We start from the raw sequence: 57,671 nt of genomic DNA on the forward strand, positions 1-57,671 counted from the left end.
TCCCGTCAGAGCCCTTGAAGTGACGCCCTGAAGCAGGCCAGGTGAATGCCGGGCTGGGGGACGTCGCGTCGTGGTCTGGTCGGGATTGGCCGGTAAGTCAGCGAAGAAGGCGAGTTTGATCGGCGAAGCCGATCCGGGACTCGGAATGACGAAGCATTCGATCAGCGCAGCTGATTCGGATGAAGCGTTGAAAGAGAAAATCATCTGATCGGCGAAGCCGATCCGGATGGTGGCATGACAGACAACTGAACATCACAGCCCAAATCACCCAACTGCGCCCGGACGACGTCGTCGATCCGGGCGCTGTGCTGTATTCGAGGAGAAGAACTCATGCCGAACCCCCGCAACAACAGACAGCGGAGCCGATCGCTGGCGCGGCCCAGACGGGTCTCGGCCAGAACCTGGCAGTAGTCGGTTCGGTGCAACTTGAGGCTCCGTACGGCCATGGTGCGCATCTTGAAGCCGTCGGATTCGGCAGCGAGCGTGCAGCAAAACGGCCCGTTTGATTGCGTGTTGAACCCATCGGGGGTTGGCCGTGATCAGGCCGGATCCCGCACTTGACCCCCTTTCCCTGAACACCCATGTAGTGGGCACCACTTTGTGCTGCCCGCGCCGTAGGAGAGAAACCTGATGGATCACAAGTCCACGATGTTGTCGGTCGCGTTCAATGGGGCCGATAACACGGGTAAGACCACGCAGATCGGCCTGCTGGCCCGCCGGATCGGTCCGGCTGCGGCGCCCGCCGGCGCCCTGCACGACCACGACTCTCGATGGAACGACATCCAGGGCGATATGGCCGGGTGGTGGTTCGGGACGAGCCGCATCGAAGAGTTCGTGGACGTCCTCGCGTCCTCTTACCTCGCGCGATTCGCCGCCCGCGGCGTCGAGAGCCTGCGACTGCTGGACCGGGGCATCCCCATGTTGGAGGCGTCGGTCGCCGCCACCGTTGCCGTCCGCGAGAACCTGGCCGCCCCGGCGGCGGCCGACCGGGCACGGGCCCTGCTCGAACCTTGGGCCACGGACCTCCGCGTCGCCGAGAACGCTGAGCTTTCCCTCTACCTGGCGTTCTCCGATGAGATCGGCGAGAACGTGACCCACAGCCTCGCCCGCCAAGCGAGCGTCACCCCGCCCTACGACCGCTACCAGCGGGCCCTGCACGAACGACTCCACGTCATGGCTACCGAAGAGGGCCGCTTCTCGCACACGGTGCTGGTCGGTGACCGCTCCATCGTCGAGGTGCAGCGGGAAATCCGGCGTCTGCTGCACCCGCGGCACCCGGCCGTCCCCGCCCGTGCCCTGGACGGGGTGCAGATCATCGCGCTCGCCGGGCTGTCCGAGAGCGGCAAGAGCACCGCCGGCGAGTACCTGCGCATGCGACACGGCCACGCCCGCCTCAAGATCGGGTGGCTGCTCGACACCGCCGCCGCGCACGCCGGCCTGCCCGACCCGTACGCGGTCACGGAGGTCGTCCAGGCCGAGTTGATCGTCGACGCCCTGGATCGCTATCTGACGGCCCACCACTACCTGACCGACGTGACGATCGAGTCGCTGCACTCCTTGGAGTCCACCGTCGAGCTGCGACGACTGCTCGGACGGCAGGTCACCGTCACATACCTCGACACGCCTATGGCGGCCCGCCGCGTACGCAGCGAAACCGGAGCCGACGACGTGGGCGTGCGCGACCTTGTCAAGGCGAGTCGAGGCGCGGACAGGATCGCGGGCATCGCGGACCGGGTGATCGACAACTCCGGTACACGGCTCCGCCTGGAGCGCTGCCTGGACGCGCTGGTCCGCGATCGCCACTGGCCCGCACGGCACCCGGAGACGCAGCCCGTGAACATGCTGGGCCTCCCGATCAGCCTGGAGTCCTACCTGCACAAGCTGCTGGACCGCACCACCGGCGGCGCTGACCCGGTGGTGGACATGCTGGCCGTCACCGGATCCGCTGCCAAGGGCAAGTTCCAGAGCGGGTGGAGCGACCTCGATGTGCTCGTCGTCGCCGACAACGCCCGTTTGGGTGCCCTCGCCGACGTGCTGGCCGAACTCCGCGCCGACCTGGAGGGCGTCAAGCTCGGCGTCAGCGTCGTCACGCTCGCCGAATGTCGCACCGGTAACGTGTCCGTTCGGCTCCAGCACGTGCTGGCCCAGATCGGTGCTGGTGCCATCACCCCGCTGTGGGTCCGAAACGGCCTGCGGCTCCCCGCTCCGGACCCGGTCGCCACCGTGGCCGCCACCGTCATGAACGGGGTCCAGGCAACCTTCGACATCCGCCGCCATCTCCTCGCCGGCGCCGGTGATCTGCACGCCCTCTACAAGGTGACGGCGCTGTCCGCGAAGGTGCAGTTGGAGTTCCGCAGCGTACCGGCCTCCGCCGACGAGGAGGCCCTGACCACGCTCCTCGGCGCCGACGGCCACGACACCTCCCTGGCCCGCACCGCCCGTACCGACCGCGCCGCCGCCCTCGAGGTCGCCCGGATCATTCTCGACCTGTGGGACGACACCATGAACGGAGTGGAGCAGTGACCGACGCAGTCTTCGCGAAGGACTTCCCCAATCGCACGGCCGCGGAAGGGGAAGTTCGTGGTTACCGCCTGGTCGAACACCGTCTCTCCGTTCCCCGGCTCCATGGTCTTCACGACGGGCCGGACGGCAGCCAGGTGGTCTTCGACGACGTGTTCGCTCAGGGACGGTGCGAACTCCTCCTCGGCGACCTCATCGCCCTCGCCGACCGCGACCCGATCCACATACCCCGTCTCGTCAAGCTCGTTGAAGCCGTGTGCCACGACCTGACCACCGCCTTCATGCACGAACGCCGATACCCCCTGAGTAGCTGCGTTCCCACCCTTTACGCCGACCGCATCCGACCCGGTGGACGCCTGGACACCTGGTACCTGAACCCCGGCCACTCGGTCGTTCCGGCCGGAGAAGGCGTTCCTGCTCTCACTGCGGCTGACCTCGCCGACCACACGGTCACAGTCAACGACCGGCCGCTCACCATCAACCTCTCCGACATCGTCCATACCACCCGCCAGATCCTGACACCGGACAGCAGTTGGGTGTGCGGACACACTCAGGGAGACCCCACCGAGCCCAACATCGCCGACCCCCTGTGCTGGCTCGACTTCGCACTCGCCGGCCTCAACACCCTTCCGGGCGAAGCCGCCAACCTCCTCTGGTACCTGATGGGCCTGGGCGGCTGGCTCGTCCCCACCTATCAACCCGACACCTACCAGCGCACCATGCGCCTCGCCCTCCCGCCCCTCACGACCCCCCAGATCACCGACCTGCACTACGACCCCCGACTCCGACACCTCGACATCCACTACCTCTGGAACGCCGGCCCCGGCCGCCGAGCCGCCCTCACCACCGCCCTGCAAGCCCTGTCCGACATCCCCTGGCACGACTTGCGCCCCTTCCTCACCCTCCGCGTCCTCGGTGTCGTCCGTCCCTGGACCTTCACGACGACCGACACCCTCCTGACGCTGATCAAAGCTGCCGAACTCCATCAGACGAGCAGCAACGCCACCGAGTTCTTCACTCAGCACACATTTGAAACGGAGCTCCCGTGAACCCCGCCCTCCCCATCACTGATCAGTCGCTGAGCGTCCGGCCCCTGCTCGGCCGCACTGCTCTGGTCACCGGAGCCACCGGTGGCATCGGCACCGCGATCTGCCGTGCCCTCGCCACCGCCGGCGCCCACGTCGCCATCGCCCATTTCAACGAGGACGCTGCCGCCGCCGACCTCCTGGACCAGCTGCCCACCCGAGGCATCGCCGTCTCCGGTGATCTCACCGATCCGATGTTCCCGGCCGCCCTGATCACCACCGTCACCGACGCCCTCGCACCCGTCGACATCCTGATCAACAACGCCGGCACCTACCCCCGTATCCCCTGGGAAGACCTGGACGAGGCCGACTGGGAACAGTCCCTCGCCGTCAACCTCCACGCTCCGCGCCGCCTGTGCCAGGCTGTCACCGCGAGCATGACGGCACGCCAGTGGGGCAGGATCGTGAACATCGGCTCGATCAATGCCCTCGTGGGCCGTCGCCAGCTCACCCCCTACGCCGCAGCCAAGGCCGCGCTGCTCGGACTGACCCGGTCCCTGGCCCGCGAGGTCGGCGTGGGCGGGATCACCGTCAACACGGTCCTGCCCGGAGCGATCCAGGTTCCTGCTGAAGATGCCCTTCCGCCCACCGCCCGGGTGTCCCCCGAGCACCAGATCGCCCGCCAGTGCGTTCCCCGCCGCGGGCGGCCGGAGGACGTGGCCGCCGCTGTCGCCTTCGTGGCAAGTCCTTCGGCCGGGTTCATCACCGGTCAGAGTCTCCACGTTGATGGCGGCTGGATGATGAACTGATCTCCTCCGGCCGGGTTCATCACCGGTCAGAGTCTCCACGTTGATGGCGGCTGGATGATGAACTGATCTCCTCGACAGCAACGCCTGAGGAGACACAGTGAAAGAACGCGTCCGTGCCGTCCTGATCACGCCGGCCCGCACCATGCTCATCATCCGCCGCACCATCCCCGGCCGCGACGTCTACCACGTCCTCGTCGGCGGCGGCATCGAGGACGGCGACCCCACACCGGAAGCGGCTCTCCACCGTGAGATCCACGAGGAGATCGCCGGGAAGGCTCACATCGTCCGGCTGCTGGGCACTCTCGCCGACACCAAACGCGAAGAAATCCAGCATATCTATCTCGCCGAGGTCCGTACCTGGGCCTTCGACGACCGTACCGGCAGCGAGTTCACGCGTGTCGATCGCGGCACCTACGAACTCGTCGAGACCCCCCTCACCACCCCCGAGGCCCTGGCCACCCTCAACCTCCAGCCTCCCACGGTGCTGCCCCTGATCCAGAAGGTCATGTCCGAATGAGCGTGAAGCGGCGCTGGAAATTCGGCCTTCTGGCCGCCAATGCCGCGCGACAGCGAGGAAGACCGTCGCAGTGCGCCGGCTGATCCTCGGCGTACGCAGTGGTCACACCGTGCAGACCGACCACGGAACAGGTTCGACTGCTGAGCGCTGCAGATGATCCCTGTGGCGTGTCCCTGGAGATCTCTGCAGCTCCAACTTCCACAGCACCCCGGTGCGCGCGCTGCCTTCGGGCTACTGCGGCGCCGGGGTGCTGTGTTTTTTCTTCTTCGTGGCTCGCCTTACACGCCCCGTGAAGGCAGTGAGCACAAGGGATCAGCAGAGCTGATCCGGATCTGAAGTTGAAGAACATCCTTGTTCCGCCAGGAGTCGGCCTGGCCTACTCCATGAGCGGCTACTGCCTTGCCGCTGCCGCTGCCGCTGCCGCTGCCGCTGCCGCTGCCGCTGCCGCTGCCGCTGCCGCTGCCGCTGCCGCTGCCGCTGCCGTACCCGGCGAGATCATCCTCGTCATCGCGGCAGGAGATCTTGTCAGCCGTCTTGCCCCGCCTGGAGCACATGGACGGTACGCCGGCCTGTGGGGCAGCAACCTCGCGCCGGCCGTCGTCACCGCGCCTCACCTCGCCGCGTGGTCGCTCAGCCACGGCGGGGGTGTCACCGCGACTTGGGTTGTCTGCGGTACCGGAGCGCTCGGGGCTGTCCTGTTGCCGGCCCCTGCACTCCAGCATCCGTACCCCGGAACGGCACTGACAACGGCGAGGTGTTCGTCTCCTGGCTGACGAAGCCGGAAGACCTCGTTCACCAGGACCTCGCCGTCCTGGAGGCCGCACACATCTACGGCGGGCGCTGCGAACTCGACGAACTCGTCTTCTTTCGAACCCATGCGGGCGGCCCACCCCCAGCACAAGCACTGACCAAGGAGCACGGACCATGATGAGTTTCCTCAGCCGCGTCGGCTTCATCGAGACCGAAGAGCAGGAGAGGACCCGGCTGGCCCAGGCCCCCGAAGGCTCGCTGAACCACTACCTGTCAACTCTGCCCGTGACCATCGACGAGCGGCCCAAGGACCTGCTCGTCGACCTGCCCTGGCAGCAGCCGCGCACTCACCAGGCCTACCGCGTCGTCGTGGTGCCGATCGAGTTCCGGAAGGACGCTCTGCCTGAGGGTGTCGAGGAGGAGCCGCTGCCGCGCAAGCGCCACTCCGGCGCTTGGACGTGTGCCGTGGTGTTCTCCGACCACCCGGACTACCCGGCCGGCGGCTTCCGCATCGATGTCCCGGCCGCCGAGATTGCCCGAGGCCGGAAGGTCGACCTCGCCACCGCCCTGGCCCCGTTGTCATGCGTGTCCGGCGAGACTCCGCACGCCCCGGAACCGCTGTGCGGCTCGCGCGAAGACTACGGCCTGATCACCCACTTTGACCGGTCCACGGACGGGATCACCGGTCACAGCCGGTGCGACAACGCGCCGTGTGCGGCGGGAGCCGAGACCGCCGCGCATGTGTGCGCCGGTCGCCTCTACTGCCCTCCGTTCTAACGCCACGGCGCCTCCGGATCCGGGGCCTTTGGCCGGTCCCTCCCGGTTCGAGGCGGGGCGGGGGCACTGACCGCACTCCGGTCGGCGTACGGAGACCACGGCAGCACTCGGGAAGGAACCCCAAACCATGACCACCACTACGGCACGCAGCATCGTTCGGGAGATCGTCACCCGCTCCTATCGCCGGTACACCCCGACCAACGGCCATGCGCCGGAGGGCGCCGAATACGGCGTACGGCCGGCTGTTCGACCTTCCCGGTGAGACGCTCGACGGCCGCCGGTTTCCGCATCGCACCTGTGCGGTGTACCAGGTCACCAGGAACGCGGAGTTGGTTTGGATGGTGCGCGAAGTCGGCGGCGAGCGGCGGCAGGTCGGCAGCCATGGCACCACCCGTAAGGGCGTGCTCGCGCTGGCGGTCGGGGCGGTTGCCCACGAGCGGGAAAAGGCCGCCGCCGCGCCCGAGACGGCCACGCCGGCAACTGGGGACCAGGGCAACCGTGCGCGCGGCACCGCGTGGAGCACGGCCGCCGAGGGCGGCGAGTGTTCCCAGGTGTCGGCCACCATGACCGAGCGGCTCGGTCACAGGAAGCCTGAGTGGTCTCTTCTCGAACGGTGGCCAGCAACTGTGCCAGGACCGGATCACGGTCCTCGTGCCGGACGGCAGTATCCAGCCGTAGCCGACTGGGGGCTCTCCCTTTCTGCGTGATCAGCGGAGCTGATCCGGTCTGGCCTTCGGAAGATCACGTCCACGCCAGGAGTACAGCCGTGAGCCAGGCGCTCCGCTGCAGAGCAGCGCCGGGGGTCTCACTGCCGGATCCATCACATCGTCCGGGGGAGATCGCCATGCCCGAGCGCACGAGCACACCCTGCTCTACATCAAGTATGTCGACGACGACCTCGCCGAGCAGGGTGTCGCCGCAGTCGAAGGCGCGATCTCTGGCATCAGCCTGAGGATCCTAGCGCGGGCTCTACCTGACGGCCGGACGTCTGTCGCCGTCTCCCTCTACATGCGTGTGCACCGCATGTGCGCCTCAGGTAAGGCATTCCACTACTGGACCTCCGAGGAACTCACGTCGATGGCCCGCACGAAGAAGGACCTCGTCGTCCTGCGCACCATCGACCGCCGCACCGGCAAATCCACCACCTGCCATGTCTTCTCCGAGACCGTGGTCGAGTCCTGGATCCACGGGCTGTCCGGGACACTGCAGTGGCGGATGCGCGACAACCCGCAGGCCCGCCGGCTCGAAGGACCGGAGCCTGAGGGAGTCGACGACGCCGTGGACCAGGCGATCGCCGCGATCCGCGAACACATCGGCGAACTGCCCGACTGGAACGACCGCTTCCCGCTGCTCAAGGACGACCGGCAGGGTCGTCCGGCCTCCTCCTACCTGCCCTGTCTCGATGCCCACGATCAGGCGCGGGTCGCGAAGAACCTCTTCGGCGTGCGCGCCTACCGTCGGCCGCCGGCCCGCGAGGTGGAGCGTCTGGACACCAGCACCCTGGGCTGCTTCGCCATGTTCCGCGGGCTCGTGCCCGTGGACTGGCTCATCGAAGCAATGCGCGCCACGAAGACAGCCGGCGGCCGCGACCTGATGCGCCAGCCGTCGCTCACATCTCTGCAGCAGCGAGGCGTCCGCTCGATCCTGCGCCGGACTCCGCAGCCGGTGCTGCGGCGGATCCTCAAGGAGCCCGTCCACCAGGCGCGGCGCACGTTGGCCGATGCAGCTGACTGCGCGGTTCCCCGTTTGGCCGTCACCTGTGACCTCGACCTCCTTCCGGAGGCTATCGACGCCCGCTGCCCGCTACTGTGCTTGCCCGCGGGCTTTCGCGGAGAGAGCCTGCTGCTCGACGTGCCGTGCCGCGATGTACAGGCCCTCGCGGTTCAGGTGCCGCGAGTAGCTCGAGTCGAGGTAGAGCACGGGCACATCGCCGGCCGCCTTCAGAAGCGCAGGGTGCAGCAGGTGCTTGATAGGGCCCGAGCCGCCGCCGTAGACGTAGACGACCTCGGTCGTCGCACCGGCCTGGGAGAGGACGTCGCCGAAGGAGGAGGCGATCTCGTCGACCAGGTAGCCGGCCTCGTCCTCGACGAAGCCGGTGGCGCGCTGGTGACGATTCTTCACCAGCACAGACGGCTTCGCGTGGAGGAAGTCCGCCAGCTGCTTGCGTGAGGAGAACTGCAGCGTGGCGTCCGACTCACTCATGCGCTCCATGGCGTTCATCAGCGCGGTGCCGTAGCCCTCGTCGAGCGTGGCTGCCGCCTCGGGGTTGAACCGCCCATCGGTGAAGACCGGGAAGTTCACGGTGCCCTCACCGACGTCGACACCGATGGTGTTCTGCACCGCCACCAGATCGGAGGCCGAGACCCCTTCCACGACGGAGGCGTCGCGAGTGCGCAGATCATCGAGAAGAGCCTGGGCCAGCGGCTCGCCCTTGTCGGTGATGGCGAACTGCGCGGAGGCACCCTCGGCCATCACCTGAACGTCGACGAACTGCAGGCGCACCGAGACCGGGGTGCTGAAGTTCTTGATCGTCACCAGGTGCACCGCGGGGTCGGCGCTGCCCAGCAGACCGATGAACTCGGCGGCGTAGGCGTGGCGGCGCGCGACGAACTCGGAGATCGGCAGCGCCAGGCCGGCGCGCACCTGCACGCGCAGCTCGTGACCGGGCAGCGCGCCGTTCTCGCGGACGTAGTCGCGCAGGGCCTTCGCGGCGAAGATACCCAGCACCAAGACCTTGCTCAGCTCCTGATCAGCCTTGGAGTGCTTGCCCAGTACCTCGAACTCGGTGAACTTCGAGCCGCGGACGCTCAGCGCTGCCCGGCCGAAGATTCGGCGGTCCGACGCCGCTACCAGGGTTGTGGTGAGTGAGCAGTCGATCTGGTTGTAGAAGTCGCCGGCCATCACGGAGGCCGCATCCGCGTCGGGGAGCGGAACCTTCGGCGAGGTGCGGGAAGTCGAGACGACTGCGCTGGGCAGATCGATCTCGTCGAAGATCTCCCGCTTCGTATTCTGGATGACGCCCTTGACGTAGCCGTTGCCGACGTCGATGCCGCCGGTGAGGGTGATGATGTCGTTGCTGTTGGCGCTCATGAATGCGGTCCCTCGGTGTCTGTGTTGTCTGCCTGGAAGATGAAATTCACCGCGGCACTCAGCGCCGAGTGCTCGCCATGATTTCGTCAATGGAGGCCTGCTTCGGCGGCTCCGGGGTTGGGCTGGGGGCACTTACCGCAGGATCCTCGACCGTCTCAACAGGTGTCGGAGCCGGCTCGGGGCGGGCTACCGGCGCTGGTGCTGTCTTCTCGACGACGGCGTGGGCCTGGTCGGCGACCACGGGCTGTGGCTGAACAGGCATGGCGGCCGGACGGCGCTCGGTGACCGCCTCGTCGTCCTCGCGCTGCTCGGTGCTCTCCAGCGGCGGCCGGCCGCGACGCGGCAGCTGCTCGACGGGCTTGTAATAGACGTCGACGTATCCGTCGCGCTGAATGGACTCCCGAATGAGCAGTCGCAGCGACTGGGAGATGTTCTCCTGCTGATCGAGCCACTCGATCACCGAGATGTCGGCAGCGGGCACGGTCCAGCGGACCTTGCGAGGTTCACTCGGCTGTTTCGCCATTGCACTCACCTCGCCCTGTCACTCGCCCCTGCACTCCATCCGGTCGTTCGACGGACGTCTCTCGCTCTGTCATGTGGACTCACCACCCTTCGCGTTTCCTATCGAATGCGAATCGCCATGAGTCCACCCTAGTGTCCCTATTGAGCCCTATGCAAGTCCCACTCGATACACGAGTCGGACGCTATTGACGTCCCCAGTCGTCTTTGGTGGGGGCATCTGTGAGACGCCGCAGCGCCCCTGCCGGAGGCGACTGGGGGCGAGCCGACGGCGCCATGCGCCTATGGGTCCCACGTGCAACGCAACAAGGGCTCCCACGGGACGCCTACGAGACACCCGGCGTCAGGGCGTGATCTCGGGGAAGCCGCACGGGGGCATATCCGAGCTCCCACCGGCGTCCCGGCTGTGCCTCCTGAGGGACGCCACCCGGCTCCCCGGCGCGGATGTGTCCTCCGAGGGCACTGTGTGCGACACCGGGGCGGCGCTGTTGGAGCGCGCGCGAGATGCTGTGCGGACACGCGCGGGACTCCGAGAGACCCAGCAGCGGCAGTCGGTGTCCTATACGTGTCCCAGTCGTGGCCCCTGCGTGTTCCGATGGGTCACTGCAGAGACACGAGGGAAGCGCTGATTCGCGAGGCCGCGAGGCCGCCAGGCCTGACCCGCGCCCCTTGCCAAAGCCATCCGGCGGGTGCGTTGAGACAGTCACGGACCGTTGGCGGAGCGTGGCCGGCACAGCTGTCAGCGAGACACCGACACAGCGCTGGTGCGGCGGTCGGCACAGGGGCGTCATCGAGCCGACAAGGTTGCGCAGAGAGAGAAGGGTCGAAGGGGGGAGTAGGCCCCCACACCCAGCGAGCGTGCGAGGAACGACGTGCCTGCGCGGCATGGGCCGCTGGAAGAGGCTCGGAGGCATTGCTGCGGAGGCACCCCCTGGAGGAAGACGACAACGCTCCGATACCCCTCGAGCTGCTCGCTGTGCCCGATGGGCAGATGGTCGCAGCAGCCGGGGCTCTCGTCTTCTGATGCATCCACGAGAGACCGCCCCGGGCTCGCCGCGCAAGCGCGGAACGAAACACGGCCCGGGGCCGGATCGTGTGTCGACAAGGTAGTGCCGAACGCCCGCCTCGGACGCGGTGCGTGACGTGCCGGCACGCTGCCGCAGCAGCGCCGGAGCAACGACCGGAGCACAGCAAATCCAGGTTGGTGCAACCAGCGCAACACGATGGTGCGAGGCCGGCTACGCCGTCAGCAGCGAGCGATGAAGCAGAGCGTTGTCCACAGCCGAAGCGACGGCGTCGCGAGAGGACGGATCCTGCTAGGCGAGGGCTGTGCCGCCTGCGGCAGCAAGGGTGATGAACCGGAGCTGTGCCCCGTCGGGAGCAGACCCGTACCCCGCCTCGTTCGTGCCTCATGAGGACGGATCGGCACGGGGGTACGGCCGTATCCCGAACGACGAAACAGCGGTACGGCCAGAAGGCGCGATGACCAGGCGAAACAGCCAGACCCGTACCCCCGCTGCACGAAAGGGGGGAGGGGTACGAGTCGAGAGGGTACGGACCGTTTCCCCTGATGTTCCAGGCTTCCGCCAATGCTCCAGTCGTGGAACAGCGGGACGGCGACAAGGAAGTGAAAGGGCATAAGGGAAACTGATAACGCGTGTCCTGCGGACGCTCGCTCCGCTCGGCCTCTTCACTGCGCTCCGATGACGTGTCAGGCATGGCCGACGGGTTCCACTGGTCGCTTGGCTCGGCGGTCCGTCGGTCGCCGGCGCTCCCTCTGGCCATGCCCAGCCCTGTGCTGGGGAGACGAACCCCACCACCGCCCCGACGCAGTTGTCGACAGACGTGTGGGCAGGGGCGAAGGGTGCAGCAGTGGATAGCCAGGCGCGCAGCGCCTGGCTCAGGCGAGAAGTGACGCTCCGCGCGGTGGCTCGCAGTGCGATCCGGCCAGGGGTAGATCACTCCAGCGGGATCTTCCGGGTCGTCAGCCGGCAGGGCTGGCGCGGGAGCTGGGCTGAACATCGAGATCGCACGGACCCCACCGGGGTCCGCACTCGATGGTCGCTACACCACCCGAGTCCACGAAGAGGCACAACCACGACACAGCCCCAGCTTGAACTCGTCCTGCGATGGAGGAGCCCGCTGCGTGCCGAAGTTGTAGCAGTCGAACAGCGAAGCCGTCGCCGAGGATGCGCTCCGGCGGAGTCCGGGGACGTCAATAACGTCGACTTCACTGACAACGAGAACAGCACGGTCGTCACCGTGAACATCCCCCGCAGCGGTGACAGGATGTACATCGTCCACCTCATGCCGATGTGTGGTGACGATCAGATCCGCGTCGAGCTCCATCGGGAGGAGGACCTGGCCGTGATCGGGTCCAGTACCGGCTGGCCGGAATGGGGCAGCGGCACGCAGGCCGCCGCGCCTGCCCGGACGTCATGACCGCAGCTCTCGACTCCAGCTGTGGAGACCGCCGAGTCACAAGGAGGGGAGACTCGAATGATTGCTGAAATGATTCCGGAATCGTTCTCGCACGTCGTCCTCGTCACCGGTTCCCGCAGCTGGAACGACGCGAAGAGCATGCGTGAGACGTTCAACGACGCCTGGCGCGGCTGGGGGCCCAAGAACGTCACCCGGCCGGTGCTTCTTTCGGGGCACTGTCCCAAGGGGGCTGACGCCATGGCTGAACCGATGTGGCGGGACACAGGCTTCGAGATCGTCATCTTTCCCGCCGATTGGTCGGCCCACAGGGGAGCAGCCGGATTCCAGCGGAACCAGGAGATGGTCGACGCCGCCCGGGTCTTCCGCGAGGCCGGGGCTCAGGCGCTGTGCACGGCCTTCCTCGACCTCTGCCGGAAGCCCGGATGCCCGAAGCGAAGCCAGGAGCAGCTCATGCCGGATGCACCGGGGCACTTCTCGCACGGCACCCTCCACTGCAGGGCTCGAGCGCGAGCTCCGGGATCAAGACGACCAATGTGATCCATCCGGTCTGAAGACGCGCGAAGGGCCCTGCAGTGTGCTGCAGGGCCCTTCGGGGGTGAACGAGAGAAATCGGCCAGGAGGCGAACATCAGGCTCAGCGCTAGTTGCTCCGATCGATGTCGTGAGCCTCGTCGTAGGCCTTCATGACCTTCTTCGGGATGCGCCCCCGATCCGCGAACTCGTGGCCCTTCTCCTTGGCCCACTCGCGGATCTTCTCTCGCTCCTCGGCAGTCGTCTCAGGTACGACTCGCTTCTTGGGCGCCGGCTTCCCGGCTTTCCGGCTGACCTCCAGGTATGACTTCAGCGCAGCCTCAAGGCCCTTCTTCTCCTCAGGTGTGAGATCGACTTCGTACCAGGTGTCTCCCAGGCCGAAGGTCACGGTAGCCGCATCCGGCTTACCGCTGAGATCTGACTCGACAATGCTTCGAATAGCCATACCGGCGAGAGTAGCCGATGCGCAAGGACTTTGGAAAGCCTGTCGCAATCATTCGATATAAGTGTGCCATTTAGAGCCCGAATGAGGCTCAAAGATGCTGGTGAATTGGCAGAAGGAGTGACTGTTACTGCTAGAATCGCAGCGCCGTTGAAAGGTGTCTCATACCTCGTTCTCCACCGACCAGCGACCCCGATCGAGAGGGCCTCCACCATGTCAACGCTTCATGCCGTCGACGGCCACTCGCTCACCGACGAGGACATCGACCTCTTCACGCTGCTGTGCCGGCGCACAGGGTGGTCGGATCAGTACCTGAAGGAGATCGAGTCGACGTGGACGGCATGTCCTCTGGCGTCCTCGGCTACGCAGGCCTGTCCGAGCTCGACTTGGACGTCGAGCTGCACCTGCCCGACTACCGCCGCGGCCACGAGCTCGCGCCCGAGGACGTCGCCGAGATCCATGCGAAGTGGCCTGATACCCGGGTTCTGCTCACCTGCGACGGCGGAGTGAACTCCCACCGCGGTATCGCCGCCGCGCGTGCCCTGGGCTGGACGACGTTGGTGACCGACCACCACGAGGAGCTCGCGCCGGGCTCGACCGCGGACATCACTGTCGACCCGTGCGGGATCGACGAGACCTACGCCCCCACCGGGATCTGCGGTGCCCACGTCCTCTACCAGGTGATCGAGGCATACACCCGCGTGCACCGGCCCGAGAAGCTCTGGGAGATCCGCCTGCTGCGTCTGTTCGCCGGCCTCGGCACCGTCTCCGACGTCATGCCCGTGCTGAACGAGAACCGCCGGCTGGCGCGCGATGCGATCTCGATTGCCCGCCTGCTGCGCGTCGCCGCGCCGAAGACCATCCCCAATCCCTGGGGTGGGTTCGACGCCGACCCCGATGCCATCGACATCGAGCAGTCGATACTGATGCAGCTGCTGCGCACCGAGCCGCATCACCCGGTCTTCCTCCGGGCCTTCGAGGGCTTCGCGATCGTGCTCAAGACCTTCGCCCAGGTCGGAAAGATCCGAGACGTCGACGACCGCGACGAGGGCTTCTTCGGCTTCTACCTCGCCCCGGCGATGAACAGCCCGCGCCGCACGGGGGCCGCGCTTGAGCCGTGCTTCGCCGTGTTCACCGCCGACGGTGCCGACGTCAAGATCAAGGCCGCCCACCAGGTGATCGAGAGCAACGAGCTGCGCAAGAGGCTGGTCATCGAGTACATGGAAAAACTCACCGCCGGGGACCAGCCTCTGGCCCCGTGGGTGTACCTCTCGGACGCCCCCCGGGCATGTACGGGCTGCCGGCCAACCGGATGGTGGGGATCAACGGCCACCCGGTCGTCGTCGTCAACCGGCCCGCCGGCCCCGACGATTTCCTCAGCGGTTCCGGCCGCGCGCCGAGGTGGTTCGACATCATCACCAGCCTGGAGCAGCGCGACGGTCTCAGCGCCATCGGACACCAGCAGGCCTGCGTCGTTCGCGTCGCGAAGGCCGAGAAGCCGGGCGACCTGGTTGCCGTGCTGCAGAAGACCGCCCAGGTTGCCCTGCTCACCGTCAGCATCGATTGCCCGAAGGGCGGTCTCGTGCTCGGCCCGGACGCCGACTGCGACGCCGGCCTTGAAGATCTGCGGCCGCTGTTCGAGCCGGTGCGCCGGACCGAGGGCCTCAAGCCCTTCGGGCACGGCTTCACCACGCCGGTCGTCGAGATCGCGATCGAGCCCTTGGGCCTGTGCGTGGACCGGATCGGATCCGATCCGCAGCACCTGCGCCTGGTCACCCGGTCCGGCCTGTCCTGCCTGTGGTGGAACGTCGCCGAGGAGAAGTTCGACGTGCTCCAGAGCTTCCAGCGGCGCGCCGGTCGTACCCAGCTGGGGATGGCGCGCTTCACGGCGACGTTGCAGCTGGACACCTTCCGCGGCGACACCCGCGTCCAGGCCGTCATCAACGAACAGATCATCACGGGTGCTTGAGCCCCGTAGAGGAGGAGCCCATGACGACGCCACCGACCACTTCGCGTCTGCTCGGCATCGGGTGGTGCGCTCTCGTGCCGTTCGCCGTCGTCGCGGTCTACCTCGGTCTGGGCACCGTCGCAGTCCGCCTCATCGGAGAGCCGATCGTCGCGACCTCCGTCCTGGGCATGCTCGTTGTCATCCTGGTCGGCTCGGTGAGGATCCAGCGGCCCCAGTGGCTCGCGCATGCGCCGGCCCCGCGGCCGAGCACGGAAATTCCGCGCTTCGGGTGGACCGTCGTCGGCTGCGCGGTTCTGGCATTCCTCGCCGGGCAGTCGATGGCCTTGTGGATCTACGCCACGACCGGGTCCACAGGCTTCGACGCGTCGAACCAGACGAGGCACGCGGCTGGAGTGCTGGCGACCCTGCTGCTCGCCATGGTCGCGGCTCCTGCGGGGGAGGAGGCCCTGTTCCGAGGGCTGGTCTACCCATTGCTGCGCAAGCGGGTGAGCATCCTCGCTTCCACGCTGGTCACCGCCGTGGTGTTCGGCCTGCTGCACGGCAACGCCGTGCAGTTCGCCTCGACCCTGCCACTGGCGGTGCTCCTGGCTCTGGTCTACGAACACACGCGCGTGCTGTGGCCCTGCGTGCTCCTGCACCTGGGCTTCAACCTCGCCGCCGCCCTCGTCCCAGCACAGGTGTTCGTCGCTCTAGCGAACCCCGTCTCCGCGGCGCTCCTGTACCTGGCTTTCGCCGGCTGTGCCTTTGGGCTCTACCGGCGGGTCGCCGGCTTGACTGCGCCAGGCGCAGGCCCGGCCTCGGGAAGCGAGTCCGCGATGCAGTGAGCGAGGTACTCAGCCTCTTCTGGAAAACGATGGTGCCAAGGTCCTGACGTCCATGCCGGGGATCGGCGTCAGGACCGGAGCCCGGATCCTCATCGACATCGGCGACGGATCCGGCTCCCCGTCTGCCGCCCACCTTGCCGCCTACGCAGGCCTGGCCCCGGCGACCCGCAGCTCAGGCTCGTCAATCCGTGGCGAACAGCCCTCCCGACGCGGAAAGCACCACACCCAAGCCCTCCTCTGCCTCGCCAGACGCCGAGCCGACGTCCTCTTCGCGATGCTCCGAGACGGCACCTTCTACGAACCCCAACCTGCCCCATCAGCTTGACCAAACTCATAGGGGCACCCCGAGGCTGCTATATCGAGTCAAGCCGTTTGGGGGAGGTTGTTGGGCTTCTCATCATCGTTCGATTTGGCACGTTCGAGGATCTTGAACAGCTGCCTGGAGATCGCGCGCTTCAGGCAGCGTTGTGCGTCCCGGGAGGTCTTGCCCTCGGTGATTCTGCGGGTGACGTAGGCCTTCGTGGCGGGGTCAAGCCGCATGCGGATCAGGGCGATGGTGTGTATGGCCCGGTTGAGCTGCCGGTCGCCGCTGCGGTTGAGGCGGTGCCGGTTGGTGAGTCCGGAAGAGGCGGGGATCGGCGAGACGCCGGCGAACGAGGCGAAAGCCGCTTCCGAGCGGAATCTCCCATGATGGGACCAGCTGACCAGTACCTGGGCCGCGGTGATCGGGCCGACGCCAAGCAGGCCGAGAAGCTCCGGGGCGACCTGCCTCACCAGGGCCAAGATCTCCTTTTTCAAGATCTTTAGCCTCCGCTTGCAGGCTCTGGATGCGCAGGGCAGTGGACCGAAGAGCCCGGGCTGTCATCCGGTGTTCAAGGTCCTGGGCAGGGCGGTCGCGTAGCTGAGCACAGTGGGTGACCTGGGCCGGCCGCTTGAGCTTCCGCAGCTCGGCGCGGAGGTTGTCCGGTGCGGAGACGATCAGGGCCTTGAGCTGGTTGATCGCCGCCGTGGAGGCGAGGACTGCACCCTGTCGGGTAGCGAGAAGGACGCGCAGTGCCTCGCGTTCGCCGCGGAGTCGGGGCTGTATCGAGTGCTCGGTGGCCAGGGCCTCCTTGGCGGCCCGGATGGCATCAAGCATGTCGGTCTTGCGTCCGCCCCGGTTGGCTGCCCGCTTGGGCCGGCAGACCTCGACGACCTGCTCGCCGGCCTGGTCCAGGAAAGAGGCAAGCCCGGCGCCATAGCTGCCGACACCTTCCAGGGCCCAGCAGCGGCGGCCGGGAATGTGCTGGCGGGCGAAGTCCAGCAGGCGCCGGTAACCGCGGGTGTTCGCAGGGGCATCGGTGCTGTTCAGGACTGCACCGATGGGACTTACGGCTGCCGCCGCGAGGGTGTCTCGGTGGGTATCGACGCCGATGACGCCGTCGACTTGTTCTGCGAGGATGGCCACGTGGTCGTTCTCCTTGCTGGGCGGACGGCTGTCGTCGGCGTCGGCCTGGATGGAGTCACCGCGTGGCGGAACTGTGATGAGTCACGCCGCAAGGCGGACAAGCTGCTGATCAAGCCAACGGGTGGGCCAGGTCGGCGCCGATGTCCGGCATACATCTCGGGGGAACGGCAGCCTCTGACGGGGCGCCAGTTATGTTTCGAGTCATGCCGGATCATCGACGTCGAGCCTGGCAGCAACCCATCCCGGGCCGCAGAAGAACTCTCACAGTTATGTTTTTCGCGGTCCTGCAATGGGGCCGCTGGCCTCCGGGCCCGGTATGACTGTGTCCCATCTGACGAAGGCATGACCTGGGGGGTGGTGTCGCCGGGTCCGAGGGGTGCCGTCGGAGACGCTGATGAGGAACCCGGCCACCGCCTGGTCCGGCGCAATGCCGGGCAGTTCGCGGGCGGCAGGTCTGCATAACGTGGATGCGCGAGCACGGTGCCACCGCCGAGGCCGGCACGGTCAACACCTGCAGAAGGGTGCGATGTCAGACATCGAAGGCATAGGCGTCTTCCTCGGGATGGACGTCGGCAGGACGGCCCACCACGGCCACGGGCTCACCCGGCCGGGAAGAAGCTCTTCGACAAGCCGATGCCCAACAGCGAACCGAAGATGCGGGCCGTCTTCGACAAGCTCAAGGCCAAGTTCGGCACCGGGCTGGTGATCGTGGACCAGCCCGCCTCGATCGGTGCCCTGCCACTGACCGTCGCCCGCGACGCAGGCTGCGAGGTCGCGTATCTGCCCGGACTCGCCATGTGGCGGATCGCCGACCTCCACCCGGGCGAGGCAAAGACCGATGCGAAGGACGCGGCAGTGATCGCGGATGCGGCCCGGACAATGCCGCACATCGCGCGCTCGCTCGAGCTGACCGACGAAATCACCGCCGAGCTCACCGTCCTGACCGGCTTCGACCAGGACCTCGCCGCCGAAGCCACCCGCACCGGCAACCGGATACGCGGCCTGCTCACCCAGTTCCACCCGTCACTGGAGCGGGTCCTGGGCCCACGGCTGGATCACCCTGCCGTCACCTGGCTCCTCGAGCGCTACGGATCCCCGGCCGCACTGCCCAAAGCCGGCCGCCGCAGACGCATCGAGCTGATCCGGGCCAAGGCCCCGCGCATGGCCACCCGGCTGATCGAGGACGTCTTCGACGCCCTCGACGAACAGACCGTAGTGGTCCCGGGAACGGGCACCCTCGGCGTGGTCATCCCCTCGCCGGCCCGCTCGCTTGCCGCGGTCCACGAACAGCGCCGGGCACTGGAAGCCCAGATCGGCACCCTGCTGGAGGCCCACCCTCTTCACCCGGTCCTGACATCGATGCCCGGAGTCGGAGCCAGGACCGCCGCCGTCCTGCTGGTCACCGTCGGCGACGGCACCGGCTTCCCCACCGCAGCCCACCTCGCCTCCTACGCCGGCCTCGCTCCCACGACCAGGTCGTCGGGGACCTCGATCCACGGCGAACACGCCCCCAGAGGAGGAAACCGCCGGCTCGAACGCGCGATGTTCCTCTCCGCGTTCGCCTGCATGAACGCCGACCCGGCCGCGGTCGCCGGCCTGTGCACCCCGCCGCTGGAGGCCGCGCTGCGCGTTCTGTGGCCGCACGTCGTGCGCAGCCCTCACGAACGGCGAGCCGGCTCTCGCTCGACGCCTGCGCCCGGGAGCTCGTGTTCATCGGCGGCCCGCTACTCGTCCTGGCCCTGCACACCCTGACCGGCACCACCGTCGTGCTCATCGCCACAGCGGCGATCGTGTTCGCCGGGTGCGCGCTGCTCCTCACCGCACCGCCGACCCGCACGTGGAAGCCGTCCTGCACCCGCACGCACTCACTCGGCCCGATCCGTACCCCCGGCCTGCGCGCCCTGGCGGCAGCCCTGTTCGGGGCGGGCATCACCCTGGGAGCACTCAACGTCGTCGCCCTCGCCGCAGCCGAACGTCACCACGCCGAGTACCTCTCGACGATGATGCCCGCGGCGCTCGCCGTCGGCAGCCCGATCGGCGGCTTTCTCTACGGACGCCGCACCTGGCCCGGCTCGCCGACGCGTCAACTCCGCGCGATCGGTTGCGGCTTTGCGGTCGGCTCCCTGCCGACGCTTGCCGACCCCGCCCCTGCCCTGGCCATCACGGCCGCCGTACTGCCCGGCCTCTTCCCCGCGCCACGGCTGGTGACCGGCTTCCACACGCTGGACTTCCTCGTCCCCCGCCTACTCTCGCTGAGGCGTCGGCCTGGCTCATCGCCTCTCCGGGCCTGGGACAGGCCGCTGGGATCGCACTCGCGGGGCTCGTGCCGGCGGCCACTGCTCCCGCGGCAGCCGCAGGTGTTGCCGCCGGCGGGGCCGCAGCCGGGTTCGTCGTGCTCTGGGCCACACGCCGCCACTTCATCCCTGCTGCCGACTGCCCTCCGGTGGCGTCCGCTCAACCCGAACGTACGCTAAAACCAGTCGACTTGACAGGATCCTTGCGTGTAGGGATATCGTACGAACTCTCATCAAGTGGGCTAGATGATCAACACCTTTGGTTGACCTGGCCATACTGTTCTGTTCCGCAACGGGGGTAAGGCCAGCACATGCGGTGGAAAGCTCGCCGCGTCGGCAAGGGGTATACGGTCAGCCACCGTGCCGTACGCAGAGCAGCCGGGAACATCGTTGAGAGAACCAAGCGCAGGGCGCGGCCGTTTGACAACATCTTCCGCCCGCGCAGTGTCCGTGGATCACGACCAGTCCACCGCATTGCCATCCGGGCGTTCACGGGCGCCGTCATCGCGTTGGCCTTCGCGTTCACCGTTGCGTTCGAGATTGCCGCTGAAATCCCGTACTTCATGGAACCGCACGCCGGCGTCTTGGGTCTACCGATAGGCATGGGCCTGTTCTGTCTCTGCACCGCTGCCGTCGCGGTCTGCGCGGCGCAGCGGGGCGGCGCGGTCAAGCAGACACCCGGGCGGGCGGTGAATGCCGTGGTGATGGTGCTGGACGTCGTCTACGACGTGCTGCACATGGTCACCACACGTCGTCACGCTGGGCAGCGAAGCGGGGGTTCACTGCACACGCGGAAAGTCTGACGACTACTTGGCTCAGCCTGCCGAACGCATGCCTGAGCGCGGGGTGGGTGGAGCCCCGAATGCAAACGGGGCAGGGGCGAGGGGGACGGGGCGATGAGGTGGGCTGCTCGACGGAAGACCGCCCGGAGCGGGGAGAGTGGCGGGTTGCGTGCAGAACCAGGCGGTACAACGCCGATGCACCTCGCGAGAGCAGTCATGCAGTGGCGCAGGGACCCTTCGCGACGCGCCCTCTTGAAGGAATGCGAGAAGCTGCTTGCCGATCTGCCTGTGCCCACTCCCTTCAGTGTCGAGGCGCTGGTCCGGAACATGGAGCATGCACTGAAGCGTCAGATTCGGCTGGTGCCTTTTGACGACCCGGATGGAGGGCTGGGCACAGCCTGCGGCCTTCGAGTCAGGACGCCGGAGTTCACGGTCGTGCTCTACCGGCGCCGATCCAGCCGGAACCAGACCGAGCACATCATCCTTCATGAGCTGGCGCACGAGTGGCTGGACCACGGGAGCACCCTGACCGATGAAGAGGTCGAGCGATACGTCCCTGAGCACATCCGGGAGGAAGTCCTTCGTCGATTCCCCTTGGCTCTGGTCCAAGGCCGCGTGAACTACGACAGCCCGGAGGAGCAGCAGGCCGAGTTGTCGGCGTCCCTGATCAAGCGGTTGGCCCGCCGCCAGCCGTTGGCCGGCGACGACATGGTCAGCCTCTTGGAGTCCTCGCTCTCCCACCCGGTTGCTCCGCCGCGGCGTGGCTCCAAGAACGAATAACGGACGGCATGCTCGACTTCTTCAGGTACCTGACCGCGGCAGTGATGACCCTCATAGCCGTCTGGCGATTCCCCGCCGTCCGGTACGGTGACGCGCACCGCCGAGCCCTCTGGGGCGGCTACGCCGGATTCTCCGTGGCCTTGTGGCTCTACACACCAGCAGCGATGCAGGCCGTGGACCGCATCCCCGTGATCGATCTGAGCGCTCTCCTGAGGCACTTCGCCAGCACCGCCGCCATCATCGCGTCCTTGACGTACGTTGCGACCAGCTACGGCAAGAGCTCCGAGGCCGTGGTGCCCCGACACGTCACGGTGTCGCGCTGGATCGCCCGTGCCTCCTACCCGGTGGGCGCAATCGGCGTGACCCTGCTCACTATTCTCTTTTTCACCGTTGTGGACCGGCAGCGGCAAAGTGAAGACTTTCTCAGCGATCATGCAGGGGAATTGGGCGCCGCTGCGTATATGAGTGTCTTCTATTTCTTCCCGCTCGTCACAGCCGCCGTCTGCGGCTACCAGTGGTCGCGGGGAGCCCGAGAAGCCGAGACGATCAGTATGCGAATCGGTCTCAGGCTCATGGGAATCTCGATGTGGATGGGGCTCCTCCACACGACGGCCCGAATCGTCATCGTGTGGACGGCGGTATTTTTCCCGCTGAGTCATTCCACAGTGGAGATACTCATTGATCTCACGGCGATGTGGATGAACCTGCTCTTCCTGATCGTGGCTGTAGGCGCGAGCATCCCCACCACCAGCGTGGTTGCTGCTCGCTGGAAGACATGGAAGACCCTCTACCGGCTTCACCCGCTCTGGTTCGACCTGGTGAAGGCTTTCCCCGGAACGAGTCTCTACCCGCCCGGGTCGCGCCTGGCCGAGCTGATCCACATGCGGGTCCCCAGCGATGTCCGCCTGGACCGATGGACCCAGGACGTCGCTGATGCCTGCGAGAAGCTCCGGTACTACGCCCCGGAGACGCTCCTGTGGGCTGCTGAGGAGACAGCCGCGTCGCACCCCGACCCCGATCCGGGCGCCGAGGCGTACTGGATTGCCGCGGCGCTCCGTGCCGCTGCCTCCACAAAGGCCAACCAGTACGCGACAGGCCCGCTCCAGGAGAAACCTTTCGTCGACACGAACAGCGAGGCAGCTTGGCTCGTCCGAGTGAGCAAGGCTTACGTGGTCATCACCCCGGAAGACGCTCAAGAGCTTCTGCAGCAGTCTGCGGAGCTGAGTCTTGAACCGGATGCGTAAAACGTTGCAGCCCGAACATGCTATTCGAGTTTCAGGTACTGCTCCTTGCGGCTGAAGAAGTCGACTCAATTGGGAGGTCGCGTGAAATAGGAAACAGCCCCCAGGTGCTATTGCCGCCCTTCAGGTTCGGGCGGGGCCGCCGGTCCCGCAAAGAGGTGGCTGGTACCGTGGGCCAGACAGTGGGTGGCATCGTTTTCCGCCCTGTAAATACCGCCGACCCTGGAAAGCGAAGCGCAGGCGCTGTCGCCGCCACGCGTATGCCGGGGCCGGAACGCTGTCCAGTACGGGCGGCGCCCAGATTCTCAGCACTGGAGTTCCTGCATGTCTCAGCACACCGGCCTCGTCCTCGACTTCGGAGGCGTGCTCACCACACCGCTCCTGCCCGTGGTGCTCGCCTTCGAGCAGCGTGAGGGGCTTCCCCAGGGTGCATGCATCTCGGCCCTGTACCAGGACGAAGAGGGCGTCCGGATCACCAGCGACCTCGAGCGTGGAGCGGTCAGCCAGACCGAGTGGAACGAGTTTGCCGGCAAGAAGCTGGGCGTCTCTCCCGACAACTTGATGGGCAGGATCTTCGGAGGCCTGCGTCCGGAGCCGCTGCTGATCAACGCGGCCGCCGCGGCGCGGCGAGCGGGGATCAAGGTGGGCATCCTGTCCAACTCGGTGGGCCTCGCGCCCTGGGACCTCTACGACGGCTACGACCTCGACAAGCTGTACGACGTCGTGGTGATCTCCGAGCACCACCAGCTGCGCAAGCCCGACCCCGCGCTCTTCGAGATCACGCTCAAGCTCATGGAGATGCCTGCCGAGCAGTGCGTCTTCGTGGACGACACCGAGGCGTACGTCCAGGCGGCGGAGCAGCTCGGTTTCGCGGGGGTGCACAACAAGGACCCCAAGCAGACGGTGGCCGACCTGTCGAACCTGCTGGGCGTGGACCTCACCGCCGCGCCGTAGCCGGTCCCCGGGCAGGCGCCCGGTCCAGCCGTCCCCGGCCGTTGGCCACCTCACTGCGAGGTGGTCAACGGCCGGGGATCTGCGTTGTGCGCTGCGGCTCGGGACCCTGGTCGTACGCGTCAGGACCATGGGGCCACATCCGGTACACGGACGGTGCCGTTCCGCCCCCGGACGAAGCCCGGCCGTCGGCTACCACGACACGCCGCATGGGCGTGCCCGAAGCTGCAGCTCAGCCGCGAAGGGCGTCAGGCTGAGGGCGGGAAGCGGCCGGCTCTGCCATGGCCAGGGGCGGACGGCTCGGCGGCGCTGTTGAGGCGTGGCGCCGGCGTCACTGCTCGCTCTGCTCGCCCGGCAGCTTGTTCTTCAACTCTCCGACGACTTCGTTGATCTTGGCCATCATGCCGGCCGACAGCCCCGCCTGGTTGCCGCGGGCGGCGAGGCCGAGGATCTGGCCTTGGTGAATCGACCCGAGGAAGCGGATGGCTTCGAGGAATTCACCGGCCGCAGGGCTCAACTCGGCGTCGTCCTGGAAGAGGGCGATGTCGACCTGGAGAGCATGAGCCAGGCCGGCACGTACTGCGTCCGAGGCAGTCGTTGGGGCGCCCGAACGAAGCGTGGCGATATCATCGGCAGTCATGTGCGTCGTGCCGCTGTGCTCGTTGACGGCTTGCGCGATCTGCTCGTTGGACGGAGGCGTCTGGCCTGCGTACCCGTGCTCCAGAAGATAGTTGATCTTCTCGCCGACCGTGCGAGGTGCAGATGGACGAGCTTCCCTCAGCGGCCGCACCCTGCGGAGCCCGAACGAGACATCCTGCGCGGCCAGTAGCTCTTCCGTCGTCACCCCGTAGGCGTGCGAGAGAGGTCCCACGTAGGCATCCTGGAGCCGACGCCTGCCGGACTCCGCGTTGCTCAGTGGCACGCGACTGGCGTTGATGGCCTCGGAGGCCTGCGCCACGCTGAGGCCGGCGTCGCAGCGAAGCAACTGCAGGTCCACGGCGCCGTCGTAGGGGAAGAGGGCGTCAAGTTCCTGACCAAGTGCCGATGCGATCCCTGGGAGTTTCTCCCCCTTGGGGAACTCCTCGCCGCTTTCCCATCGCGCCACGGTCGGGCCGCGGACACCTACTCTCGCGCCCAACTCCTTCTGGCTGAGCTCCTTGCCCCGTCTGACAGCTCGCACTCGGCTGCCGTCGAATTGACGTGGCACATGAACTCCTGCGACTTGGCGGTCTAGACCTCGGGTGGCGACGAGAGAACCCTAACGGAAACCGGCTTGATCGATCCATGCATCTACCGTACGTTTCTGTATCGCGCTTGACGGTGGGGCTCTGCTCGCGCATCGATCTTATGCCCTGATTAGTCCATCGCTCAACTACCCGCCCTGTTCAAGGCGGGTCCACCGGACCAGGTCATGCAACGGCCTAGGAACCTGGAAGGATCCCACCGATGATCCAGTCTCACTCAGAGTTGTCCAACTCTGGCGAGTTCAAAGGTTTCAACGAAGCCCGGCGCATCATGTGGTGCTATGAGGCTCGTGCCCGCGTGTGCGAGCGGTTCGAGGAGACGAGCTTCATCGGTGATGCCAACGTTGCAGCGGTCCACGTCGACAACACCACCAGGGCGGACCGCGTGTTCCTCGTGGCATTCGACGAGGCCGGCCGGCAGGTCGGCGTTGACACGCTCTACGTCGACGGGCCGAATCAACACCTCGACATCGCTTCCGAGTTCGACCACGACTTCACTGGGATGGACGTCGTGCCGGACTCGCAGCTTGACCAGGCCATCTCTCGCGAGAACGGCTGGGTCGTCAACCTGAAGGTACTGCGCGAGTACGAGCCCTCGGTCGATCGTCGGGCCACGCAGCGTGCGGTGTTCTTGGTGCATCTGCAGGACATGATGAAGAACGGTGAGGTCCGCGGATTCCTGTTTGGCCAAGGTGAGTCCGATGAGGCTGATGCGGCGTGAGGGGCCACGATCTTGTACGTCAGGCGACCCCGCCGGCCAGGCTGCCGGCGGGGTCGCCTGATCTCTGACGCTGTTACGGCGCTGCATCCTCGCAACGAGGGGGGATCGGCACAGCTGATCCGGGTGTCGAACCCAGGTCGAGTGCGGGCATGCCGTGGACCGGCTCATGCCGGTCCCGGGTGACGTCGGTCCCGGGTGACGCCTGGCGGTGAGCCCCGCGAGGTCACGCAGTTCATCTTCGACACAGTCGCCTTCCAGGAGTGGAACCCGTGATGCCGCCCTGACGGCCTCGTGGCGTCAGGGCGTCGATTCAGGCTCGGTACGTGACGGTGTTGCCCTGTCGCGTCGTCACGCCCGTGGGACGAGCCGCGAGGCCCACGCGTGGATGAGATCCGAATTCTGGATCTTGTTCGCCTCGACCAGAATGCCGATCGGAACCCCCGTCCTCCTTGAGATCTCGGCGAGCGTATCGCCTGGCACGATGGTGCGCGGCTTCGTCTTCGGCGCGGGCTCGGCGGGTGCGCCCGATCCGTTGGGCTCGTCCTCGTCCTCGTCCTCGTCCTCGCCGCCGCGACCGGGCTTCGAAGTCGGACTCGCCCCGCTCTCGTCCTGCTTCCCCGTGCCGGCCTCGCTCGGCTGCTGGGCGCTGCTGCCTCCGGCGTTCTGTTCGTCGGGGTTGCCCGGTGCCTCGGCCGGGGCGTGATTGCCATGCAGTGCCTGGGTGAAGCCGCCGTCGGAAGTCGCGAGCTGTGTCAGGCCCCAGCCGGCGAGGAGCGCCGCTCCGCCCGCCATGAGGCCGGCCGCGATGAGCGGCCCGTTGCCGAAGCCCATCGGGCCGGCGTGACTCCGGGCAGTTGCTCTCGTCTGTGCCGTCGGCTTCGACGCCGTCCCCTCTGGCCTCTGAACCGTAGCCGCCATCCCTGCCCCAACTCCTCTATGAATAGCATGCAGAGTCATCCGCGTCTGACATTGGCATTCTACTCATAGTCGAATCCAAGTCGATGCAATAAGGGATGGAATGGTAGTTGAAACCCTGCCCGAGAGGTCGTCGGCCGCACAGCACCGCGACGATCATTCACGCCGAGGTCCGGTTCGCGATCCGAACACCTTCTGCTCTGGCCGATCTGAGCAGGATGACCGCGGGTTCAGCGTCCGAACTGCGACCTGGGGCCGGCTGGGTCAACCCCGGGGGAGTGGGCTATCGATGCTCTGCTCCTGATGCGCACCGTGCGGGACTGGAGCGCGGGCTCCTCCTTCTCTTGCCTGGCCCGCCTCTCGGAGATGGAGTGAGCCATCATTCGACGTCCATGTCGACTCGGCGATGACCCTCGTATACGAGTCGACAGCAAGTCAATCTCGACTGACTATACTGAAGGTATGACTCGCAACGACAATGCTCACGGCGGCAGCAGTCCCGGCGCCGAGCTCCCGAAGTTCTCTGTCAATGTCGTCCCGACAGACCAGCTCAGGCACGAGGAACTCGCCACGGTCCTGAACCTCTATCGCCGCGGCCAGATCACGCCGCTGATCTTCGGAGACGGCAACAAGCCCGAGGCCGCGATCATCCCCTTTGCCGCGTTCGTGCGCCTCATGAAGTACGACCACGCGGCCCACGTCCATGCTGAGGCTGATTTCCAGGCCGAGCTCTCCCATCGCATCCAGGAGTCCGACGCCTCCAGCGAGGCGGGCATGACCATCGAAGAGCTGGCCGAGAGCCTCGGCCCGCTCGGTCAGCAGTGGGCGGATGGCCATCGTGCTGCCCAGCAGAAGAAGCGTCATGAGTGAGCGTCGGCCTGTCATCCGCATCCTGCCGACCGCCGGTCTCAAGCAGGACCTCCAGACTCTCCACGACGCTGCGCTGAAGCAACCTCAAGGACCAGAGGGCCGGCTCCTGCGCGTGGCTCTCAACCAGCTGGGCCTGATCCAGCAAGGCGCGCCGGGCACGCACCCGCTGGGGTACATGCCCAGTTATCCCGATCTCTCCGATTGTGAGACCACGTACGTCGGCGCAGATCCGAATGCAAAGCCCTCGCACCGGATCGTCTGGCGGGAGCGCGCGCCCCAGCGCCCGGGCGAGCCCGTTATCCGCGAGATCATCGCCCTGGGTGAACGCGCGAACGGGCAGGCCTACTACATGGCCGGCCAGCGTCTGGGCCGCCCTGTGGGCTTCACTCTCGCCGAGCTGGCCGCGCAGCGCGAGCCGATTGCGAGTCCCTCGCGACCCAGGCAGCGCTTGACCGGCAGTTTCGACACGCCATCCATGAACGAGCCTGACCACCAGTTCGAGTGACCTGTACCTGGCCGTGGCCGGCGTGCTCATCGTCCCGGTCGGCGCGCTCGTGCTGATCTTCGCCATCGCCGACGGCTGAGCCCCGCGGCCGAACTCATCTCATCCATAAAGAAAATCCCCGTGATGCCTGCAGGCATCACGGGGATTTTCCTTTCTGCCGGCTCCTCGCTTTCTACGACGCGGGCCGCAGCTCACGACCCTCAATGACGTTTTCGAACTTGCCGGCATCCCCGATCGTCCCGTAGGTCTCCGGTGGGGCGTCGTCCTCATTGCCCCCCAGTCGGCGGTTGAAGCTGCTCGATGCGGAGAACTTGAGAACCACGTAGTCATCGACGTTGCTCTTGCCGAAGCGCACCTTGTGACCCTTGTGGTCCTGCCGGTAGAAGCGGCCGAAGCTCGTGAGTACGACCGCCTCTCCGCAGCTGACCGCCCCAGTGAGTTCACCAAGCAACGACTCGTATACCTTGTTCACCACTCGGATGGGCAACTTGCTGCGAGTCGCGACCCGCGAGATGAACTCGCGCTTATTGACACGCGGTGTCTTCGTCGTTTCCATGTCTACACTCTGTCCTATCGCCGTTCGTGAAACGGTTCCAATTGGAAGCCAGTCTATCGGAGATGGTCATGAGTGGAGAAGGGGAGTTGGGTGTATCAAGTGCAGTCGCTATGCCTATCGTTGCCCATTTGACTAGATTTCCAGATCTGGCTCGATCCCCTCCCGGTCGCCCCTGGGCTCATAGTCGACCGACTCGATGATGCTCCGCGTGCTCGGATCGCGTCGCTGGTTCACGACCTTGTCGTGCGACTCCTCGAACCGCTGCTGCGCCGCCACGCGGTGGGCCGCATCGAGCTTCGCGCCGATGTTGCGCTCTCCGAACTCCATCATCGAACTCAGTGCCGACGTCGCGCCCTGCCGGATCGCGCTGACGTGCGGCTTGTTCTGCGCCCGCTGCTGCTCCCATCGGCTCCGATCCTCCGGTGTGACGTAGCCGAACATCCGCGCGAAGCGCGATCCGAACCTGACCTGCTGACCCTCGCTCTGTTCCTGGCTCATGCCCCCTCCTCCTGCTCCTTGTTCGTGTTCTCGGATCGCGCTCAGGTGGGCTGGAAGTGCTCGGAGTCGGCCTCAGCGTTCGGGCCGTTGTTCTGCGCGCCGGCCTCCTGCTCGGCCGACGGACCCGTAGGGCGCGACCGCGGCTTGAGTCGCTGCTCCTCGAAGAAGGCCCCGGGGTCGTCGACCGCCGTCTGCAGTGTCTGCTGCCAGTTCTCTCCGAGGCTCCGCTTCAGCTGAGCCCCAAGATCCGGGTACTTCTCGTTCACTGCCTCCATCGCGTCGACGTAGGCGTTGGAGTAGACCCGCTGCTGCTCCTCGGGTGGCAGACCGTCGATGTCCATGCTCGCGATCATCACCTCGGACTGGTCCAGGCGGTGCTGGAGCATGTCGGGCAGCCCGCTGGTGTCCAGACCCTGTTTCCGCGCCGCGAAGCCGACCAGGTAGCCGAGCATGTTGCCCCCGTAGGCCTCTTGGTCGCCGCGGCCCAGCGCGTCGAGAAGCGAGGTCTTCATCGTCTCGGCGAGCTGAACCTGGTGGGCGTCCGCGTCCATGGGTCGGCGCAGTGTGAACATCCCGTCCTCGGGCAGACGCCGGCCCAGCTGGTCGTCGAACTCCCCGCTCCAAACCGTGTGGACCCGGTCGGAGCCCGCGATCCGCTCCTCGTGCGCAGGGGCCTTGACGATCCGTCCGTGGGCCACGCCGTTGAACATCGTGCGCAGCTCGGGCTCGTACTCCATCCGCTCGCCGATGATCTTTCGGGCGCGCTGGACGACCTCCCGGCGCTCCAGGCCGTCTTCGCTCATCTGCTCGTGCAGCCGCTTGCGCAGCGCCTGGTAGCCATCGCGGATCAGGCCGACGTCCGCGCCCGGCTCACGCATCTTCCAGAAGGCGTTCTCCATGAGCGCGACCTCGGTCATGGCTGCCGAGTCCGGAGTGAACATCTCCCGGTGGCCGCGCTCACGATGCTGCATGGCGTCGAAGCGCTTGCGCCACTTCTTCGACAGGTGGTCACGCGGATCCGTGCTGCCGATCAGGCGCTCGCGCCGGGCGTCGCTCGGCAGGTCCTTGAAGATCCTCTGCCGGTGCGTGATGCCGCTCTCGGCAAAGGCCACCATGCCACGGGCCCTGGTGTCGATGCGCTCCTGGATCTTGTCCTTGAGGGGTTGGAGGTAGCTGTCCATCTCCTTCTTGAAATCCGGGGCGAGCATCCGCATCGTCATCACCATGCCGACCGCTTGGATGATCGAGTTGGCATTCACTCCGCGCGAGAGCGGCTTGAGACACGACTGCATCATCATCTGCATGTAGACGTGGTGCATGACGCCGAGATCCTGCGTCCGCTCCTCGTCGTTGAAGCCGGGCACCAACAGCTTCGAGTCCCGCAGCGAGGCCATGTACTTTTCGCAGGCCAGCCGCGTCTCCGCCCTGAGTTTGAGTAGCTGCTCGCGCTGATCCAGGCCCTCGCTCTCGTCCTCGGCCCGGTCGACGTCGATCCCGTGCACGCGCTCACGGTCGGCCATCCGCTTCCGGGTCTTCTCACCGAAGAACTCGCGGGCACGGTCCCGGAGCCGCTCACGCCAGGCGCGCGCACCGTCTGTGTCCTGCGGCCCCGGATCGTCGATCACCTCGGCGTCGATCGGCTCGTCCGAGCGCGAGTCCCAGTGGGCATAGGTGTTGCCTCGTGGCTCACCGGTCCGAAGCCGATCGTCGCCGACCGGAAGCACCTTGATCGCGCGCCGGCGGCCCGCGGGTCCTGTTGCCAGTTCCTTGTGCTGTGCCATCTCAGTACCCCATCCCGTAGTCGCCGTCGTTGACCTCGGGCTGATCGATCTCGATGCTCGGCGTGTAGACCGGGCGCCTCGCGCCCACGGCCACGCCATGCGCGGAGCGGCGATGCGAGCCGCGGGTGCCGGACCCCGCCGCCTCTTGAGAGATCACGTCGCGCTTGACCACCGAGTCATCGACAGAGATCACGGCGTGGTCCAGGCTGCGCGTCTTGGTGGAGCCCAGCTGATCGAGCTGCCAGGACGTCTGCACCCGAGCCTTCAGAGTCGCCGAGGACGCGAACTGCTCGTTCTTCTCGCCGTCGTAGACGCTCTCGCGGTTCTCGGCCGCCTCGACCAGATCGGCGAACGCGCCGCCGTAGGCCATCCGGTCCATCACGGTGCCCCGCAGCGACACGTCTTCTTCCAAGTTGCGGATGCGCCCGGTCGTCGGGTCCTCCAGCGCACTGGCCACGCGGGCCACATACTCCGGGTTGACCGTGACTCCGAAGCCCTCCTTGGACTCGTAGAACTCGATGAACTGCTTCTGCCACTCCTCGGCCGTAGCCTGGACGGGCTCACCGTCCATGAATGCCGTGTGCCACTGGCCCGGGCCGACATGTTCGATGCTGCGGCCCCTCCAGAGATCGCGGCCGGGGCCCTGGAGCATCGCGTACTTGTGCCGGGCCTCGGCAGCGTCGTGCTTCGCCTGCAGGATCGACTGGGTCACTGGGTAGGTGACCTCCAGGACGGCCTTGAGGTCCTCGCCGCGCAGCGCGCGCACGGCGCGCTGGCTGAACCTGCCACCCAAGCCGGTGCCGTGGGACTTGATCGCCGTGGCGAACATCGAGGCTTCCTGGTCGGATTGGGTGATGCCGGGCGTGCCCTGTGCATCGCCCAGGTTCCGGGCGTAGTCGGTGAGCTTCTTCTCGCTCCCCTTGGCGCCGGTCTTGACACAGACCTCGCGCACGCTCTGCAGGTGTGCCTCGCGATCCGAGAACGTCAGTGCCGCACCGAACTCGCCACGCTGCGCCTGGCGGTACAGCCCGCTCAGCTCCTCCGTCACGATCCGCTGGGCGAGCTTGATGTCCTCCGGCGAATCCGAGCCCGTGATTGCCTGCAGCCGGAGCCGGTTCGCCTCGCTCCGCGAACTCTCCAACTCATCAGCCAGTCCGGCGTCCTTGGAGAGCGCGACCTGGGTGTCCAGCGACACCTGCATGGCCAGCGGGTGTGAACCGTCGCCCCTGACCACTCCGGTGTCCACCAGGTTGGCCGGCACCGAGAGCTTTGCCAGGGCCTCAGCCTTGGCTGCCTCGCTGTGCAGCTTCACCACGGCGACGGCATCACCGTCGAAATCGCCGTCAAAGCAAGCGTCCATTACCGGGTTGATCGCGGCGCCGGTGAGCCGGTCGTCGATCGCGACCCGCATGTAGCGCACACCGGCGTCACGGAGCACCGGGTCACGCCACACCAGCGCGTGGTCGCCCTCGGCAAGCCCCAACTTCTCGGCCTTGACCGAGCTGAGCGCAACCTGGTCGACGTCCAGCCGTGGGTCTGCGGTCCACACCATCGTCGCCGAGTCGGTGAGCCGTGAGGTCATCAGCCCGGTCTTGAAGATGTTGCTCTTGCCCGTCAGCACTCGGTTCTGGACGTCGGTCGTGATCGCTTCGAAGGCGCGCTGAGCGTGTGAGACCGATTCGCTCATGCTGCGACGCACCTCGGCGCGCTTCTCGGCGGACAGACCCTGGCCGTCCAGCTGCTCGGCCATGTAGCGGTAGCGGCAGGCCTGCACGAAGACGTCCTGGTAGCTGCGGGTGTAGTCGTGCCTGACGGAGGACCCATCCTCGAACTCCTGACCACTGCGCAGATGCGAGGACATCACCGGCAGCTTCCACGAGCTCGCGCTCACCGTCTCGGTCTGCTCACCAGTCGGATACGTGAGCGGGAACGGGATCTCCATGTCGCCGCCGCGGTCGCCGATGAGGTCGCCGAAGGACTTGCGCATCGCAATGGTATTCAGTCCCGGGAGCTGGCCCGCCTTGCGCGGCTGCGTGCGCAGCAAGTCGGGCATAGGGATGAACCGACGGTCGGTACGCTCGTCGAGGCCCTCGGCCTGGCCGATCACGCGCAGCGTGCCGTCAGCGTCCATGTCCATGCCGGTTACCAGCAGGTACTCGCGCAGGCTCGACTCGGCCCCGCTGTTGTGGCCGTAGAACTCGCGCATGATCGCCGGGCAGTCCTGAGACTGCAGCGCCCAGGCCAGCTGAGAGGAGGCCTTACGGCCCTTGCCGGCACGCACCTGCTCGTCGTCGTAGATCTTCGTCTTCTCGTCGACGGCCATATGGGTGACCACGAAGCGCATCTCGCCCAGGGCACTCGGCCGCAGTTCTCCGTCGGGCGAGCGTAGATCGGAGACGTTCCCGCTCATCAGCTCGCGCGCCGAGCCCGCGTTGCGCCGGGAGATGAGGCTGAACGGACTCATCACCACGTCCAGACCCGGGTTGGCCCGGAACCAGTTGACCTCTTCGACAACGGCCTGTTGCTGCGCGTCGTGCAGAGGCATGTCCCGGTCGACGATCAGCGAGATCACGCCCTTGTTGCCGTGCAGATCCGAGATCTTGTCGCCCACGACGAGATCGCGTTCCTGACCGCCGGCCCCGCGGATGCGGTGGCGCCCGGCGAACTCCTTCGACACCACGATCGGGTCATCAGCGGTCCAGCCGCCGAAGGTCATCAGCGCCGTCTTCGCCGGCGCGGTGACCTCAGAGGACTGCATGATCGTCGAGGCCGTCATCTGCTGACGGTCGAACGGGTCGTACCGCAGCGTCTCGAGCTCGGGGAGAGCCATGAGCGGCGCACGCTGTCCGGCCAGGCTCTCGTCGCCCGGCACGATCCGACCATCGGTGTCGACCCGGGCCTGAGTGGTCAGGTACCGCACGATGCCCTGGTTGGTCGCGCCTCCGGTCATCACCGGGTCGAAGTAGCCACTGGGCGCGGCCACGTTGTTCCGGTCCTTGCCGGTGAGCACCGCCATGTTCCGCCCGCCGGTGAGCCGCCAGGCGTCGAAGTGGTTGTCGTCAGCCGGGTCGGTTCGGTCGCGCTGGGCCCTGTACTCGGCGTAGACCGTCGAGCCGGCCTTGATCTCGTTGGAGTAGCGCACACGGCGCGCCTCGGTCTGCAGGATCGCTGCCGTCCACTCCTCCAGGTGCGCCTTGATCGCGCCGGTGGACTCGTCCAGCCGGTACGTGGTGGCGCGCTCGATGTAGTCGGTCGGGTGCTTGGTGCCATAGAGCTGTGAGTAGACCGTGTTGAGCGAGGAGGGCTCGCCGGTCTCGCTCCGCCCGGCGATGACGTCACCGGCAATCTGGTACTGGATGCGCTCGTGCATGAGCTGCTCGTAGCCGCGCAGGCGCGTGCGCTCCTCGACCGAGGTCGGAGCCTCGCCCGGAGTCTGGGCCGTGATCGTGGCCTCGTAGCCGGGCACGATCAGGGCGTTCTGCCCGCTGGCGAAGGCGGTGGTGATCTCGCCGTACTCGCCGACATCGAAGACCTGGCCGATCTCACCCGAGATCGGAATTCCCTTGCCGTCACGGCGAAGCTTCTCGCCACTCCAGCGAATGACGCCGTGCTCGTCGACCAGGATCTCGGAGACCGTCGCCGCGTTGCGCTCAATGCTCTCACGCACGGTGACCCCGATACGCCGCATGAACGCAGATTCGTGATCGGCGATCGGCACGGAACGCTCGGCGTTGAAGCGGACGAGCCGGTCCTTGAACCGGGTCGTCTGGAAGGTCGAGCCCATTATCTCGTCAGGGGAGATCTCGCAACGACGAAGCGCTGAGGCGAGGTTGTCGATGTTCGACCACTGCCCGGTGGGGCTGGTCATGTATCGCGCCACCCGCTCCGGGTTGAAGCGCTGATAGACGTACTCGCCGTCGATGTCATGGGGCTGCGCCTCCCAGGTCCCGATGAGTTCGAAGGGAACGTCCTCAGCGTGCTGTCGGACCTTGTCCACGGCGGTGCCGCCGTAGACGAGGTTGCCCAGCTCGGGCGCCTCCTCGGCCTGCAGCTCGCCGATCCCCTCCAGCCGTTCCTGGTACATCTCTTCGGTCGCACCCGGGCGCAGCAGTTCGCTGTGCGCGCCTGTGAGCACGTCCCAGTACGAGCGCTGGATCGCAGCGACCTCAGAGTCAGCCGAGTACTCCGGCGGTTCGATCGCATCCGGCTGTCCGCCGGTTCGCTCCAGCTTCGTCTCGGCACGAGCAATGAGATCCTCGACGCCAAGGGCTGCCTGCAGGTTCTGCCGAGCGCTCTCGACGGCGGTCTTCGCATAGGCCTCGGCCTGCTCAGTGTCGAGGAAAAAGGCCGGCAGTGAGCGGTTCTTCGCGTCCCGGCGCAGCATCACCTTCGAGCCGGGCCGAGGGCCGGACTCACCGGGGGCCACGTAGTCGCCGACCACGAACATCGACTCACGGTCAATGTGGTAGCTGTCGGGCACATCCACCACCATGCGGCCACGGCCGGGCTCCTGGTGTGTCGCGCCGGTCTCGCCGGCGGCGTGCCCGCGCAGATCCGTACGCTCGACGCGATGTCCCTGGGCGAAGCGCAGTAGTTGGACAGCCTCCGTCGGCGAGGGAGAGTAGACCGCCACGCCGCCGGGAACCCGGTGGTTCGTCGAGTAGCGCAGCACGGTGCCGTTGTCGTATACCCGCGCTCCCGCGTACTCCTCCTGACGTGTGTCGATGAGGCGGATCTCCATGCCGGTCCCAGCGATCTTCGCCTTGATCTGACCTGGCTCGCGGTCGCGCATCACCGCGTAGGACACGCCCTGGGCCTTCAGCTCTTCGAGCAGTGCTGCCGAGCGCGCCACGGCGCGCCGGGACATGAAGCGGTTGCGGTCGACGCGGTTCGTCTGCGGGTTCCGGCCGCCGTCGATGACCCACTCGCGCACCTGGTCGTACTCCTGCCGGCTCATCTTGTCCATCAGCGCGGTGAGTCCGGCGGCGTCGTCGTTCGTCATCGCGCGGCCTGCCTCGAAGGGCTTGCCATTGGCGTCGATGCGCCAGAGGACCATGTTTCCGTGCCGCGGATCGGCCAGGGTCTCCACCTCGCCGCCGGCCACGCGTCCGATCGTCTCGTCCGGCAGGTACAGCAGCGCGGTCCCGGCGCGCTTCACGGTCGCGCGTTCGGACCAGGCGGGGTCATAGGGGCTGATCGGCAGCCCGGCCGACTTCGGGTCGACCTGGGCACCGACACCGGTGACGCGGGTGAACTCCCGCTGCAACTGCTGATAGCGCTCGTTCTGCGGGGAATGATCACCGAACTGCGGCTCGTAGTCGGACACGTTCTCCTCGAACGCCTGGTCGATGGCGGAGAGGCAGTCCGCGATGGCCAGCCGCGGGTCGGCCAGTGCGGTGCCCCGCCGGCCGAGGATCTCGTCGACTCGGGCGCGGATCGCCTTGGCCTGGGAGATCGGAACGACCTGTCCGGCCTGCGCCCGGGCCTGCTCGACTGCCTTGTAGTAGACGTACTCGTAGAAGTACTTCCGCAGTCCGCGTGCCTTCTTCATAGTCAATCAGCTTCCTGTGGACGCTCCGGGTTGCATAGAGCCTACATCGCCTATCGAAAGAGAGTTGGATGCTATTTGAAAGGTCAGTGCCGAGGCTGTCTCTCTTGGGTGAGAGATGACCTCGGCGCTGGTTGTGATCCTTGCTCGACCCTGAGCGGCCGTCAGCTACTTCGAGTTCATCTCGATGGCCATCGCCCTGTCGAACCGGCCGTCGGCCAGCACCTCCCAGCTCGGCAGCGAGGCCAGGTACTGGTAGAAGGCCGAGTAGACCTTCACCGTCGCCAGCGACTTCAGGTCCTCCTCGGTGACGTCTTCCTCCGCGAACACCCGCGAGTCCTCGTCCTTCACGTGGCCGTTGATCCGGCGGGCGGCATTGGCGTATGCGTCCGAGCGGATCTGGCTGATGTAGGTCTGAGACCCATCGGCGCTGCGCAGTTCGCCGTCGCCGCCGACCGAGAAGTGCTCGCGATCCAGTTCCAACTCGGTCTGCGCGGACTTGTAAGCCTCGCCGATCTCGATGTCCAGGCTCTTGACCTTTGCCGAGCCGTCGGGATTGACCAGCATCTCCTTGCTGATCGTCCCCTCCGCGTAGAGCAGACGCTGCCGCTCGACGCTGACCGCCTGACTCTCGGCGACTGCGACCCCGACCTCGACGTTCTCGATGAACTGCTCCTCGTCGAACATGCTCATCCCCTCGTACTCGTCGGGGTCGACGATCACCGGAGCGTTGGGGTCCTGGCGCTTGTCGGCCGTGGTCATCGTCGTGATGACCTCCATGACCTCGTCGGCGTAGACATCCGGGTCCAGGCGCTCGATGTCGACCTCCTGGTAGCCGTAGATCTCCTTGTACTGCGCCTTCGCGTCCGCGGCTTTGACCGCCTGCCGCATGCGCTTCTCCAGCATCTTCACGAAGTCCGGCTGATTCATCCGCACGTCGAAGTCCATGGCACTGGACAGCGTCGGGATCGTCTGCAGTGAGTACGTGTGCCCCGGGTGCTTGATCGTGTTCCCCAGTAGCCGGACCGACATCGGCAGGATCGTCTGGTTGCGGTTCCAGATCGGCGCATCGCCGGCCCGGAAGACGATCGAGTTGCGCGGCGAGAGGAAGGCCATGTCGTTGTAGCTGATCAGCGGCTCTTCCCTGGTGCTCATCGTGTAGGAGACCCGGCCCTCGGTCTTGCCGCCGATGACCTTGTCGAGATCCTGGCTGATCTGCTTGCTGTCCCTGTACGACCGGTGAGTCTTGCCGCTCATCTTCTCCAGCGTCTCGATCATCGAGTCGTCCGTGGATTTCAAGAAGACGATGTTCGAGGTGTTGCCCTGCACGATCTTGTCGACGCTCTCGCCGTAGACGTCGCGCAGTTGCTGCAGGGTCTGCAGGATGAGCGTGAACTGCTGCTCCTGGCCCAGGCCGATGGAGAGCATCGTCGCGAAGCCGTCGATGCCCTTGCCCTCCGACTGCAGGTTGCCGAGCTCGTCGAGCATGAACCGCGTGCGGTAGAGCGGCTTCTGGTTCGACTTCGTCATGTACGCCTGGTCGGCGCTCACGTCGAACAGCTGTTTGACCAGGATCAGGATCAGTTTCGCGTACTTCATCAGGTGAGGCGGAGTCACCAGGAACAGCGCCTTCGGGGACTCCGAGTAGCGAGACAGTTTCTGCGTGATCGCCCGTGCCTGATACGAGACCTTCTCCGGGTTGCCGCCGCCGGAGAAGTCGAGTCGCGTGTCCGGGTAGAGCGTGTCCCCGGCCTGGAAGGACAGGATCTTCCCGTCCCGAGTGCCACCCTCACGCACCGGCTTCAGCTCACGCATCACGCCGTTCTTCACGATCTTCTTGCCCGTCACCGGCTCGACCACGTAGTGCCGGCCACTGAGCGAGACCTGGTGGGTCTTCGTGAAGCTGAAGTAGAAGGTGCGCACCAGCATCTTCGTCTGTGGGTTGACCAGCTCCAGCTTGAGCCAGGCTTCGTCGCCAGGGAACTTGCCCTTGAAGTTGTACCGGGCCCAACCTTCGCGGCCGACGATCTCCTCGTGCTCGAAGTCCTCGCCGAGGTTCTTGGTGAACATTGGGTCCGCGTAGGCCGACCACGCGGCCTGCTGACCGACGAGGTGGTCGCGCTTGACGTAGTTCGGCGCGAAGCGCACGCCGAGGCGACGCGGGAAGCTCAGGCCGGCCAGGTCGGTGTTCTGCGACGGCTTGCCCGAGGTCAGCGTCGAGATCGTGGGGTCGGTGAAGAACGACATGGCGGTGATCGCGATGCCGTACACCGAGGCGAGCATCTTCTCTGCGCCGGCCATCGAGCGCAGCGCGTTGTGGGCGTTGCCCACCATCGTGCGCATGTTGTTGCGGGGCAGCGCTTCGCTCGCGTTGAAGTACAGGCTGAGCATGTCCTGATCGGCCTTGCCTTCCCACATGAAGGCCTGGGCCGCAGCCCTCTCCTGCTCCTCGGCCAGGGCGTCCGCGTTGTTGTCGAACTCGCCGGCCTTGACCCGCTTCTCCAGTTCGGCCTCAGGGTTCTTGATCTTCTTCGAGCTCATCTGCACGAAGAGCTGGTAGCAGTTGTAGAGCGTGACCTTGCCCCAGAGGTCATCGAGCTTCTGCTCGAGCAGCGCCGGGTCCATATTCAGCACGGCTGCGGCGCTGCGCAGCTCCCGTTCCTCCTCCAGGTAGAAGTCGATGAGTCCGTAGGCCGCGCGCTTGAAGGCGTTGTTGGCGGCATTGGGCCAGACTGGGTCCTCGCCCGCGTCGAGCGGAAAGAAGATCCCGGCGATGTTCTCCACATACAGTGCGCACTTGGTGAAGTTGCCTTCACGCGCTGCGTCGGCCGCCAGCCCCAGGGGGTTGTAGATGTCGGTCTTCATGGAGTTGATCAGATTGAACTGCACCGGTTCGAACCCACGTGTGACCAGGGGAACGTAGTTCTTCACCAGCAGCTCGCCCTTGGGGTCGTTGATGACCATGTTCGAGGGCTTCTTCTCTCGCGACCACATGTCGATGACCGGCTCGATGTACGTCTGGCCCTTACCGGCTCGGGTAATGGCCAACACCATGGTGTTCACCGGCGCGGTATCGACCACGTACGCCCCGGCAGGGCGCTGGACCTCGTACGCCGGGAACGTCCAGTCCTCCTTGATCAGGGCAGCGACGGTCTTGTAGGTGTCCGATCCGAAGCCGAGTTTGTCCCGGTTCTTGCCGTCAGGGTTGTACGGGATGCGCGTTGTGTCGTACTTCAGCCGCAGGGTCTTGTCATCAGGGAGGCCGGAAGCCTCGAACAGCTCGTCGCCGAAGCCTTCGTCGATGATCGGCAGGGTCTGCGTCAGCGGACTGCCTTCGTCGTCGTCCATGACCTCGCCGGCGTAATAGGCGAGGTTCCCCTCCTCGTCGATGACGTCCTTCTTGGCGCGCTGGGCGACCTCGACGGTGCCCAGACCCTTCTGCCTGAGCATCATGTGGCTGAGCATCGAGCTGACCTGCACGCTCGAGTGAGCACCGGCGTCAGGGAACCAGTCGTAGTTCTGCTGGATCTCTTCCGGCAGAGCGATGTGCTGGTCGTTCTGGTACTGGTTGATGTCGCTCGTGGTGTTCATCAGGTTCGCCGCGGCGACCCTCCGCGAGAACCACGTGCCGATGATGAGGGCGACCATCAGACCCGAGCCGAGCGTGATGAAAAGCTTGAACCCCGAGACGTCGGCCAGCTGCTCTCCGACCGTCGTCGCGCTCTTTTTGGGCTCAGCCGGCCTGCCGGCGCTGAGCTTGTCGTCCTTCGCCGCGGTGTACCAGATGGGGACCGGAACAGCCTCAGCGCTGGGGTGACACTTCGCCTTCACGTCCGGGTTGCCGTCCTTGGTCAGGGGCCGGTAACACTTCACGACCGAGCCACCCGCACCCGTCGTGGTGTCCTGAACGTAGTACGCACTCGGCTTGCTGCTGCCGCTGCCGGACACTCCCGAGCCCAGGGACACGCCCACCGAGAGCACCGCCGTGGCGATGAGCGAGTAGAAGACCCAGGCAACGACCGTCACCAGCACTCCGGTAATCACCGCGACGACGATGCCCGGTCTGGTCGACCTGAGGGTCAGGAACTTGCTGCGGTCCAACTGCTGGTTGTCGTAGACGTCTCGGTTCGTCAGCGTCTCGCCGGGCGTCCGCGCCGAGATCTTCTCCCAGCTGCTGGCCTTCGGCCGTGCCGCCTTCCGCTTGTTCGTGGCCATCATGCTTCCCTACTCTCGAGCCTCGCTCATTTCGCTGTCCCGCTGTCCCGCTGTCCAGTGCGCCCGGCTGCGCAGACGACGACGGCGCATGGGGAACGCGCCCCATGCGCCGTCAGACCACCCCGTCGGTCATGACCGGATCGCTCAACGGATCAAGACCACCCCGACGATGAAGCCGGCCACACCCATCAGGAGCGAGAGCGTGACGATCATGACGACGAGGATCTTGTTCGAGCGGCTCTGTATCTCGGAAGCCCGCGCCAGCTCGTTGGCGTAGGACTCCTTGTCGGCCTGCATCTCCGTCAGGCGTGCTTCGTACCGCCTGGCCACTGAATCCTCGACCGTCGACAGCTGATTGAGCAGGTCGGTGACCCGCGTCACCTGGGAGTTGGTCTTCTCCTTCTCCAGGTTGAGGTTGTGCTGCCACTCGGCGTCCCGAGTCGTCATCTGCGTGATGGCGTCCTTGCGGTTGCGTTCGAGCTCGTCCTCCATTCGGCGGATTCGGTCGGCGTGCTCAGAGCGGACCGATTCCAGGAGGTCCTGCTGTTCCCGGCGCAGGATGCCGATCTCGTCCGTGGTCCGCTGGTGCTCGGCCAGCGCCTCGTACTGGGCGATGTCGGCCTTGCGGTTGTCGTCGACGATTCGCTGGATCTCGGACTTCCACTGGCTCAGGCGCTCTCCCTCGGCCGCCAGGTACTCCGACTGCCGCTCGGCCAGCACCTCGAATATCCGCGTCTGCCCGGTCTGCATCTTCAGCGTTGCGTCCGACCGCCGGACCCGCAGGATTTCCTGCTGGTTGTGCGTGTGGGTGTCCTCGATGTCCCGCTCGATCTCGGCGACGGAGTCAATCTGCTCGCGCTCCATCCGCGAGCGGTTGCGCTCCTTGTACTGCAGCTCCGCCGAGAGCGCCGCCTGCTGGGCCACCTTGGTGGCCTGCGCCTCATAGTCCTTGGCGATCTCCGCCCGGCGGGCTCGGATCTTTTCCTCCCTCTCTGTCTGCCGCTGCTGGTGCTCAGCCTCAGCCGCGTCCTTCAACAGCTTGTACCGGGAGCCCTCGCGGTCGGTGGCCACCGTGCGGATGACCTGCTCGGTGTGCGCCGACATGAGGTTGACGTAGAGCGCACGCAGCTCAACCTCGTGCGCGGAACGGAGCTGCATCAAGTCTGCGTTGGCCTGCCGGTTGAGCTGGGCGACCTGGTCCCCGAGCCACTCGGTCGCTCCCTCGGGCACGGCGATCTGCACGACCGGTGCGCCAATGGTGAAGGTCGCGTCGAACTCATCAAGCCGGACGTCCAAGTCCAGCTCCTCGGAGAGGAACCGGCGGGCGATGACGTCGCGTACCTGGGCCTGATCCGCCGGCAGCACAGCGTCGCCGGCCTCCTGGTGGTCGCCTTCGATGCCGGTGCCGGCGTCGGTCTCGTCGAAGCCCTCGTAGTCGGTCACCTCGTCGCGGTCGTAGTCCGGCTCTGACTCGACCGAAGCGGTGCCCACGTCGTCCCCGTCGAACACGGGTGTGTCCACCCCTTCATCGTCGTCGACGACGTCGCTGAAACGCGGCTCGTCGTCCAGGCCCTCGTCAGCCCCCTCGTCACCGGGGATTTCATCGAAGATCGCATCCCCCTCGTCCTCCCAGAGGACCGCCGGGGCGGGGCCGGCCGTCCCAGCCTCGGCGACCAGGCCGCTGTGCTCTTCCCACGCCTTCTTACCCACGGCTTCTTCGAGGCTCGTGGTGCCTGCAGCGACAAAGCGCGCCTCTGCGAAGGTCGCATCGTTCACCAAATCGACGAGCAGATCGCCGCCGGGCTTCTGCCACACGACGGCCCAGGCGTAGGTGGCACCGGTGAGCAGCGAGTACTCCTCCATGCGCGCGAGAGTCTCGTCGGTGGGGATGATGCCGAAGACCTCCTCTTCGAGCATCTCCGCCGTGGCGACCGTGCGGATCTGGTCGGAGCCGATGAGCTCGATGATCGAGCCCTTCGCCTCGTCCCGGCCGTGCCGCGTACTCAAGCCGCCGATCTCCTCGGCAGCAAGCACGAGCATCACCCAGGCCGTGCCGCTGGGAAAGACGAACGGAGTGTTCGACCGCAGCAACTCGACCGCTGCCGGGATCGCCGTCTCTCTCACCACGGAGGCCAGAAGCTCGTTGGGCTTCTTCTTCCGTTCCTTCTTCTGGCGGACCGCCGCCGCTCCCAGAATGCCCATTGATGCCGATCCCCTCGCCAAAAGAACACAGTCCGCCTGGTTTACGAGCATCCTATCGTCGGCTTGTCGGAGTAAGCAACTATAGGATGTCGAAGGGCTATCGACTCGTTAGTCGACTAGATCCCGCCGGCCTTGACCGACTCATCGCACCGCACTGACCTCGATGTAGGCATTGGAACTCAGCAGGTTCTTGTCGTCGCTGACCAAGTCGCCGACGACGTCGATGCGGATCCGTCGCTCCGAGGGGTGCTCGTTGAGGAAGGTCGCCACCGCGGTGGTGACCTCGTCGGTCAGCCTCGCCACGGCCGCACGCGCGCCGCCGGCATCGGAGTCGGTGTCACCCTTGTCCTCGATGAGGTACTGCAGCACCCTCGCATCGACGTCGACCCGCACGTTGTGCTTGATGAACACCTCCTGCACCATCTGCCGCAGCTTCTTCCGCACGATCTTCTGCTGCGTCGGCAGCGACAGCGGCTGGAAGGGTACGATCGCGTCGATGCGGCCCAGCAGCTCGGGCGGGAACCGGTTGTCGCCCGTCGTCGAGGAGATGGAGCGGCGGATCAGCTTCTCGTACTCCATGAGCTGTTTGCCCGAGCCGGTGTCGTCGGCGGCGTACTGCGAGATGCTCTTGTAGATCTCCGTGCCGGCGTTCGTCGTCAGAACGATGTACGTGTTGAGGAAGCTCACTTCGCGGTTGTTGTCGTCGTTGAGCCGGCCGTCGTCGAGCACCTGTAGCAGCACGCGCGTGACCATCGCCGAGGCCTTCTCGACCTCGTCGAAAAGCAACACGGCGTGGGAGAGGTCCCACACCCGCTTGGTGAGTTCGGAGCGGAAGGCCGCGAATGACGAGTCCTCGGCGTACTCCGTCATGTCGAAACGAATCAGGTGCCGCTGGTCATCGCCGAACAGCAGCTTCGCCAGCTGCTTGGTGAGTTCGGTTTTGCCGACACCAGTGGAGCCCGTGAACAGCAGGCTCGCCATTGGCTTTCCCTTGTCGTTGAGGTCCGCCACCGCCAGCTGTAGGCGACGTGCCACCGCGCTGGTCGCCCATTCCTGGCTGAACACCTTCTCGTCCAGCTGCTTCTTGATCTTCGCGCCGTCGACCTTGAAGGCCACGTTGACGTTCAGGGTCTCCATGAGCACGTCCGAGAGCAGGTCCCGGTCCATCGGCCGGTGCGTCAGGCGAGACCAGCCGACCATGGAGTCGAGCACGAGGATCGACTTGCGCGGTTGAGCGCTGGCCGGCATGTAGCGCTGGGTGTACTCGTAGATCTGCCGGAAGATGTGGTCGTCGTAGAACTCGTCAGCCACCCCGTATCGTTCGGCCATGCCCTGCAGAATCTTGATGGTCGTCGACTGGTCGGGCGGGTTCAGGTTGATGCGTTGCAGTCGCTCGACGAGCGGCTGGTTCGGCGAGATGTGCTTGTGGAACTCCTCGTAGGTTGTCGCCGCGATGATCCTTATGCCGCGGGTTCCCGATGCGGCGAGGACCGGCTTGATCGCCTCGACGGCGGCGTCGGAGAGCTGAGCGATCTGGTGGAACTCGTCGATGAAGAGGACCAGTTCGTGCTGCTCGTTTCTGACGAAGTCCTCGGCCTCGTCGAAGAAGCCCTTGAGAATCGCGGCCATGTTCTCGGCGGTGCCCGCCTCGGAGATCATGCGCGCTGGGTCCACTTCCAGGTAGAGGCGTTCCTTGTCCACCAGCATCGTGGCCTGGACCAGGGCCGTCTTGCCTGTGCCGGCCTCGGCCAACAGGAGCGCGTTGCACAGCTCGGGGCGGCTCAGCGAGGCCAGCAGCTGTGTCGTCTCGTGCTCGCGGCCGACGATGTCGCGCTCGGCCTTCTTCAGCGGCTCCGAGAGTTTGGACAGGAGCCGGTAGCGCTCGTTGAGCTGCACCTCTTGAAACATGCCACACAAGACCTCTCGACAGGGCTGACGATTCGACTGTAAAACCAGTCGAAACCTATCATGAGTCGCACCCAATAGGGCGCTCAATGGAGGGCTGGAAGGGTCTGTGAGAGCATTCGGAGATGGGTCTTGGATCGGAGGCGGCCGCGCGATCAGTGCTCGACGTCTCGTAGTCGTGGGTCGTGCACTCCAGGAGTCAGGCGATCGACTTGTGCGTCCGGATGCGTGCGCTCGCGCGCTGACGGTTTCGGTGGTGCGAGCTGACCGGCGGGCAGGCGCCCCCGTGTAGCCGAAAGGCCCCTGGATGTCATTCCAGGGGCCTTTCGAGGGCTTGACTCGGCCTCGACCTTGGTCTCAGTCGACCGTCGGCTGGTCGACCTCGACCTCGGCTGCCTGCTCCCGCTCGGTCTCGGGAGCCGAAGCCTGGGCCTGTGACTCCTTGGCCGCGGCCCGGGCCTTGCGGGCTGCGCGCATGGAGGCCAATTGGTTGTCCAGCGTTTTGCTGTCGACCTTGAACTCGGAGGCCTCGACGGACTTGGTGTTGACCACCAGGCCGGTGCCGCGCGTCGCGGGCATCACATTGCCCTTGAAGCCGTAGATGGTGCCGATCTCGTTGCCGTCCTTGTCCAGGATCGGCTCGGTGTTCGGCCCCGCGGCCCTGGCGATCTCCTCTATCTGACCGGTGGAGTACGGGGCGCCGTTGTTGTAGCGGACCTTGCCGTCCTCGCCCTGAACCCGATCGGACTTCAGATGCAGGTTCGTTTGCTTCGGGCCGCGCAGATCTCGAGCGTCAAGCTGGATGTCGGCGTACTGGGACTTGCCATTGCTGGTGAAGCCCTTCTTGTAGGCTATCGCGATGAGGTTGACTCCGGTCATCGCGCCCGGGCCTTTGAGAAGTGCCATGATCTCTTCCCTCCACTTGTTCCGACTGTCATCTGACAGGCGGCCGCGATCAGTCACATCGCCCGAACAAGACGTAACCAGCCTGTCTAGTCACGCTCAAAAGCGGTTGAGATGGACGGCTGATGCGAGTCGAATGCCATCTCGGCGTCTGCTGTGGTCACAGCCCGATCGACTCGGGCCTGGACCCGCACGACCAGGCCGGCGTCCAGCGAGGAAGCCTTGGACCGCCGCATCCGCTCGGCCTGCCCGCGCCCGGCGCGCAGCTCCGCGATTCGGGAACGCAACATGAGCGAGCCGGATCCCTGGCCCGTCTGCTGGGACGTCAGCTCCCGGGAGACCCGTGTCATCGCCGCGACATCGTTCACCGGCAGATCGGGAATCGCCTCTGCCTGACCGGACTGGTCCAGGTAGTCCATCGCGGCCAGCAGCAGCCGTCGGCGATCCCTGGCCGTCTCGACGAAGGCCTGGTGTGCGCGCGGCCCCATTCGGACGTCGGTGACGAAGTCGTAGCCCAGGTGATGTAGATCCAAGCCCTTGACCTCGTCGAAGTCATAGGTCGTACCGACGACGACCTTGAAGTCCGTGCTGACCGCGTCCGTCTCCGTACTCGCCCGACCCTCGGCGCTCGACCCCACGCGCAGCACCAGGCCGGAGGAAGCGAGATCGGCCCGGAGGCCGTCCAACTTCTGGTCATAGGACTGCTTCATCGTCCGAATGCGCGCGTCCAGCACCGCCCGGCCGCGCTCGCCCTCGGTCAGGAGCCTGCCGCCGGGCTGATCGTAGATCGTCCGGCCCAGATTCTCGGCCTCCTCGGAGTCTTTCATCCGCTGCACAGAGGCATCCGCGCGCAGGGCCATGAGCGAGAGCAGCCGCCGGCCGTAAGCCGCCACGTCCTGCTGCTGCTCGTGCCATGCGCCCGCATCCCCGACGAAGGGTAGGAAGTGCCGGTACTTGCTCATCAGCCTCCAGTGGTAGCCCTCCTCGAAGCGATAGAAGTCGTAGAGCGGGCGCGAATCCTCGGCGGCCACACCGGCCCTATCGGCCTGTTCCCACTGGTGGGTGAGATCGCGATAGACCCCGACCTTCTCCCGGTGATGCCGTAGACGTGAGGCGTAGCTGCGCAGCCGGAAGCCGAAGGAGACCAGATCAGCTTCCGTGTTCTCGTGGTCCACCTGACGATCTGCAGCCAGCGCCGCCATCTGCTGGTAGTCCATCCCCATGACTTCGAGCATCGGCGTGCGCACTCGCAGTTCCGACTCCGGCATGGCCCGAAGCATCTGGTAGATGCCGTTGACGGCGCGCTCCGTGATCTGCGTACGTCCCCGCTCGACCAGCTTCTGCCATTCCTCCGTGCTCAGAGACTCCTTCGCGCGGCGCCCGTTGGCGTAGTCGACGATGCGCTCCATGGCCTCGGGCATCGGGGACCCAGCACGTTCGAGCTGCTCCTTCACGAGCTCGGTCACCAGCTGGTTCGCCTTGCGCATGCGAGCGTCGTTCGAGCCGGCGCGCCAAAGCGTTCGGTCCCCAGGCAGGCAGGCGAGCAGAAACTGCGGCAGAGACTCGGCACGGATTCGCTCGTGCGCCCACCGCTTGATGAAGGTGGTGACGTTGCGCCGCTCGTAGCCGACGGCGCTGGAGAGGTGAGCCACCGCCTGCTTCTGGTCGAGCCAGGTATCGACGCCGCGGCGGAGCCGGGACTTGTGCCGGTCCAGAAGCTTGCCGCGCTGCGTGCCGTTCTTCGTCACCTGGCCCCGGCCGCCGTCGACCATGGCCAGGTGGCAGTGCACGTGCTCGGTGTCGACCTGGATGACCCCCACGTACCGCAGGTCGTCGAAGCCGCTGGTGCCCGAGCCCATCCGCTCCAGGCCGTACATGATCGCCATGCGCAGCTTCATCTGATCGATGTGGCCGCGGTAGTCACCGCGGGCTTCGCAGCGGAAGTCATCGTCGATGATCTTTTGCTTCCGCAGGTACTCCTCGTCGAAAGACAGCACGGTCTTCAACACGGTGTGCCCAGCGTCGAAGTAGTGCTGGATGTCCTTGCCGGCCGCCTTGAGCTGTTCGTCCGAGAGTGAGACCGAGCCGTAGCCGAAGGCTACGCCGCCGTTGCCTTGGGCCTGGCGCATCTCGTGCTTCGTCGCACCCCGCGAGATGCCGACGCGCTCGACGGCGGACTCCCGGGCCGTGTAGCGCAGGATGAAGTCGTCGGTGCGCAGACGCTGGATCGGAGCCAGTGACTCCGTCGCCTGCGCGCGGGCCATGTACCGGGTGACGTAGTCGCCCGGCGTCGCGCCGCGCGATCCCTTGCCGCCGGGCAGCGGCACGGTGAACTCATTCACGATCACGATGTCCTGCTTCAGGCCCATCGTCGCTCTCCTTCCTGTCTCGCCACCGATGCACTACGGGCCCCGGCTGCTGTCAGCCGGCTCCCTGGGCCGCGCACGTCATGCCTGATCCGTCCTCAGGAGCCCAAGCTCTGCTCGTCGTCAACGCCGAAGTCCAGATCGGCCGCACGCTGGGCCACCTGGAGCTTGCGCTCGTCCAGGCTCGGGACGGGCTTGACCTCACGTCGGCGTGTCTCCTCCTCCTCCGCCTCCTCCTCCAGGTCGGGATCCAGGTTCAGGTCGCGCTGCGCCTCACGGGTCGGGACCGAGGAAGCGGACGGCACCTCCTGCTCTTCAGCCCTGTGCAGTGGTGTAGCCACGCGCTCCCGGTAGAGGTTCTCCGTGGTGCCCTCGGTGCTCGCACGCTCGGTCTTGTACTGCTCCCGTTCGGCGGCGATCTCCGCCTCGATCTGCCGCAAGCGTGCGTTCATGCCGTCAGCGACCGGCGCGGCCTCAGGCACGGGCGCTCCGACGACCTGCTTGACCTCGGTGTCCAGGCCCAGCTCGTCCTCGGTGAACAGCGGGTTGATCGCGTCCGAGCGCGACTTCAGCCCGCGTGCATCGACTACGGCCTCGGCCCGCGGGACGCCGTTCTTGGATTGGTCGGCGAAGTAGCCGGCGAGGTCATAGCCGCTGGACTCGAGATCGATCTCCAAGCCCCCGATGCCGTGGACCTGGGTGAAGACCACGGGCACATCGCCTTCGGTCTGCACCTCCGACGGAGCGAGGACAAGCATGTCCGCCGTGGCCGGCAGCTCCCACTCGATCCCGGTGACCTGCTCGGGCACGGTGAAGCCGGTCGTGAAGTATCCCTTGCCGGCCAGCACCACCAGCTGCTCGTCGTCGAACTCGTAGAAGGCGTCCACCTTCTCGCCCTGGCCGGGGGAGTAGGTCACCTGGGAGATACCGAACGGCAGGGCCTCGGCAGGGGTGACCGAGCGCAGCTCGCCCCTCATGTGCAGATACGGACGATAGTTCTCCTCCTCGCCCCGATGCTTGAGGTCGAGCGATTCGACCATGACGCCGAGCTCGGCGACCACCCCCTCCAGCCGGTACGTCTCCACTCCTCGTTCACGCAGGACACGGTGGGCCCATACGTCGTTCATCGTCAGTCCTGCGGTACGCATCACTTGCTCCTCTTGCGGTTGGTCCGGCTCTGGTTGGTGGTCCTGGTCGTGGACTTCGGTGTGACGTCGGCCCCGGTCGCCTCGCCCCGGGCGTCCTGGATCTTCGCGATCATCCGTGTTGCCCAGCGCCACATGCCGCGCATCACGACGATCTCGCCCGCGGCGAGCAGTACGACCAGGAAGAGGAGCGGCATCAGCCACATGGCGATGGTTCCATCCGCGCCGAGCGCACCCCGGGATGCGCCCGACTGCTGGTGCAGCCATGCGCCCAGCAGCGGGAGGATGACCATGGCCGTGATGAATGCCAGCAGGTAGTCGGCGAGAAGGACGACGGCCCGGAAGAACCCCGCCCACACCACGACAGAGAACCTACCGGCCTGATTCTTCGGAGCCAGGCGCCGCCATCCGGTGCGCAGCCTGTGCTCCTGCTCAGGCTTCGCCGTGGTCTTCCTCGCCGCCGCGGCCGTGCTCGTCGGGACGGTCGTCTCGGTCTTCTCCAGGGCCTGAGTCGACATGTTCGTGTCCTTACGTCTCGTAGAGGGAGGTCTTCTGGGGTGCGTGCCGAAACGGTGGGCGCTTCGCTCACCCGATCGGCTTGGGGGAGGACTGTTTCCTGCCGGCGCCGACGAGGGCGTCGCGGGTCTTGCCGGAGGCCCGATAGGCGTCCAGCGACGTCGCCGTGCCGTCCTGAGAGGTGGAGTAAGTGAGGACCACGAACTCGCTCTTGGCAGCGCTGCTCTGATCCGGTCCAACGCGGACCGGATCGAGACGGGCCACCCCCGTGTAGGAGTAGCTCAGGCCCTGCACCCGACTCACATGAACGTCCAGATCGGCAAGCGCGTACGTCGTCCCAGCGCCCTTCGTGGCTCCGGTCGCGTTCATCCACTCCGGCACGAACTCGGTCAGTACCCGGGACTCGTGGTCGAGGAAGCCGTAGCGCGCGTCGAGTAGCGCCTGCTGCTCCTTGACGGTCCGGCTCGACGCCGAGCTGTCCGTGAGGCCGAGCAGAAGGGACCGACCCGTCGTCTTGTCACGGTTCACCCGCTCGATGTCCACGCCCGGCAGCTGGGCCAGCAGCGCCGTGTGCTGTGCTGCGAGCTCGGTCTGGGCGGCGCTGAGGTTACCTTCGAGCTTCTGAACAACCGCGTTGTCCGGGATGTCCGACGCAGCCGAACCGTCGCTGAGCAGGCCGGCTCCGAGGGTGACCACCGAGAGCGCGAGCAGCGCCCCGGTGCCGCCGAGCAGGATCCTCCCGGCGTGCAGGCGCAACTTGTCCTTGATCTCCTCCTTCATGGTGCCTTCACCTTCTGCTCCAGAGCCTCGCCCGTGGCCGTCGTACCGGTCTGGATGTTCACGAACGCGTTGCGGACCAGGTCGTAGTCGGCGCGGGCCCAGGCCAGCACCGCCGGCTTCTCGCCCGCACCGGTCCGGGTCTCCATCGCCAGCCAGGTCACCGCGATGGTGCCGTCGTCGTTGACCAGGTAAGGCACCTGGCCGGCCCACTCGAAGCCGGAGTCGAAGCTCATTGGGATCCCGACGCCGGCTGGTACGTCCTTGTCGCCGGCGAGCAGATACCACGGGCCCAGGTCCCCCTGGTGTACAGAGGGGGCGAAGTAGGGGATGAGATTGCGTAGCGTCGACTGAGACGTCGCCGGGTCGAGCTTGCCGCCGTTCGCCGCCAGGTTGGGCGTCAGGTAGCGGTAGTCGTTCTGCAGCTTCGCGACCTGACCAGCCGCCGTCAGGGCCGCGGTCAGACCACGCTCGGCGTCGTCGGCCTTCGGTAGCGCCGCAGTCTTCGCCTCGGTGATCCTGATCTGCTCCTGCAGAGAGGACACCTCCGGTGCAGCCGTACCGCGCACCGCGCTCTGGCCGTCGGAGATTCCTGCGGAGAGTACGAAGCACAGCAGTGCGCCGACACCCATGCTCAGGCCGGCCGCAAGGGTGGGCTTGCGCAGCCTGCCCGCGGGCTCCATGCGCTCAGGAGTGTCCGCGCCCTCCTGCGAGGAGCCGGACGTCGCGACGAAGCGCGTCTTGCGTACCGCGGACCCGCTCGACTCGTCAGTCTGTGTCGATGCCATTACTCCTCAACTCGCCGTTCCACTCGAATATCAGTCTAACTCTATCAGTGAGGCGAGTCGAAAGGGGGCGTGAGTCATTTCGAATGGCGAGTCTCGCCGCTCGCCGGTACGCCGGAGAGGTTCGAGACCTTGCCCTGGGCGTCGACCGTGACGAAGAGCAGCGCGCGCCGGTACGCCGTGACACTGGCTTTGCTCGCCTTGTTCTGGGACGTCGCGTCGGAGGTGACCTCGACGTCGGCAAGGACGGCGTAGGTGTAGACGCCCGCCTTGGCGTCGATGACCTCTATGTCCGGATCCGCGCCGAGGGCCGAGTTCAGGCCAACCGTGTCGATGTAGTAGTAACGCCGCCCTTGGGAATCCTCGTTGAACCTCGACGGGGGCATGAACGACTTCAGGAACGTCTCGTTCTCGGTGAGGTCGAACCGCCTCTTCAGCCGCTCGCGCGCAGCCTCGTAGCTCTGCCCCGAGTCCCACGTGAAGACCATCGAGAGCAGCGACCTGATGCGCTCACCGTCGGTGCTCAGCCGACTCTGGCTGACACCCAGGGCCGCCATGACGTCCGCGTTCACCTGCTCGGCGCGACTCTTCCGGACTGCCGCCAGCTGTCCCTCGATATCGTTGATCTGGGCTTCCTGCTCAACCAGGGCCGCGTGCCGGCTGCTCCAGGTCACTCCGCCAACCGTCGCGACGACCGCGAGGACCGCTGCCGTCCCCAGGGCCGAGAGGTTGCGCCGGAAGAATCCCCGCCGCGCGGGTGCTGTCGTCTGCTCCGTCATCGCTTCCCGCCCTCCTCCTGTGTGCCCGTGCCGCTGAGTGCGGGTACTCCGGACCCGGCCGGCATCTTGACCGCCGGGTTCTCGTACCGAGCCCCAGCGGCGGTTACCACGAGGGCCAAGTGGTCGAAGGCCCCCGCCGTGCCATTGCGCACGTAACGCGCGCTCGCCCAGGCGAGCACCTCGCCGCTCGTCGTATCCCGGCACAGCCAGACGACCCTTGCCTGGTTCGTCGCGCCCGAGCCGCCCTTCACGCTCAGATCGGGCATCACCGTCTCGACCTTCCATGCGTACGTGCTCGGGGCAGCTGCTTTCTCGCCGTCGTAGCGGATGTACCAGGCGTGGCGCGGATCGATCTCGGTGGTCGCATCGAACGGCGTCAGCGACGAGGTGCTGTACGCCTCCTTGTCACTGACGAGGAAGGAGTCCTTGCGGAACAGTCGCGCCAGGTCCCGTCGGTGCTCGACGATTTCCAACGTGGCCTGGTTCGGAGCCCCGTTGTTGGGGCTGGGCTGGACACTGGCCTGGTGGTACAACGTGGCGAAGGTCTGCTCACCCGCCGCGACCTTGTTCGCGTCGGCGGCTGCCGCCTCGGCGAGCTGTGACAACTGCGCGCCGGCGTCCGCCTTCACGGGCGTGGACTGGGCATCGTCCAACTGTTCCTTGAGCTGGAAGATCCGGGCCTCGTTGTCCGCTGTGGTCGTCTTGAAGCTCTCGCCAGTCACGCCCGCGGCGATGACCAGGGCGAGGATCCCGGCACACATCACCGCGGTGACGCCGCGGCGGAGCAGGCGCGCGGTGTCCGCTGGGGCGCGGGCCTGGCCCTTCTCGCGCCGGCGCGTCATCCAGCCCGCGAAGCGCTCTTCGAGCTCGGCTCCGGTGACCTTCGTGTGCGCCTTCGATGCCGCGGGCTTCTCCTCGGACGTCGACTCGCTCTCCTGTTCCGATCCGGTGCTCTCGGACTCGTCAGGGGTTGTCGTCACGGAACGCTCCTCACTCCGCATTGTCCTCATAAACGACTCAAGCCTATATCAAAAGCCATTCATGGCCGAGTTTTGAATCCATTCAACAAGAGCGTCGAAGGTGGAACTGGCGCGCGGACCTGACTCGGACACGAAGAAGCCGGTGCCCGGATCGCCGAGCACCGGCTTCTTCCTCCCAGGTCAGATGCTGCGCATCAGGCCGTTTTGATCTTGTCGGAGGTGAGCATCGCATCCGACATGTCCACGAACTTCCAGCCCGCGGCAGCCATCCGCGCCGCGCTGTCGACGCGGACCCGGCCCATGTAGGCGCACCAGCCGGCCTCACCGACGATGACCTTGTCCCCCTGGACGCCGAGCACCACGAGCGTGTGGCCGACGGAAGTGGATCCCGGCCCGGACCCGACCGAGTAGGGGGCAGGGGTCGACTGCATCGCCTTGCCGGTCTCCCTCGCGATCGTGTAGGCAGTCTCCTTGCCATCACCGACCGGGTAGGCCTGGAACGTCGTGTACTTGTTCACGAAGTAGGTTGAGAAGCTCACGCAGTTCATCGCGTGGTTGTCGCCGCAGGAACCAGGGCCGCCGCCCGGACCGTATCGGTCGTCGAGGAACTTGTCGCCCTCCTTGTTGAAGAGGTCGACGAGGGCCTGGGCCTCCTCCTGCGTCATCCCGCCGTCCTTCAGCGAGACGGAACTGCCGTTCTTGGAGGTGCAGTTGCCCAGGATCGTGTCGATCCCGTTCGATATGTTCTCGATGATCCCGCCGATGATGTCCTCGACGCCGCCCACGATCGAGCTGTCGACCGACCAGCCGCTCATCTTGCCGAACCACATCTCGGCCTTGTCGCCGCGTGCGGCGACGCCGGCCGCGCCGTCGGCCGAGCGCTCCCAGTTCTCGTGGAAGTGCACCGCCGCCGCACGCGGCGAGCCCTGTGACTTCTTGAGCATGCCCTTGAAGACCGTGACATCGCCCGGGTTGTCACCACCGATCATGAAGGCCAACTGGGCCTTGATCGTGTACCAGTCGACGCCCTTGCTCTTCGCGTACTGGCGCAGCAACGTGTTGCGGCCGAACGTCCACTGCCCGAGACCGATGCCGTTGTCCGTGTTCTCTGCGGCGCTGGCCTTCACGGCGGTCATGGAATACGTCCCCGTCGGGAAGTTCTGCACGCTCGTCGGGTCGATCCCGGACTCCTGTGACCAGTTGCCGAGGATGCCCGCGATGTTCTCCTTCGGCATTCCCCAGCTGCTGAGTACCGAGTAGATCTCCTTGGCGTTCTTCTCCACGTTCGCCGGGACGGTGGCACCAGAACCGTCGCCGAAGCCACCTGCGTTGACGGCGCACGCCGCCCTGTTCGCGTTGATGCTGCCCTCGGTCAACGCCGTCGAGTTGAGTACACCGGTCAGGACCGTGCCCAGCAGGGCCACGGTGGCAGTCATCGCGACGGCACCCGACAGTGCTGCCGCTACAGGGGCCATCGTCGCAGTGACGGTGAAGCCCAGGACCGCGCCGGCCCCCTTGGCTATGAAGCTGCCGATCGCCATGAACGGCGCAGCGATCGCATGGCCAACCGCCTTGAGGATGTTGACAATGAGCATCCACAGCAGCTTCCCGGCGTTGACGGCCATCGCCATGGCTGCGAAGAACATGGACTTGAGCCAGTTCAGTAAGGCCATGGCCATGACCACGCCCATGGCCGGCGGAGCAGCAGACGCACCACCGCCGACGGCGACGCCCTTGGCCGCCTTCGAGCCCAGGCCCTCGTCGTCCTTCGTCGCACTGCGGTCGTAGCCCGTGCCGCCGACACCCAGCTCGCGCTGGTCGGCCGGCTTGGCGTCCGGGCTGCCGCCGGTGGCCTTGGACACGCCTTTGACCGTGTCCTGGGCACCCTCGACAGCGAGGTTCTTCGCTGCGCCAACGGCGGCTCCCGGAAGCCCGCCGGCCTGTGCGCCGGCCACGGCACCGGAGACAGCGGCTCCCGTGTAGCGCCCGACGTTACGACGGGTCGCGCTGCTGCCGTCTCCTTCGATCGCCTTCTGGGTCGCGTGTCCGGCCATGTTCCCGGCGACGCCGTTCATACCCTGCTTGATCGTCGCCCCGGCATTCGCGGCCCCGGCATTCGCGGCCCCGGCATTCGCGGCCCCGGCATTCGCGGCCCCGGAATTTGCGGCCCCGGAATTTGCGGCCCCGGCATTCGCGATTCCGGCATTCGGGGCGCCGGCTTTCGCGGTTCCGGCGTTCGGGGCGCCGGTATTCGCGGCCCCGGCTGTCTTGCCTGCGGTGTCCGGACTGTCCGGTATCTTCGACCCAGCCTCCGACATCTTCGGCGCAGTGTTCGCCGTGCCAGATGGGCCAGAAGGACCGGAAGAATCAGCTTCCCGCCCCGGGAACTGCTTGAGCACGGTGGCCTTGCCCTCAGGAGGCTTCTCGATGCCCTCCTTACGGGTGGGCGGCGCCGCCTTCATCCTGCTGTGCCGGTGCAGGGGCGCCGCCGAACCGAGGCTCTTGGTCCCGCGACCCTGCCGGGGTATCCCCTGACTCGCCGACGTGTCCGGCTGGTCCTTCGTCGTACCCTTCTTGGAGCTCCCATTCGGTTGGTCGGCGGCCATGCTGTTTTCCTTTCCGGCTCAATCCAGGTAGCAGGGTGCGACACTTCCTCGCCGCACTCAGTGGAGCGTGATGAGGAAGTCTTTGTCGTCGCGAATGGTGCTGTTGGACTGCACGTCCCGCAGACTCACGTCCAGCCGGAGTAGGTCGAGTGAGAGATCCGACTGGTACTTGGACTTGTTCATTGAGTAGTTCTGATACGCGTGTGAAAGGTTGTTCATGATGTTCATGAGCGGGCGCATCGTCACGTCAGAGGACTGGTAATCCTTGGTGAGACTGGTGCCATCCGAGAGAATCCACTGCATGTCCGAGATCTGCTGACTCGTCGGATCTGAGCCCTCGTCACGCTTCTTGGTGAAGAACTGGGCGTAGCTCTGTCCGGCTGGCGCCAGGGCATCGAGGTAGCCGTCGTAGACGTTGCCTGTACGCCAGTTGAGGTCGAAGCCGCCGGGGGCGACGCGCTTGGTCTGCAGCGCCAGCGTCGAGACACCGTCCTTCGCCTCGGCTGCGGAGACCCCCGTGATCTTGTCGGTGGCGATCGAGGCCGGAACGGTCGGCGGACGCAGGAACAACCCGTCGATCTTCGTCGTCTGCAGGTCGGACGTATAAGACCGAATCTGCGTCAGATTCGCGCGCATCTCGACGAGCTTCTGGTCCAGGGCGTTCCTGGCCTCGGTCTCCTTCTCCTTGAGTGCGACCCCGTAGTAGGCCTGCGCGGGATCGAAGGTCGGAGCGTTGAGCGCCGCGATTTTCCGAACCCCGGACGCACCGGGGTTGAAGAAGACCCGCCACTGGTCGTACTTGGAGAAGGTCTCGTCGCCGGCCAGCTTGCCGCTGCTCTGCTTCTGCTGCGCTCCGGGCGCGGTGAGTTCGGCATTCGCACGGACCGTCAGATTCAACACCTGACGGTCGAAGGGCCGGTCGGCCTTCAGGAGGACCCCGATGTAGCCGGTCGAGCCGAAGGCGTAGAGGGAGCCCTTGATCCCGCTGGTGCTGACCGGCTCGCTGTTGAGCGAGGTGTCCGATCCGAGCAGGAACGCCCTGTAGTCCGCGGCGTTGTACGAGATCTGAGCGGTCGGGCTGAAGTGCATCATCACGAGCACCTTGTTGCCGCTCTCGTTGGTGTAGACCCCGTCTACGGTGCCGTCGAGATTCGTCTTCGACGTTTTGAAGTCGCTGGTGTACAGCGCCGTCTGCGACAGCGAGTCACGTTCCGCCTGGTACGCCGAGACCCCTGAGGCGCTGATCGCGATCGCGCCCGTGACCGCGAAGATGCCGAAGAACACCCCAAAACGCTCGATCGCGTGGTGCGAGTCAAGCTTGAACTTCCTACTGAAGGCCAGCGCCTTGCCCTTGATCTCCATGTTCTGCCCTCTTTCGCGCCTGCACCGTGCTGCGAGCCCGGATATGGCGAACCGGGTCGGAAGAGGCCTTGCACCTCAACCGACCCGGTTCGCTCGATGCCTCTGTCACCGTTCGTGTGCGCAGTCTGTGACGGCCCCTTACCTGGAAGGGCCGCTCAGGAATCCGCTGACCTGGTCGACGGTCTGCACGATCACCGTGCCGCCGCCCAGATCCGTGATGGTCTGCTGGCCGCCGGAGCCGATCGTCTGGATCAGCGTCCACCCGCCGGTGCCCAAAGCTCCGCCGACGAGGATGAGGAGCGCGATCGTGCCCCAGCCCTGCTGTTGGCCGGCGGACTGCGGGTTGGCCATCAGCTTCTTGATCAAGAGCACGCCGCCCCAGACCAGGCCGACAACACCGAGCAGCATGAGCACAGAACCTCCCCAGAGCTGGACCTGGGACTTGGCGTTCTGCAGGAAGCTGGTCAGGTCCCAGGCGGCGCTCGGCAGGGGTGCCTGTGTGAGGACGGCTGCCTCGTAGGTCTTCGGCATACTTCTTTCCTCTCACCTTTCGATTCATTCAGTGGCGTGACATCGAGTCGCAAGACAACAAGCGCAGACTGCCTATGATGGCAGGTGGCGATAGGAGCTGAAGTGGTCGATGGCGTCCATCGACTCCCCTTGCCGACTCGTATACGTGTGCATCCGGAGTAGTAACCTACACCATTCGAATGGTGGGGCGTAGGGGTGCGCGAGAGTCTATCGATAGACCACTGAAAGAGGCTCGGAAATGAGGCGAATCGA

General features: G+C 66.2%; 45 protein-coding genes and 4 pseudogenes. 22 read left to right on the forward strand and 27 right to left on the reverse strand.

Annotated elements, in window-relative coordinates; translation table 11 throughout:
• On the reverse strand, positions 1 to 204 hold a 204-nt coding region (locus tag AB0I68_RS16680; RefSeq protein WP_363178023.1), incomplete at its 3' end, for a hypothetical protein.
• Positions 205 to 630: 426 nt separating this feature from the next.
• Here AB0I68_RS16680 and AB0I68_RS16685 point away from each other — a divergent pair.
• The 7 genes from AB0I68_RS16685 to AB0I68_RS16715 all read left to right on the forward strand — a co-directional run bounded on the left by AB0I68_RS16685 (position 631) and on the right by AB0I68_RS16715 (position 7,105).
• A complete protein-coding gene (locus tag AB0I68_RS16685; RefSeq protein ID WP_363178024.1) occupies positions 631 to 2,523 on the forward strand; it encodes a nucleotidyltransferase domain-containing protein in 1,893 nt (630 codons plus the stop codon).
• Positions 2,520 to 3,569, forward strand: coding sequence for a hypothetical protein (locus AB0I68_RS16690; protein ID WP_363178025.1), 1,050 nt, complete (start codon positions 2,520 to 2,522; stop codon positions 3,567 to 3,569). The genes AB0I68_RS16685 and AB0I68_RS16690 overlap by 4 nt, the downstream gene beginning before the upstream one ends.
• Positions 3,566 to 4,354: an SDR family oxidoreductase gene (locus AB0I68_RS16695; protein WP_363178026.1), complete on the forward strand. Its 789-nt coding sequence runs from the start codon at positions 3,566 to 3,568 to the stop codon at positions 4,352 to 4,354. The genes AB0I68_RS16690 and AB0I68_RS16695 overlap by 4 nt, the downstream gene beginning before the upstream one ends.
• 97 nt (positions 4,355 to 4,451) lie before the next feature.
• Positions 4,452 to 4,871: an NUDIX domain-containing protein gene (locus tag AB0I68_RS16700; protein WP_363178027.1), complete on the forward strand. Its 420-nt coding sequence runs from the start codon at positions 4,452 to 4,454 to the stop codon at positions 4,869 to 4,871.
• A gap of 754 nt (positions 4,872 to 5,625) precedes the next feature.
• A complete protein-coding gene (locus AB0I68_RS16705; RefSeq protein WP_363178028.1) occupies positions 5,626 to 5,799 on the forward strand; it encodes a hypothetical protein in 174 nt (57 codons plus the stop codon).
• On the forward strand, positions 5,796 to 6,398 hold the full coding sequence (locus AB0I68_RS16710) for a hypothetical protein (protein WP_363178029.1): 603 nt from the start codon (positions 5,796 to 5,798) through the stop codon (positions 6,396 to 6,398). The genes AB0I68_RS16705 and AB0I68_RS16710 overlap by 4 nt, the downstream gene beginning before the upstream one ends.
• A gap of 206 nt (positions 6,399 to 6,604) precedes the next feature.
• Positions 6,605 to 7,105, forward strand: a complete 501-nt coding sequence (locus AB0I68_RS16715; RefSeq protein WP_363178030.1) for a hypothetical protein — start codon at positions 6,605 to 6,607, stop codon at positions 7,103 to 7,105.
• A 325-nt stretch (positions 7,106 to 7,430) separates the two neighbouring features.
• On the opposite strand, the gene AB0I68_RS16720 is transcribed toward AB0I68_RS16715, so the two are convergent.
• The 3 genes from AB0I68_RS16720 to AB0I68_RS16730 form a co-directional block, all read right to left on the reverse strand.
• The gene (locus AB0I68_RS16720) at positions 7,431 to 8,096 is read right to left on the reverse strand and encodes a hypothetical protein (protein ID WP_363178031.1); all 666 of its coding nucleotides are present in this window, start codon (positions 8,094 to 8,096) and stop codon (positions 7,431 to 7,433) included.
• 105 nt (positions 8,097 to 8,201) lie between these two features.
• Positions 8,202 to 9,488, reverse strand: a complete 1,287-nt coding sequence (locus tag AB0I68_RS16725; RefSeq protein WP_363178032.1) for a ParM/StbA family protein — start codon at positions 9,486 to 9,488, stop codon at positions 8,202 to 8,204.
• Positions 9,489 to 9,546: 58 nt separating this feature from the next.
• A complete protein-coding gene (locus AB0I68_RS16730) occupies positions 9,547 to 10,011 on the reverse strand; it encodes a hypothetical protein (protein WP_363178033.1) in 465 nt (154 codons plus the stop codon).
• 2,258 nt (positions 10,012 to 12,269) lie between these two features.
• Here AB0I68_RS16730 and AB0I68_RS16735 point away from each other — a divergent pair.
• Positions 12,270 to 12,449 (forward strand): hypothetical protein, encoded by a 180-nt coding sequence (locus AB0I68_RS16735; protein WP_363178034.1) that lies wholly within the window; start codon positions 12,270 to 12,272, stop codon positions 12,447 to 12,449.
• A gap of 21 nt (positions 12,450 to 12,470) precedes the next feature.
• Positions 12,471 to 12,986: an SLOG family protein gene (locus tag AB0I68_RS16740; protein WP_363178035.1), complete on the forward strand. Its 516-nt coding sequence runs from the start codon at positions 12,471 to 12,473 to the stop codon at positions 12,984 to 12,986.
• A 102-nt stretch (positions 12,987 to 13,088) separates the two neighbouring features.
• On the opposite strand, the gene AB0I68_RS16745 is transcribed toward AB0I68_RS16740, so the two are convergent.
• Positions 13,089 to 13,424: an Lsr2 family protein gene (locus AB0I68_RS16745; RefSeq protein WP_363178036.1), complete on the reverse strand. Its 336-nt coding sequence runs from the start codon at positions 13,422 to 13,424 to the stop codon at positions 13,089 to 13,091.
• Between the two features lie 338 nt (positions 13,425 to 13,762).
• On the opposite strand from AB0I68_RS16745, the pseudogene AB0I68_RS16750 reads away from it, so the two are divergent.
• The 4 genes and pseudogenes from AB0I68_RS16750 to AB0I68_RS16765 all read left to right on the forward strand — a co-directional run.
• Positions 13,763 to 14,071, forward strand: a pseudogene (locus AB0I68_RS16750) (phosphoesterase); the annotation flags it as partial.
• A gap of 608 nt (positions 14,072 to 14,679) precedes the next feature.
• On the forward strand, positions 14,680 to 15,390 hold the full coding sequence (locus AB0I68_RS16755) for a hypothetical protein (protein ID WP_363178037.1): 711 nt from the start codon (positions 14,680 to 14,682) through the stop codon (positions 15,388 to 15,390).
• Between the two features lie 20 nt (positions 15,391 to 15,410).
• Positions 15,411 to 16,214: a type II CAAX endopeptidase family protein gene (locus AB0I68_RS16760; protein ID WP_363178039.1), complete on the forward strand. Its 804-nt coding sequence runs from the start codon at positions 15,411 to 15,413 to the stop codon at positions 16,212 to 16,214.
• 16 nt (positions 16,215 to 16,230) lie between these two features.
• Positions 16,231 to 16,539 (forward strand): annotated as a pseudogene (locus tag AB0I68_RS16765) (transposase); the annotation flags it as partial.
• A 38-nt stretch (positions 16,540 to 16,577) separates the two neighbouring features.
• Here the strand turns inward: AB0I68_RS16765 and AB0I68_RS16770 are convergent.
• Both AB0I68_RS16770 and AB0I68_RS16775 read right to left on the reverse strand, forming a co-directional pair.
• Entirely contained in the window at positions 16,578 to 17,012 is a 435-nt protein-coding gene (locus AB0I68_RS16770; protein WP_363178040.1) for an IS110 family transposase, read from the reverse strand.
• A gap of 238 nt (positions 17,013 to 17,250) precedes the next feature.
• A pseudogene (locus AB0I68_RS16775) lies at positions 17,251 to 17,661 on the reverse strand (transposase); the annotation flags it as partial.
• 526 nt (positions 17,662 to 18,187) lie between these two features.
• On the opposite strand from AB0I68_RS16775, the pseudogene AB0I68_RS16780 reads away from it, so the two are divergent.
• The 6 genes and pseudogenes from AB0I68_RS16780 to AB0I68_RS16805 all read left to right on the forward strand — a co-directional run.
• Positions 18,188 to 19,248 (forward strand): annotated as a pseudogene (locus AB0I68_RS16780) (IS110 family transposase); the annotation flags it as partial.
• A gap of 119 nt (positions 19,249 to 19,367) precedes the next feature.
• Entirely contained in the window at positions 19,368 to 20,135 is a 768-nt protein-coding gene (locus tag AB0I68_RS16785) for a hypothetical protein (protein WP_363178041.1), read from the forward strand.
• Between the two features lie 131 nt (positions 20,136 to 20,266).
• Positions 20,267 to 20,758 carry a hypothetical protein gene (locus AB0I68_RS16790; RefSeq protein ID WP_363178042.1) on the forward strand — a complete coding sequence of 164 codons (492 nt, stop codon included), beginning with the start codon at positions 20,267 to 20,269 and terminating at the stop codon, positions 20,756 to 20,758.
• A 195-nt stretch (positions 20,759 to 20,953) separates the two neighbouring features.
• Positions 20,954 to 21,517, forward strand: coding sequence for a hypothetical protein (locus AB0I68_RS16795; RefSeq protein ID WP_363178043.1), 564 nt, complete (start codon positions 20,954 to 20,956; stop codon positions 21,515 to 21,517).
• A gap of 8 nt (positions 21,518 to 21,525) precedes the next feature.
• Positions 21,526 to 22,761, forward strand: a complete 1,236-nt coding sequence (locus AB0I68_RS16800; protein ID WP_363178045.1) for an MAB_1171c family putative transporter — start codon at positions 21,526 to 21,528, stop codon at positions 22,759 to 22,761.
• A 321-nt stretch (positions 22,762 to 23,082) separates the two neighbouring features.
• On the forward strand, positions 23,083 to 23,712 hold the full coding sequence (locus tag AB0I68_RS16805; protein WP_363178046.1) for an HAD-IA family hydrolase: 630 nt from the start codon (positions 23,083 to 23,085) through the stop codon (positions 23,710 to 23,712).
• Between the two features lie 328 nt (positions 23,713 to 24,040).
• Here AB0I68_RS16805 and AB0I68_RS16810 read toward each other — a convergent pair whose 3' ends face one another.
• On the reverse strand, positions 24,041 to 24,916 hold the full coding sequence (locus tag AB0I68_RS16810) for a helix-turn-helix transcriptional regulator (RefSeq protein WP_363178047.1): 876 nt from the start codon (positions 24,914 to 24,916) through the stop codon (positions 24,041 to 24,043).
• A 239-nt stretch (positions 24,917 to 25,155) separates the two neighbouring features.
• Here AB0I68_RS16810 and AB0I68_RS16815 point away from each other — a divergent pair, with 239 nt between their 5' ends.
• Positions 25,156 to 25,674 carry a hypothetical protein gene (locus AB0I68_RS16815; RefSeq protein ID WP_362057145.1) on the forward strand — a complete coding sequence of 173 codons (519 nt, stop codon included), beginning with the start codon at positions 25,156 to 25,158 and terminating at the stop codon, positions 25,672 to 25,674.
• Between the two features lie 348 nt (positions 25,675 to 26,022).
• Here the strand turns inward: AB0I68_RS16815 and AB0I68_RS16820 are convergent, their stop codons facing one another.
• Positions 26,023 to 26,505 (reverse strand): LysM domain-containing protein, encoded by a 483-nt coding sequence (locus AB0I68_RS16820; RefSeq protein WP_363178048.1) that lies wholly within the window; start codon positions 26,503 to 26,505, stop codon positions 26,023 to 26,025.
• 546 nt (positions 26,506 to 27,051) lie between these two features.
• Here AB0I68_RS16820 and AB0I68_RS16825 point away from each other — a divergent pair.
• Both AB0I68_RS16825 and AB0I68_RS16830 read left to right on the forward strand, forming a co-directional pair.
• Positions 27,052 to 27,459, forward strand: coding sequence for a hypothetical protein (locus tag AB0I68_RS16825; RefSeq protein WP_363178049.1), 408 nt, complete (start codon positions 27,052 to 27,054; stop codon positions 27,457 to 27,459).
• On the forward strand, positions 27,419 to 27,964 hold the full coding sequence (locus AB0I68_RS16830; RefSeq protein WP_363178050.1) for a hypothetical protein: 546 nt from the start codon (positions 27,419 to 27,421) through the stop codon (positions 27,962 to 27,964). The genes AB0I68_RS16825 and AB0I68_RS16830 overlap by 41 nt, the downstream gene beginning before the upstream one ends.
• A gap of 172 nt (positions 27,965 to 28,136) precedes the next feature.
• On the opposite strand, the gene AB0I68_RS16835 is transcribed toward AB0I68_RS16830, so the two are convergent.
• The 18 genes from AB0I68_RS16835 to AB0I68_RS16920 form a co-directional block, all read right to left on the reverse strand.
• Positions 28,137 to 28,520 (reverse strand): HU family DNA-binding protein, encoded by a 384-nt coding sequence (locus AB0I68_RS16835; protein ID WP_363178051.1) that lies wholly within the window; start codon positions 28,518 to 28,520, stop codon positions 28,137 to 28,139.
• A 132-nt stretch (positions 28,521 to 28,652) separates the two neighbouring features.
• Positions 28,653 to 29,018: a hypothetical protein gene (locus AB0I68_RS16840; protein WP_363178052.1), complete on the reverse strand. Its 366-nt coding sequence runs from the start codon at positions 29,016 to 29,018 to the stop codon at positions 28,653 to 28,655.
• A 41-nt stretch (positions 29,019 to 29,059) separates the two neighbouring features.
• Positions 29,060 to 30,799 (reverse strand): hypothetical protein, encoded by a 1,740-nt coding sequence (locus AB0I68_RS16845; protein ID WP_363178053.1) that lies wholly within the window; start codon positions 30,797 to 30,799, stop codon positions 29,060 to 29,062.
• Position 30,800: 1 nt separating this feature from the next.
• Complete coding sequence (locus AB0I68_RS16850; protein WP_363178054.1) at positions 30,801 to 36,350, reverse strand: hypothetical protein; 5,550 nt, start codon at positions 36,348 to 36,350, stop codon at positions 30,801 to 30,803.
• Between the two features lie 165 nt (positions 36,351 to 36,515).
• Positions 36,516 to 40,565: a type IV secretory system conjugative DNA transfer family protein gene (locus tag AB0I68_RS16855; protein ID WP_363178055.1), complete on the reverse strand. Its 4,050-nt coding sequence runs from the start codon at positions 40,563 to 40,565 to the stop codon at positions 36,516 to 36,518.
• A gap of 141 nt (positions 40,566 to 40,706) precedes the next feature.
• The gene (locus AB0I68_RS16860; RefSeq protein ID WP_363178056.1) at positions 40,707 to 42,815 is read right to left on the reverse strand and encodes a hypothetical protein; all 2,109 of its coding nucleotides are present in this window, start codon (positions 42,813 to 42,815) and stop codon (positions 40,707 to 40,709) included.
• 90 nt (positions 42,816 to 42,905) lie between these two features.
• Complete coding sequence (locus tag AB0I68_RS16865) at positions 42,906 to 44,672, reverse strand: AAA family ATPase (protein WP_363178057.1); 1,767 nt, start codon at positions 44,670 to 44,672, stop codon at positions 42,906 to 42,908.
• Positions 44,673 to 45,026: 354 nt separating this feature from the next.
• The gene (locus tag AB0I68_RS16870; RefSeq protein ID WP_363178058.1) at positions 45,027 to 45,575 is read right to left on the reverse strand and encodes a hypothetical protein; all 549 of its coding nucleotides are present in this window, start codon (positions 45,573 to 45,575) and stop codon (positions 45,027 to 45,029) included.
• 86 nt (positions 45,576 to 45,661) lie between these two features.
• Entirely contained in the window at positions 45,662 to 47,941 is a 2,280-nt protein-coding gene (mobL, locus tag AB0I68_RS16875) for a relaxase MobL (protein WP_363178059.1), read from the reverse strand.
• A 95-nt stretch (positions 47,942 to 48,036) separates the two neighbouring features.
• The gene (locus AB0I68_RS16880) at positions 48,037 to 49,086 is read right to left on the reverse strand and encodes a hypothetical protein (RefSeq protein WP_363178060.1); all 1,050 of its coding nucleotides are present in this window, start codon (positions 49,084 to 49,086) and stop codon (positions 48,037 to 48,039) included.
• The gene (locus tag AB0I68_RS16885) at positions 49,086 to 49,601 is read right to left on the reverse strand and encodes a hypothetical protein (protein WP_363178061.1); all 516 of its coding nucleotides are present in this window, start codon (positions 49,599 to 49,601) and stop codon (positions 49,086 to 49,088) included. Before AB0I68_RS16885 ends, AB0I68_RS16880 begins: the two co-directional genes overlap by 1 nt.
• A 67-nt stretch (positions 49,602 to 49,668) precedes the next feature.
• Positions 49,669 to 50,379 carry a hypothetical protein gene (locus AB0I68_RS16890; RefSeq protein ID WP_363178062.1) on the reverse strand — a complete coding sequence of 237 codons (711 nt, stop codon included), beginning with the start codon at positions 50,377 to 50,379 and terminating at the stop codon, positions 49,669 to 49,671.
• The gene (locus tag AB0I68_RS16895) at positions 50,376 to 51,164 is read right to left on the reverse strand and encodes a hypothetical protein (RefSeq protein WP_363178063.1); all 789 of its coding nucleotides are present in this window, start codon (positions 51,162 to 51,164) and stop codon (positions 50,376 to 50,378) included. Before AB0I68_RS16895 ends, AB0I68_RS16890 begins: the two co-directional genes overlap by 4 nt.
• Before the next feature lie 74 nt (positions 51,165 to 51,238).
• Entirely contained in the window at positions 51,239 to 51,940 is a 702-nt protein-coding gene (locus AB0I68_RS16900) for a hypothetical protein (RefSeq protein WP_363178064.1), read from the reverse strand.
• Positions 51,937 to 52,920: a hypothetical protein gene (locus tag AB0I68_RS16905; protein ID WP_363178065.1), complete on the reverse strand. Its 984-nt coding sequence runs from the start codon at positions 52,918 to 52,920 to the stop codon at positions 51,937 to 51,939. Before AB0I68_RS16905 ends, AB0I68_RS16900 begins: the two co-directional genes overlap by 4 nt.
• A gap of 194 nt (positions 52,921 to 53,114) precedes the next feature.
• Positions 53,115 to 55,382 carry a phage tail tip lysozyme gene (locus tag AB0I68_RS16910; RefSeq protein WP_363178066.1) on the reverse strand — a complete coding sequence of 756 codons (2,268 nt, stop codon included), beginning with the start codon at positions 55,380 to 55,382 and terminating at the stop codon, positions 53,115 to 53,117.
• Positions 55,383 to 55,583: 201 nt separating this feature from the next.
• Positions 55,584 to 56,888, reverse strand: coding sequence for a hypothetical protein (locus AB0I68_RS16915; protein WP_363178067.1), 1,305 nt, complete (start codon positions 56,886 to 56,888; stop codon positions 55,584 to 55,586).
• A gap of 138 nt (positions 56,889 to 57,026) precedes the next feature.
• Positions 57,027 to 57,419 (reverse strand): hypothetical protein, encoded by a 393-nt coding sequence (locus AB0I68_RS16920; RefSeq protein WP_363178068.1) that lies wholly within the window; start codon positions 57,417 to 57,419, stop codon positions 57,027 to 57,029.
• Positions 57,420 to 57,671 lie beyond the last annotated feature (252 nt).

The organism is Streptomyces sp. NPDC050448, assembly GCF_040655295.1.
In the GTDB taxonomy this organism is placed as follows: domain Bacteria; phylum Actinomycetota; class Actinomycetes; order Streptomycetales; family Streptomycetaceae; genus Streptomyces.

What these genes read in the sequence shown, in the direction of transcription:
- AB0I68_RS16685 (WP_363178024.1), top strand. Translation starts at nt 631, where the DNA reads ATGGATCACAAGTCCACGATGTTGTCGGTCGCGTTCAATGGGGCCGAT.
- AB0I68_RS16710 (WP_363178029.1), top strand. Translation starts at nt 5,796, where the DNA reads ATGATGAGTTTCCTCAGCCGCGTCGGCTTCATCGAGACCGAAGAGCAG.
- AB0I68_RS16715 (WP_363178030.1), top strand. Translation starts at nt 6,605, where the DNA reads ATGCGCCGGAGGGCGCCGAATACGGCGTACGGCCGGCTGTTCGACCTT.
- AB0I68_RS16725 (WP_363178032.1), bottom strand. Translation starts at nt 9,488, where the DNA reads ATGAGCGCCAACAGCAACGACATCATCACCCTCACCGGCGGCATCGAC.
- AB0I68_RS16730 (WP_363178033.1), bottom strand. Translation starts at nt 10,011, where the DNA reads ATGGCGAAACAGCCGAGTGAACCTCGCAAGGTCCGCTGGACCGTGCCC.
- AB0I68_RS16745 (WP_363178036.1), bottom strand. Translation starts at nt 13,424, where the DNA reads ATGGCTATTCGAAGCATTGTCGAGTCAGATCTCAGCGGTAAGCCGGAT.
- AB0I68_RS16760 (WP_363178039.1), top strand. Translation starts at nt 15,411, where the DNA reads ATGACGACGCCACCGACCACTTCGCGTCTGCTCGGCATCGGGTGGTGC.
- AB0I68_RS16790 (WP_363178042.1), top strand. Translation starts at nt 20,267, where the DNA reads ATGCGGTGGAAAGCTCGCCGCGTCGGCAAGGGGTATACGGTCAGCCAC.
- AB0I68_RS16795 (WP_363178043.1), top strand. Translation starts at nt 20,954, where the DNA reads ATGCAGTGGCGCAGGGACCCTTCGCGACGCGCCCTCTTGAAGGAATGC.
- AB0I68_RS16800 (WP_363178045.1), top strand. Translation starts at nt 21,526, where the DNA reads ATGCTCGACTTCTTCAGGTACCTGACCGCGGCAGTGATGACCCTCATA.
- AB0I68_RS16805 (WP_363178046.1), top strand. Translation starts at nt 23,083, where the DNA reads ATGTCTCAGCACACCGGCCTCGTCCTCGACTTCGGAGGCGTGCTCACC.
- AB0I68_RS16815 (WP_362057145.1), top strand. Translation starts at nt 25,156, where the DNA reads ATGATCCAGTCTCACTCAGAGTTGTCCAACTCTGGCGAGTTCAAAGGT.
- AB0I68_RS16820 (WP_363178048.1), bottom strand. Translation starts at nt 26,505, where the DNA reads ATGGGCTTCGGCAACGGGCCGCTCATCGCGGCCGGCCTCATGGCGGGC.
- AB0I68_RS16825 (WP_363178049.1), top strand. Translation starts at nt 27,052, where the DNA reads ATGACTCGCAACGACAATGCTCACGGCGGCAGCAGTCCCGGCGCCGAG.
- AB0I68_RS16830 (WP_363178050.1), top strand. Translation starts at nt 27,419, where the DNA reads ATGGCCATCGTGCTGCCCAGCAGAAGAAGCGTCATGAGTGAGCGTCGG.
- AB0I68_RS16835 (WP_363178051.1), bottom strand. Translation starts at nt 28,520, where the DNA reads ATGGAAACGACGAAGACACCGCGTGTCAATAAGCGCGAGTTCATCTCG.
- AB0I68_RS16840 (WP_363178052.1), bottom strand. Translation starts at nt 29,018, where the DNA reads ATGAGCCAGGAACAGAGCGAGGGTCAGCAGGTCAGGTTCGGATCGCGC.
- AB0I68_RS16845 (WP_363178053.1), bottom strand. Translation starts at nt 30,799, where the DNA reads ATGGCACAGCACAAGGAACTGGCAACAGGACCCGCGGGCCGCCGGCGC.
- AB0I68_RS16850 (WP_363178054.1), bottom strand. Translation starts at nt 36,350, where the DNA reads ATGAAGAAGGCACGCGGACTGCGGAAGTACTTCTACGAGTACGTCTAC.
- AB0I68_RS16855 (WP_363178055.1), bottom strand. Translation starts at nt 40,565, where the DNA reads ATGATGGCCACGAACAAGCGGAAGGCGGCACGGCCGAAGGCCAGCAGC.
- AB0I68_RS16860 (WP_363178056.1), bottom strand. Translation starts at nt 42,815, where the DNA reads ATGCTCGTAAACCAGGCGGACTGTGTTCTTTTGGCGAGGGGATCGGCA.
- AB0I68_RS16865 (WP_363178057.1), bottom strand. Translation starts at nt 44,672, where the DNA reads ATGTTTCAAGAGGTGCAGCTCAACGAGCGCTACCGGCTCCTGTCCAAA.
- AB0I68_RS16870 (WP_363178058.1), bottom strand. Translation starts at nt 45,575, where the DNA reads ATGGCACTTCTCAAAGGCCCGGGCGCGATGACCGGAGTCAACCTCATC.
- mobL (WP_363178059.1), bottom strand. Translation starts at nt 47,941, where the DNA reads ATGGGCCTGAAGCAGGACATCGTGATCGTGAATGAGTTCACCGTGCCG.
- AB0I68_RS16880 (WP_363178060.1), bottom strand. Translation starts at nt 49,086, where the DNA reads ATGCGTACCGCAGGACTGACGATGAACGACGTATGGGCCCACCGTGTC.
- AB0I68_RS16885 (WP_363178061.1), bottom strand. Translation starts at nt 49,601, where the DNA reads ATGTCGACTCAGGCCCTGGAGAAGACCGAGACGACCGTCCCGACGAGC.
- AB0I68_RS16890 (WP_363178062.1), bottom strand. Translation starts at nt 50,379, where the DNA reads ATGAAGGAGGAGATCAAGGACAAGTTGCGCCTGCACGCCGGGAGGATC.
- AB0I68_RS16895 (WP_363178063.1), bottom strand. Translation starts at nt 51,164, where the DNA reads ATGGCATCGACACAGACTGACGAGTCGAGCGGGTCCGCGGTACGCAAG.
- AB0I68_RS16900 (WP_363178064.1), bottom strand. Translation starts at nt 51,940, where the DNA reads ATGACGGAGCAGACGACAGCACCCGCGCGGCGGGGATTCTTCCGGCGC.
- AB0I68_RS16910 (WP_363178066.1), bottom strand. Translation starts at nt 55,382, where the DNA reads ATGAAGGCGGCGCCGCCCACCCGTAAGGAGGGCATCGAGAAGCCTCCT.
- AB0I68_RS16915 (WP_363178067.1), bottom strand. Translation starts at nt 56,888, where the DNA reads ATGGAGATCAAGGGCAAGGCGCTGGCCTTCAGTAGGAAGTTCAAGCTT.
- AB0I68_RS16920 (WP_363178068.1), bottom strand. Translation starts at nt 57,419, where the DNA reads ATGCCGAAGACCTACGAGGCAGCCGTCCTCACACAGGCACCCCTGCCG.